Raw genomic sequence first — 56,505 nt, forward strand, 5'->3', positions numbered from 1 at the left:
GCGGCGTGGGCGGCGTCCAGTGCCTTGTCGATGTCTTCGGCAGTGGATCGCGGGAATTCGGCAATCGGTTGGCCATTCACTGGTGAGGTATTGGTGAAGTACTGACCTTTGACAGGCGCGACGAACTCGCCGCCGATGTAGTTACCGTACTTGCTCTTGAACGAGACTTTGGCGCCTTCAGTACCGGGGTGAGCGTAACGCATGATGTTGTTCTCCTTGGCTTTGTACTTATTAGAGAAACGCGCAAGTGCGCTTGCTATAAGCGTAGAGCAAAGGTCGGGCCACTGCCGTGCGGCTCAGACAAATCAAGGCCTTGCGTGTTTTTTGTCGGACGGGCGGGCAGCGGCTGTGATGGTTTCGGTACAGAGCAGGTGACAGTTTGTACCGCTTTTGGCACAGCCCGTGACCGGGTGGTCTTGCCAGCATTGCAATACCAGCCTGCCTGGAGGATCCTCAGCCAACAGAAACCCTGTAGGGGCTGCCGCAGGCTGCGATCTTTTGATTTTGCTTTTTTACAGATCAAGATCAAAAGATCGCAGCCTGCGGCAGCTCCTGCACGAGGTTTGCGTCGACCTTTCGGGGAGAATAATAAAAAATGCACGACAACCATTTGAGTCGCCATGCCCAACAGGTTCTCACCGTCAGTCAGGGCAAGCCGCACCTGCACGGACCCGGTGCCGATCCGTCGATTGCCCGCTCGTGGCTGCGCTGTCTTGAGGACTATCACCTCGATCCGGCCCTGACCATGGCGCCCACCGTACTCGAACACGGGCGCGTGCTTGAAAGCCGCGAACGTCTGCAACAAGTGTTGCAGATCGCCGGCAATGAAATGAGCAGCCTGCATCAACAACTGTCCGGCGCCGGTCATGCGGTGCTGTTGACCGACGCGCGCGGGGTGATCCTCAACTGCGTCACTGCACCGGCCGAACGCAAGATTTTCGAACGTGCCGGCCTCTGGCTCGGCGCCGACTGGAGCGAAGCCTGCGAAGGCACCAACGGCATCGGCACCTGTCTGGTCGAGCGCCAGGCACTGACGATCCATCAGGACGAACACTTTCGCGGACGCCACACCGGCCTGACCTGCTCGGCGAGCCCGGTGTTCGACCCGCACGGTGAACTGCTGGCGGTGCTCGACGTGTCCTCGGCGCGCCACGATGTTTCGCGGCAGAGCCAGTTCCACACCATGGCGCTGGTCAATCTGTCGGCGAAGATGATCGAGAGCTGCTATTTCCTGCGCTGCTTCGATAACCAATGGCTGCTGCGTTTCCATCTTCAGGCCGAGTCGGTCGGACTGTTCAGCGAAGGGCTGCTGGCGTTTGACGGGGAAGGGCGGATCAGTGCAGTCAACCAGAGTGCGCTGAACCTGCTCGGGCATATTCGCGGTGGTTTGCTCGGCAAACCGGTGGAGGCGTTTTTCGACTGCTCGCTGGACGAGTTGCTCGGTCGTGCCAGCGCCAATGCCAGCGCCAGTTGGCCGCTGCGCACCCGCGACGGGCGGCATCTGTTCGCCTTGCTGCGTGGCGAATCGCGCAAACCGGCGCCGATCATGCCAGCCCCGGTCGGTGCCAAGTCTCAAGCGCCGGCGAACATTTGCCTCGGCGACGCGACGCTGCAAGCGGATTTCCGCAAGGCGCTGCGAGTGTTCGAGCGCGACGTGCCGCTGCTGATCAACGGCGAGACCGGCTCCGGCAAGGAGGCCTTCGCCAAGGCTGTGCATCACGCCAGCCAGCGCGCCAACAAAGCCTTCGTCGCCCTCAATTGCGCGGCGATCCCCGAGAGCCTGATCGAGAGCGAGCTGTTCGGTTATCGCGGCGGCAGTTTCACCGGTGCGCGCAAGGACGGCATGCGCGGCAAGCTGCAGCAGGCCGATGGCGGCACGCTGTTTCTCGATGAAATCGGTGACATGCCGCTGGCGCTGCAAACCCGTTTGTTGCGGGTGCTGGAAGACCGGCAGGTGGTGCCGATTGGCGGCGAGCCGGAGGCGGTCAACGTGCGGATCATCAGCGCCACGCACCGCAATCTGCTGGAACGGGTCGAAGACGGCAGCTTCCGCGAAGACCTGTATTACCGGCTCAATGGCCTGGAAGTTGCGTTGCCGGCGCTGCGCGAACGCAGTGATAAATCGCAGTTGCTGGATTTCCTGCTGGCCGAGGAGGCACGCGGCGAAGTGATTGTGATCGACGAATCGGCGCGCCAGGCTTTATTGGCCTTCAACTGGCCGGGCAACGTGCGGCAGTTGCGCAATGTCCTGCGCACATTGGCGGCGTTGTGTGATGAGGGCCGGATCGGGCTGGAGGATCTGCCGGCGATGATTCGGCAGGGGCGGCCGCCAGCGGCGGAATCCATTCCCTGCGAGCAGCCTCTCGAGGATGCCGAACGATTGGCGTTGCTCAATACACTTGAACGCACGCGCTGGCACATGACTCACACCGCCGAGCAACTCGGTGTGAGCCGCAACACCCTCTACAGAAAGCTGCGCAAACACGGCATCGCCCGAACCGCATAAATCCCCCTGTAGGAGCTGCCGAAGGCTGCGATCTTTTGATCTTGTTCTTTATAGGATCAAAAGATCGCAGCCTCGTTGCACTCGTCAGCTCCTACAGTCGTGGTCGTGGTGGTGATCAGCTAAAGAGTGCGATTTCCCCCTCCCTGCGCTAACCTGCGGCCATGTTTTACGAGGTCGACTATGCACATTCATATTCTGGGTATCTGCGGGACTTTCATGGGCTCGATGGCGGTTCTGGCCAAAGAGCTGGGCCATCACGTGACCGGCTCCGACGCCAACGTCTATCCCCCGATGAGCACGCAGCTTGAGGCCCAGGGCATTCAACTGACCCAAGGCTACGACCCGGCTCAGCTCGATCCGGCGCCGGATCTGGTGGTGATCGGCAACGCCATGTCCCGCGGCAACCCGGCGGTGGAATATGTGCTGAACAAAGGCCTGCCGTACGTCTCCGGCCCGCAATGGCTGGCCGATCATGTGCTGCAAGGACGCTGGGTGCTGGCGGTTGCCGGCACGCACGGCAAGACCACCACCAGCAGCATGCTCGCCTGGGTGCTGGAACACGCCGGCATGAGCCCGGGGTTCCTGATCGGCGGGGTGCCGCAGAATTTCTCGGTGTCCGCACGTCTGGGCGGCACACCGTTCTTCGTGATCGAGGCTGATGAGTACGACAGCGCGTTTTTCGACAAGCGTTCGAAGTTTGTCCACTATCGTCCGCGCACCGCGATCCTAAACAACCTTGAGTTCGATCACGCCGACATCTTCCCGGATCTGCCGGCGATCGAGCGGCAGTTCCACCATTTGGTGCGCACCATTCCGAGCGAAGGTCTGGTGATCCATCCGACCACCGAGCCTGCCTTGCAGCGAGTGATCGAGATGGGCTGCTGGACCCCGGTGCAAACCACCGGCGTCGGCGGGCAGTGGCAGGTCAAGTTGCTCAAGGACGATGGCTCGGCGTTCGAAGTGATGTTCGAAGGCGTGTCCCAGGGCACTGTCGAGTGGGATTTGACCGGTCAGCACAACGTCGCCAACGCCTTGGCTGCGCTGGCAGCGGCGCGGCATGTCGGAGTGGTGCCGTCGATGGGCATCGCCGGGTTGAGCGCATTCAAGAACGTCAAACGCCGCATGGAGAAAGTCGCCGAAGTGCGCGGCATCACCCTCTACGACGACTTCGCCCACCACCCGACCGCGATCGCCACCACCCTCGATGGCTTGCGCAAGCGCATCGGCGACGCACCGCTGATCGCGATCATCGAGCCGCGCTCCAACTCGATGAAGCTCGGCGCGCACCGTGACGGTCTGCCGGACAGCGTGGTCGATGCCGATCAGGTGATCTGGTACGCCCCGGCCAACCTCGGTTGGGATCTGGCAGCCACCGCCGCGCTGTGCAGCGTGCCGTCGATTGTCAGCGATTCGCTCGAAGGCATCATCGAACGGGTGAAGAGCCAGGCCCAGCCCGGCACCCACGTGGTGATCATGAGCAACGGCGGCTTTGGCGGCCTGCACGGCAAGCTCGCCGAGGCGCTGAAATGAACACTTTTGCCCAGGACGGCCCGGAACGCATCACGCTGGCGATGACCGGCGCGTCCGGCGCGCAGTACGGTTTGCGCCTGCTCGACTGCCTGGTGCGGGAAGATCGCGAGGTGCACTTCCTGATCTCCAAAGCTGCGCAACTGGTGATGGCCACTGAGACTGATGTCACGCTGCCGCCCAAGCCGCAGATGATGCAGGCGTTCCTCACCGAGTACACCGGGGCGGCCGCCGGGCAGATCCGCGTGTACGGCAAGGAAGACTGGATGTCGCCGGTAGCCTCGGGTTCCGGCGCGCCAGCGGCGATGGTTGTGGTCCCGTGTTCCACCGGTACCTTGTCGGCGATTGCGACGGGCGCGTGCAACAACCTGATCGAGCGCGCGGCGGACGTCACCTTGAAGGAGCGCCGCCAGTTGATTCTGGTACCGCGCGAGGCGCCGTATTCGAGCATTCATCTGGAGCACATGCTCAAGCTGTCGAACATGGGCGTGACCATCCTGCCGGCCTCGCCGGGTTTCTATCACCAGCCGCAGACGATTGATGACCTGATCGACTTCGTCGTGGCGCGGATTCTCAATCTGCTGGGCATTCCTCAGGACATGCTGCCGCGTTGGGGTGAGCATCATCTGAGCAGCGATGAATAAGCTGCTGGCAATTGTGCTGGCGCTGCAACTGGCCGGTTGCGCCACCGCGCGCACGCTGGATGCCGCCAAACCTGGCGCGCCGGTGGTGTATTCCGGAACGCGCCTGGATTTGTATGCGATGAATGGCGGGTGCTGCGCGATGGATCGCTTCGGGGCTGAAGCGCCGAGTTATCCGGGGGTGGATCTGCCGGCGAGTGCGTTGCTCGATACGCTGCTGTTGCCGTTGTCTTTGCTGACCGTGATTGGCGTGGGGTTTCAGGCGACCGGCGGATTGTAAAGATCTAAAGATCGCAGCCTTCGGCAGCTCCTGCAGAGTGAACATGAATCCCGTGTAGGCGCTGCCGAAGGCTGCGATCTTTTGATTCTGGGAGTGCTTTGCACTCCATCGCAGCAGGCTGGCTCCCACAGGGATACGCGGTGCAAATGTGGGAGCGAGCCTGCTCGCGAAAGCTTTCTGCCAGGCGCTTTGGATTACTTGCCGAGCTTGCGCAGCTCATCCGACTCGATCACCCGCACCCCATCCTGTTCTTCCAGCGCCAGGCGCCACATCGCGCGGGCCAGTTGGCAGGCTTCGATGCCGCGGTACTTGCCCGGAATCAGTTTGGAAAACGGCGCCGCCAGCTGTTCGCCCAGACGCGGTTCGGTGCGATCTCCCAGCAATAGCGATGGCCGGCAGATAGTCAGCTGCGGCCAGTCCTGCGCGCGCAATGCCTGCTCCATCTCGCCTTTGACCCGGTTATAGAAAATCGATGATTTCGGATCGGCGCCCAGTGCGCTGATCACGATCAGGTGCCGCGCGCCCATCTCCCGCGCGCGTTTGGCGAAGGCCACGACCATGTCCAGATCCACCGCGCGGAACGCGGCTTCGGAACCCGCCTGTTTGATCGTGGTGCCGAGGCAGCAATAGGCAATATCGACGCGACCACTGAGTTGCGGCAGAAACGCCTGCGGGTCGCCCACCGGGTTTTCCAGGTGCGGATGTTCCGCCAGCGGCCGGCGGGATGGGGCGAGCACGCGGCTGATCGTCGGCTCGTTGAGCAAACGGTCGAGCAGATGTTCACCGGTCAGTCCGGTGGCTCCGGCAAGCAATACGTGCTGAGGCGTCAAGTACATAGTGTTTCTCCCTTGATACTGTTCAGCTTAGTTGCTGTTTCTCGCTCCGTCGTTCAACGCAGCACTCTGCAAAGCTTTTCTTGCCTGCTGTTTACGCAGCAGTTGCCAGTGCGCCAGCACGGTTTTCGGTGCCCAGATCTGTGGCTCCGAGGCTTCGAAGTTGTCCGCCAGTTCGCGCTCGGCGACGGTGGCCTTGGCCAGTTTGAAAGCCTGCTCCAGGTCGTCGGTCTGGTTCAGCGCCTGAGCGAACAAGGCATCGCCGAAGTAGGTGAAGTTGGCTTCTTCCGAACAACCGAACGACACGCGATCGGCACGCGAGGCGGTCATGATCAGTGTGCGCTCATCTTTCAGCGCGGGGATGAAACCACCGGAATAGCACGATGAAATCACGATCACCTTGTCGCGATTTTTCAGCGGTGCCAGCACCGTGGCGAGTTCGTCGGCGGGCAGGTCGGCCAGCTCCATGCGCGGCTGATCGAGCACCAGTTCGTGTTCGGCGGTGCCGTGGCTGGTCAAGTAGATGAACACCAGGTCTTCCGGGCCGCTGCGCTCGGCCAGGGTCTGCGCGGCGCGGCGCAGGTTCTCGCGGGTTGCCATCGGCCGGTCGACGAGGTGGTCGCGGTGGTTGACCAGACGAATCTGGCCGTAAGCGCCGAAACGTGTGGTGAGCATGTTGGCGACGTAGTCGGACTCGCGCAGGAACACGCTTTGTTTTCCGTCGCCGCCGAGGGTCAGGGTGTACAGCTCGACTGCTGGCGTCGAGGCAGGCACGGCGGCCAGCGCGTCATCGAGCAGGCGCCCTTGGGCCAGCAAGCCGAGTTCGAGGGTGTCGGGCAGCAGCTTGCCATCGGCATCACGCACGCGCTGGCCGTTGATCCAGGTGCCGCTGAGCACGGTACCGTCGGTCAGCACCAGGGTGCCGCGTCCGGCGTAGCTGTCGCCGTCGAACCCGCCGATGTAGAAGCTGCCGTCAGACAGGTTCAAGCGGCCCTGACCGCTGAAGCGCCAGTCGTTGAAGAAGCCGATGTAGTGGCTGCTGTCGGCACCGATCAATTCGCCCTTGCCGGTCAGCGCGCCTTCCTTGAACTGGCCGAGCCACACGTCGCCGTCGGCGTTCTCGTAGCGGCCCTTGCCGTGCAGCTGGCTGTTCTTGAAGCCGCCGACATAGATGTCGCCATCGGCACTGTTGAACGTGCCGTTGCCTTCGAGCTGGCCGTTGACGAAATGGCCGCTGAACGTATTGCCGCTGGCATCACCGCGCTGGCCTTCACCGTTGGGTTTGCCGTGGGCGAACTGGCCCTGATAGGAGCTGCCGTCGTCCATTTCCAGACGACCCAGCCCGGAATACTGGTCAGCCTTGAACTCGCCACGGTAGGTCATGGCGTTTTCTTTAAGGGTGCCTTCGCCATCGCGTCGGCCCTGCTTGAAACCGCCGGTGTAACTGCTGGCGTTGGTGGTCAGGCTGCCCTGGCCATCGAACAACCCCTGCTGGAACTGGCCGCGATAGACTTCGCCGTTGCTGCCGTGCCACTCGCCCTGGCCATGCCATTGGCCCTTGTCGAACTGTCCGGCGTACCAACTGCCGTTGGGGTAGTCGACGCGGCCCTGGCCTTGCAGCAAGCCGTTGACCAGTTCACCGCGATAGCGTCCGCCGTCCGGCAGCCGTGCATCCGGGGGCAACAGCGACTCGCCGTCGCCGCACGCGGTGAGCATCAGGGTCAGGGCAAGGGGTGCAAGAGAAGCGAGTGGGCGCATAGCGGGATCCGGGCAATTAGGCGACCGAGTATGCCGCAGCTATGTGACCTTATACAGCCGGGAAAACAGCGCTGATGCGAAACAGCGTGCGCTGTTTCGCATCCAGAGGCTTATACGAAGCAGAGCGACAGCGGTTCGGCGATATAGGCCGGTTTGTCCGAGCCTTCTATCTCAAGCGTCGCGGTGGCCTTGAGCAGCCATTGACCGGGTTTTTTCTCGGTCACTTCGGCCAGATCGACTTTCAGGCGCACTTTTGAATTGACCTTCACCGGCTGAATGAAACGCACGCTGTCCAGACCGTAATTGACCACCATCTTCAGGCCTTGCGGCAGCACGAGGATGTCTTCCATCAGTTTGGGGATCAGCGACAGTGACAGGAAACCGTGAGCAATGGTGCTGCCAAAAGGCGTTTGCGCGGCTTTGACCGGATCGACATGGATGAACTGATAATCCCCGGTGGCTTCGGCGAACAGGTTGATGCGTTCCTGATCGATGGTGAGCCATTCGGAACGTCCGAGTTCCTTGCCGACATAATCTTTGAGCTCTGCAACTGGAACATAGGGCATTGAGACTCTCCTTGGGTTCATCGGTTTTATAGTTTTTCAGGTGGGTGATTTGACCGCCCTGCGAACCACTGTAGATCAACATGGCGATTTGCTCCGGTCAACCGACCATGCTTTTGGCGAATGCCGATCCATAGCGCAGCCGTGCTTATAATGCCGAGGACTTGCGGGGGGAGATGTCTGATGTTGTTACGTGGCCTGACCATGCTGGTGCTGTTCCAATTGCTCGGCACCGCACTCAACCATTTGCTGTTGCCGGTGCTGCCGGGGCCGATCATCGGCCTGCTGCTGTTGCTGGTGTTCCTGATCATTCGCGGTGAAGTCGGCGAGCCGCTGAACCTTGCCGCCGGCAGCCTGTTGCGTTATCTGCCGTTGCTGCTGGTGCCGCCGGCGGTGGGCGTGATGGTTTATGCGAGCGACATCGCCGCCGATTTCTGGGCAATTGTCGGCGCGCTGGTGCTGTCGTTGATTCTGTCGATGGCCTTTGCCGGGGTGCTGATGCAACGGCTGGTCAAGCGGCACGCGCCGCGCTCGGAGGAATCCTGATGCTCTTCGATTGGCAAGGTGCCTGGGCTTCGGTCATTCATCATCCGCTGTTCGGCATCGGCATCACCCTCGGTGCCTATCAACTGGTGCTGGCGGCGTTCGAGAAAACCCGCTGGATCTTTCTGCAACCGGTGCTGGTCTCGATGCTGTTGGTGATCGGCGTGCTGGTCGGCTGCGGCCTGACCTACGCCGAGTACCGCAAGAGCACCGAGATCCTCAGCATTTTGCTGGGCCCGGCGACGGTTGCGCTGGCAGTGCCGCTGTATCTCAACCTCAAGCGCATCCGCCAATTGTTCTGGCCGATTTTTACTACGCTGGTGATAGGCGGCGTGGTCGCCACGGGCATGGGCGTGTTGCTCGGCTGGTGGTTCGGTGCCGAGCACATGATCCTGATGACCATGGCGCCGAAGTCGGTGACCTCGCCGATTGCCATGCTGGTGGCAGAGCAGATCGGTGGCGTCGCGGCGCTGGCGGCGGTGTTCGTGCTGATCACCGGGGTGATTGGCGCGATCTTCGGCCCGGCGTTGCTGACCCGGCTCGGCGTGCACAGCCCTGAAGCGCGCGGCATGGCGCTGGGCATGACCGCACACGCGGTCGGTACTTCGGTGGCGCTTCAGGAAAGCGATGAGTGCGGCGCCTTCGCGGCGCTGGCGATGAGTCTGATGGGCGTGGCCACGGCGGTATTCCTGCCGTTGGCGGTGTCGATGGTGGTGTAAGGAAATGTCTATGAGTCTGCCGCTTTTTCCGCTGAACACAGTGCTGTTTCCCGGCTGCAACCTCGACTTGCAGATCTTCGAGGCGCGCTACCTGGACATGATCGGCCGCTGCATGAAACAGGGCGGCGGTTTCGGCGTGGTGTGCATCCTCGACGGCGATGAAGTCGGCGTCGCGCCAGAAGGCTTTGCCCTGGTCGGCTGCGAGGCGCGGATCACCGATTTCCAGCAACAGGACAACGGCCTGCTGGGGATTCGCGTACAGGGTGGGCGGCGTTTTCAGGTGTTGCGCACTGAGGTGCAGCGCGATCAGTTGATCCTTGCCGACGTCGATTGGCTGGACGACGAACCCGAGCAACCGCTGCAGGACGAAGACGCCGATCTGGTGGCGCTGCTCAAGGCCTTGGCCGAGCACCCGATGGTCGAGGCGTTGAACATGGGCACCGAAGCGCTGGGGCAGCAGTCGCTGGCCAATCAACTGGCGTATCTGCTGCCGTTCGCCGAAGAAGACAAGATCGACCTGCTGCAGCTCGACGATCCGCAGCAGCGACTGGATGCGATCCAGGCGCTGCTCGATGAACTTCAGGGTGAGCTGTTCGCCTGAACCGTCGAAAAACATCGCAGCCTGCGGCAGCTCTTGCAGGGATTGGTTTCAGATTCGCGCGTTGGCGCGGGTGTGAAATGAAATCCCGTGCAGGAACTGCCGCAGGCTGCGATCTTTTGATTCTCAATAAGCGTAACGCAACATCGTGTCCGGCAAATGCCGCAGAACAAACAGACTGAACAGCACCAGCAGCGCCGGCAGAATCAGCCACCAGACCTTGAACGGCATGGCGTTGAGCGGCGCCTTGCGCTGGCTCAGCCACAAGCCCGACGCACACACGCACGCCGCCAGCATCGCGCCCGCCAGAATATCTGTCGGCCAGTGCGCGCCCAGATACACCCGCGACAAAGCAATCGACAGCGCCGGAATACAGCCAAGCAGCAGCCAGGTCAGACGCATGCGCGGCGGTTGTCCGCGACCGGCGAGGACCGCGAGCACCAGAAACAGTGCGAACGAACCGGAGGCATGGCCGCTGGGCATGCTGTAGCTGGTCAGCGGATCGGTCAGCACTTCCGGACGTACCCGGGCGAAAAACTGTTTGGTGACGGTATTCAGTAGCGCGGTGCACAGCAGCGTACCGCCGGCAAAAATCGCCTGACGCCATTGCCGACACAGCAGCAACAGACCGGTGAGCAGAGCGCTGAACATCAGCATGTTGCGGAATTCACCGATCAGGGTGAACGTCACCGCGATTTCATCGAGCATCGGCTGACGATGTTCCTGCACCAGGGTCATCACGCCCTGGTCGAGGGCGTGCAGATACGGATAGCCAATAAACAGCCCGATCAGAATCAACAGGCTCATGCTGCTGATCCAGATCGTCGCGCGGCGATGCTGGCGCAAGCTGCTGTTGACGCTCAGGCCGACCATCACTGCAATACTGGCGGCGACGATGCCGGCCTGCAGCCAGAAACCTTCCGGCAGCGGCAGACGGATCGCCGCGCCAGTGGCCCAACCCGGCAGCAGGTAGGCGACGCTCCAGCCGGCAGCGGCCAGCAGGCTGACGGCGGCGAAACGCGGGAAAGGCATGTCGCACATTCCGGCGACCATCGGCAGCATTGGCCGCAGCGGGCCGATAAAGCGGCCGACCAGCAGACTGGCAATGCCGTAACGCTGGAAGTAGGTTTCGGCCCCGGCCATCCATTCCGGATGGTGGCGCAGCCCCGGCAGGCGGCGAATGTTCTGGTGGAAGTGGCGGCCGAGAAAGTACGAAATCACATCGCCGAGAATCCCGCCGAGAAAGCCCAGCAGCAGGGTTTCACTCAACGACAGTGCGCCGCTGCCGGCCAGTACCGCAACGGCAAACAGCAACACCGTGCCGGGCACGATCAGCCCGGCAATTGCCAGGCACTCCACGCAAGCGACGATAAACACCGCAGCCGCCAGCCACTGCGGATTGGCGGCGAGCCACCCGGTCACGCTATCGAGCCATGGGCCCATACACACAACTCCATTTTATTGATCACCCTATGCAGGAGCTGCCGCAGGCTGCGATCTTTTGATCTCTTAAAAGCAAAGATCGCAGCCTGCGGCAGCTCCTACACAGGTTTGTGTTTACAGCAGGAAATAATCGCGACCTTCGACCTGACCCCGGCGCAGAGGGTTCCGCGTACACCACTGGGCATACGCGGCGTCGACGAAGCGGTACATCAGGTGTTCGTCGCGGCCATGGGGGATGCCCAGGCGAGTGGTCTGGATAATCTGGGTCGGCGCCGGCCCGGTGTCTTCCACCAGCATCAGCTCATGATCGAACCGCTTGGCGTCCCACATCTGCACCTTCAGCCCAAGCGCCTTGCAAAGCAGCGTCTGCCCGGCGCAAAGCTTTTGCGAAGGACGCGGCCGGCCCTGGGCATCGGGATTGTTCAGCAGCATCTGCGCCAGACTCGCCGGCCCGCTGATTTCATCGACCCACGGGTAGGCGGACTTGATCAGCACCGCGTTGCCCGGCCCCTGAGCGCTGAAGTTCAGCGAATCACCACCCCGGGCGTAATACATATAGATGTGCCCGCCATCCAGAAACAAAGCCTTACGTTTTTCCGTGTAGCCGAGCGATGCATGACTGCCTTTTTCCGCGCAGTAATAGGCTTCGGTCTCGATGATCCGGGCGCTGAGCCACAGATCGCCGACCCGATGGCGGATGACTTTGCCGAGCAGATCGCGGGCCAGCACTTGTGCGTCACGGTCGAAAAAAGCGTCCGGAAGGCCCAGAGGCAGGCGCTCGGCAGTGGCGCGAACGGTCAGATTGGACATGGCAAACGGTGTTTATCCAGGCGAAGGAGGTCGTGATGATAACAATCCGCGGCTTAATTACGGCTGAACGTCGGCAATTTGCAGTCCATTTCGACCATCCGCCTGTCACCGCTGTTAGTCCCGGGACGTGACAGCTATAATCTGCCGCTTTCCTCTTTGCCAAGACCCCAGCAGACCATGACTGAGTCCGTTCTTGACTACATGACCCGATTGGGTCGCGCCGCCCGCGAAGCTTCCCGGGTCATCGGCCGTGCCAGCACCGCGCAGAAGAACCGCGCCCTGCAGGCTGCTGCCAATGCGCTGGACGCTGCTCGCGCCGAGCTGGCTGCAGCCAATGAACAGGATCTGGCGGCCGGTCGCGCCAATGGGCTGGAGCCGGCATTGCTGGAGCGTCTGGAGCTGACTCCGGCGCGCATCGACGGCATGATCGTCGGCCTGCGTCAGGTGGCGGCACTGCCAGACCCGGTCGGTGCGATCCGCGACATGAGCTTCCGTCCGTCCGGTATTCAGGTCGGCAAGATGCGCGTACCGCTGGGCGTTATCGGGATCATCTACGAATCCCGGCCCAACGTGACCATCGATGCCGCCAGCCTGTGCCTGAAGTCCGGCAACGCGACCATCCTGCGTGGTGGCTCCGAGGCGATTCATTCCAACCGGGCGATTGCCGCTTGCATTCAGCGCGGTCTGGCCGAGGCCGAATTGCCGGCAGCCGTGGTGCAAGTGGTCGAAACCACCGACCGTGCCGCCGTCGGCGCGATGATCACCATGCCCGAGTACGTCGACGTGATCGTCCCGCGCGGTGGCCGTGGCCTGATCGAACGCATCAGCCGCGATGCCCGCGTGCCGGTGATCAAGCATCTGGACGGTATCTGCCACGTATTTGTCAGCGAGCACGCCGATCTGGCGAAAGCCCAGCGCATCGCCTTCAATGCCAAGACTTACCGTTATGGCATCTGCGGCGCGATGGAGACCTTGCTGGTTGATCAAAGTGTTGCCAAGGATTTCCTGCCTTCGATGGCTGCCCAGTTCCGCGAAAAAGGCGTCGAGCTGCGTGGTTGCGAACGCACCCGGGCGATCATCGACGCGGTGGCGGCCAGCGAAGACGACTGGAGCACCGAGTATCTGGCGCCGATCCTGTCGATCCGTGTGGTCGACGGACTGGACCAGGCCATCGAACACATCAACCATTACGGCTCGCATCACACCGACTCGATCGTCAGCGAAAACCTCGCCGACACCCGGCGTTTCGTCGCGGAAGTCGACTCGGCGTCGGTGATGATCAACACCCCGACCTGCTTCGCCGATGGCTTCGAATACGGATTGGGTGCCGAGATCGGCATTTCTACTGATAAGCTGCATGCCCGCGGCCCGGTGGGCCTCGAAGGACTGACCTGCGAGAAGTACATCGTGGTCGGTGATGGCCAGTTGCGCGGCCAGGCGACGGTCTGACTTGACCGACCTCGACCTCACAGCGCCGCTGCCTGACGGCGAACTCCGACCCCGGCGCATCGGCGTACTGGGCGGCACGTTCGATCCAGTACACATCGGCCATTTGCGCAGTGCGCTGGAAGTCGCCGAAGCGCTGCTGCTCGACGAGCTGCGCATGATGCCCAGCGCCCGGCCGCCGCACCGCAATACGCCGCAGGTGTCGGCGCAGGACCGGTTGGCAATGGTTGAGTGCGCGGTGGCCGGAGTGCCGCCGCTGGTGGTGGACGCCCGCGAATTGCAGCGGGACAAGCCGTCCTACACCATTGATACCCTGGAGTTGATGCGTGCCGAAATGGCCGCCGAGACCCAGGTTTTTCTGCTTTTGGGCTGGGACGCATTTTGCGGCCTGCCCACTTGGCATCGCTGGGAAGAGTTGCTCCAGCATTGCCACATCCTGGTGCTACAGCGCCCGGACGCCGACAGCGAACCGCCGGATGCCTTGCGCAACCTGCTGGCAGCGCGTTCGGTGAGCGACCCGCTGGCCCTGAAAGGGCCGAGCGGACAGATTGCATTCGTCTGGCAGACACCGCTCGCGGTTTCCGCCACCCAGATCCGTCAACTGCTGGCCAGCGGTAAGTCGGTACGTTTCCTGGTGCCCGACGCGGTCCTGGCCTACATCGATGCGCACGGTCTGTACCGTGCGTCGAACTGAACAAGGCGTGCTTCACTGATACGAATCCACGTATCGCCAAGCCGCCGAATATACGAGCAAAACGAGTTTTATATGACTGACAAAGACGTAAGCAAAGTTAAGCGCAAAGGCACGTTCAAGAGCGCGCCGCTGCCGGAAGTCGCCAACACCAACGAGCCGCTCAAGGGCGACGAGCTGGTCAAGGTTGCCGTGGCAGCCCTGGAAGACGTCAAGGCACAAGACATCCAGATCATCGATGTTCGCGACAAGCAGAGCATCACCGACTACATGATCATCGCCACCGGTACCTCCAATCGCCAGATCAACGCGATGCTGGACAAGGTTCGTGAGGAAGTCAAAAAGCAGGGCGCCAAGCCGCTGGGCGAAGAAGGCAAGGGCGACAGCGACTGGGTGCTGCTCGACCTCGACCTGGTGATCGTGCACATGATGACCGCCTCGGCGCGTCAGTTCTACGATCTGGAGCGCCTGTGGGCCGGAGCCGAGCAAAGCCGTGCGGCAGACGCCAAGCACCACAGCCCGGAAAACACCCACGAGCATTTCACCAAGCTCAACAAAGACCAGCTGTAAGGGATCGCTGTGCGACTGCGACTGATCGCCGTCGGTTCACGCATGCCCAAGTGGGTGGAAGAGGGCTGGCATGAATATGCCAAGCGTCTTCCGTCCGAGCTGGCGCTGGAACTGGTGGAAATTCCGCTCAATACCCGTGGCAAGAACGCCGACGTGGCCCGTTTCATCCGCCAGGAAGGCGAAGCCATGCTGGCCAAAGTCGGGCCGAATGAGCGGATTGTCACGCTGGAAGTCCACGGCAAGCCCTGGAGCACCGAGCAACTGGCGGTCGAACTCGACCGTTGGCGGCTGGATTCGCGCACGGTCAATTTCATGGTCGGTGGCCCCGAAGGGCTGGCGCCGGAAGTCTGCGCCCGCGCCGATCAGCGCTGGTCGTTGTCGCCGCTGACCTTGCCGCACCCGCTGGTGCGGATCCTGATCGGCGAACAGCTGTACCGTGCCTGGACCGTGCTGTCCGGTCACCCTTACCACAAGTAGTCCTGCCCTCATGTCTCAGCCGATCCGCATCAAGGACCACGAAAAGGACGCCCGCCTGGTGCGCAGCCGCGTCGTGTTCGGGGCCATTGCGGTCATGCTGTTGATCTGCGTGTTGATTGCGCGGCTGTACTACTTGCAGGTGATCCAGTACGAGTACCACTCGACGCTCTCGGAAAACAACCGCGTCCATGTGCAGCCGATTCCGCCGACCCGCGGGTTGATCTTCGACCGCAACGGCGTGGTAGTGGCGGACAACCGCCCCAGCTTCAGCCTGAGCATGACCCGCGAGCGCTCCGGCGACTGGCAGCAAGTGCTTGATGTGATCGTCGAAGTGCTGCAGCTGACGCCCGAGGACCGGGTGATCTTCGAGAAACGCATGCGTCAGGGGCGCCGGCCGTTCGAGCCGGTGCCGATCCTGTTCGAACTGACCGAAGAGCAGATCGCCCGGATCGCGGTGAACCAGTTCCGCCTGCCTGGGGTGGAAGTGGTTGCGCAGCTGGTGCGCCACTACCCGCAGGGCGCGCATTTTGCGCACTCGGTGGGTTACATGGGGCGCATCAACGAGAAAGAGCTGAAGACTCTCGACCCGGTCAACTACAGCGGCACCCACCACATCGGCAAGACCGGCATCGAGCGTTTCTACGAGCCGGAACTGCACGGCCAGGTGGGTTACGAGGAAGTCGAGACCAACGCCCGGGGCCGCGTATTGCGCGTGCTCAAGCGTACCGATCCGATTCCCGGCAAGGACATCGTCCTGAGTCTGGACATCAAACTGCAGGAAGCGGCCGAAGCTGCGCTGGGCGGGCGTCGCGGCGCGGTCGTGGCGCTCGATCCGAACACCGGTGAAGTGCTGGCGATGGTCAGTCAGCCGAGTTTCGACCCGAACCTGTTTGTCACCGGCATCAGTTTCAAGGCCTATGCCGAGCTGCGCGATTCCATCGACCGGCCGCTGTTCAACCGGGTGCTGCGCGGTCTGTACCCGCCAGGCTCGACGATCAAGCCGGCGGTGGCGATTGCCGGTCTTGATGCCGGAGTGGTGACGGCGTCGAGCCGGGTGTTCGATCCCGGTTACTACATGCTGCCCAACTACGATCACAAATACCGCAACTGGAACCGCACCGGTGACGGTTTCGTCGACCTCGACACGGCGATCATGCGTTCCAACGACACCTACTTCTATGACCTGGCGCACAAGCTGGGCATCGATCGGTTGTCGGCTTACATGAACAAGTTCGGCATCGGCCAGAAGGTCTCGCTGGACATGTTCGAAGAATCCCCCGGCCTGATGCCATCCCGCGAGTGGAAACGGGCGACGCGCAAGCAGGCCTGGTTCCCGGGCGAAACCCTGATTCTGGGGATCGGCCAGGGCTACATGCAGTCCACACCGCTGCAACTGGCGCAGGCCACGGCGCTGGTGGCCAACAAAGGCATCTGGAACCGCCCGCACCTGGCCAAGACCATTGAAGGCACCAAACCGGTAGACGAAAACCCGATGCCGGACATTGTCCTGCGCGATCCATCGGACTGGACCAAGGTCAACCACGGCATGCAGCAAGTTATGCACGGCGCCCGGGGGACTGCGCGCAAGGCGGCGATCGGTGCGCAATACCGCATCGCCGGCAAGTCCGGTACCGCTCAGGTCGTCGCGATCAAGCAAGGTGAGAAATACGACCGTTCCAAGGTTCAGGAGCGCCACCGCGACCACGCCTTGTTCGTCGGTTTCGCCCCGGCCGACAACCCGAAAATCGTGGTCTCGGTGATGGTCGAGAACGGTGAGTCCGGCTCCGGTGTCGCCGCGCCAGTGGTGCGTCAGGTCATGGATGCCTGGCTTCTGGATCAGGATGGTCGATTGAAGGCCGAATACGCCGGTCCTATCAGTGCGGAGGCTACGGCCCGTGATGAATAATTTTGATCGCATGCTCTCCAGCGAGGATGTGATGCGTCGCCGGGCGACGCTGCTGCAACGCCTGCATATCGATGGCCCGCTGTTGATCCTGCTGCTGATCCTCGCCGCGGGAAGTCTGTTCGTGCTGTATTCGGCCAGCGGCAAGAGCTGGGATCTGCTGGGCAAACAAGCCACTTCGTTCGGCATCGGCCTGGTGTCGATGATTGTCATCGCCCAGTTCGAACCACGGTTCATGGCGCGTTGGGTACCGCTCGGCTACGTGGTCGGCGTGGTGTTGCTGATGGTGGTGGACATCATGGGGCACAACGCCATGGGCGCGACGCGCTGGATCAACATCCCCGGGGTGATCCGCTTCCAGCCCTCGGAGTTCATGAAGATCCTGATGCCGGCGACGATTGCCTGGTATCTGTCCAAACGCACGCTGCCGCCGCAGCTCAAGCACGTTGGCATCAGCCTGATGCTGATCGGTGTGCCGTTCATTCTGATCGTGCGCCAGCCCGACCTCGGGACCTCGCTGCTGATTCTGGCCGGCGGCGCGTTCGTGCTGTTCATGGGCGGACTGCGCTGGCGCTGGATCCTCAGCGTGCTGGCCGCCGCCGTACCGGTGGCGATCGCCATGTGGTTCTTCATCATGCACGACTACCAGAAGCAGCGAATTCTCACGTTCCTCGACCCGGAAAGCGATCCGCTCGGCACTGGCTGGAACATCATCCAGTCGAAAGCCGCCATTGGTTCCGGCGGTGTGTTCGGCAAGGGCTGGCTGCTGGGCACCCAGTCGCACCTGGACTTTTTGCCGGAAAGCCACACCGACTTCATTATCGCCGTACTCGGCGAGGAGTTCGGTCTGGTGGGCATCTGCGCGCTGCTGCTGATCTATCTGTTGCTGATCGGTCGCGGCCTGGTGATTACCGCCCAGGCGCAGACGCTGTTCGGCAAATTGCTCGCTGGCGCGCTGACCATGACGTTTTTTGTTTATGTTTTCGTCAACATCGGTATGGTCAGTGGCCTGTTGCCGGTGGTGGGGGTGCCGTTGCCCTTCATCAGCTACGGAGGAACTTCGCTGGTGACACTGCTGTCAGCGTTTGGGGTTTTGATGTCGATTCATACGCATCGCAAGTGGATCGCACAGGTTTGAATAAGGTGAAGAGTTCAATGCAAGTCATGCGCAGCTGGGCGACTCGTTACGCGCCGTGGGTCGGCCTGGTCGGCATCCTTGGCAGCGCGCAGGAAGCGCTGGCCGGCGATTACGAAGGTTCACCGCAGGTGGCCGAATTCGTCGGTGAAATGACCCGCGACTACGGTTTTGCCGGCGAGCAACTGATGGCGGTGTTCCGCGAGGCCCAGCGCAAGCAGGCGATTCTCGACGCCATCTCCAAACCCGCCGAGCGGGTCAAGCAGTGGAAAGAATATCGCCCGATGTTCATCACCGACGCGCGTATCGCCCGCGGTGTGGACTTCTGGCGCCAGCACGAGGCCGTACTGGCCCGTGCCGAGCAGGAATACGGCGTACCGGCGCAAGTCATCGTGTCGATCATCGGCGTCGAGACCTTTTTCGGACGTAATACCGGCAATTACCGGGTGATTGATGCGTTGTCCACGCTCGGTTTCGACTATCCTCCCCGTGCCGAATTTTTCCGCAAGGAATTGCGTGAGTTCCTGCTGCTGGCCCGTGAAGAACAAGTCGATCCGTTGACCCTCAAAGGCTCGTACGCCGGGGCGATGGGCTTGCCACAGTTCATGCCGAGCAGCTTTCGCGCCTATGCGGTGGATTTCGACGGTGACGGTCACATCAATATCTGGACCAATCCGGACGATGCGATCGGCAGCGTGGCCAGTTACTTCAAACGGCATGGCTGGGTCGCCGGGGAACCGGTGGTCAGTCGCGCCGATGTGCGCGGCGAGCAGGTCGATGAAGGCCTGACCACCGGCATCGAGCCGACGAAGACGGTTGGAGAGTTGCGGGCGCTGGGCTGGTCAAGTCATGATGCGCTGCGCGATGATATGCCGGTTACTGCATTTCGCCTCGAAGGCGACAACGGCCCTGAATACTGGATGGGCCTGAAGAATTTCTACGCGATCACGCGTTATAACCGCAGCGTGATGTACGCCATGGCCGTACATCAACTGTCTGAAGAGCTGGTAAAAGCACGGGGCGTCAAGTAATGCGGGCATTGCCTATCAATAAACCCCTGAAGCTGGTGGCTTTCGCTGCGTTGGCGGTGCTGGTCGCCAGCTGTTCGACCAGCCGCGCGCCGACCCAGAAGACCTCGTCCACTGCCGTGCGTGCGCAGCCGGGGCTGGACATCAACCGTGCGCACAAAGACGGCGCGCCATGGTGGGACGTCGATGTTTCGCGGATCCCGGATGCCACGCCGACCCTGCACACCGGTCCGTACAAGGCCAACCCGTACACCGTGCTGGGCAAGACCTATTTCCCGCTGCAGGAATCCAAAACCTACGTCGCCTCGGGCACGGCGTCCTGGTACGGCACCAAGTTCCACGGGCAGAACACCGCCAACGGCGAAGTGTATGACCTGTACGGCATGAGTGCCGCTCACAAGACTCTGCCACTGCCAAGTTACGTTCGGGTGACCAACCTAGACAACAACAAGAGCGTGATCCTGCGAGTCAACGATCGCGGGCCGTTCTATTCGGACCGGATCATCGACCTGTCCTACGCGGCCGCGAAGAAGCTCGGTTATGCCGAAATCGGCACCGCGCGCGTCAAGGTCGAGGGCATCGATCCGCAGCAATGGTGGGCCGCGAAGGGCCGTCCGGCGCCGCTGATGCTCAACGAGCCGCAAGTCGCGCAGAATAGCGCCCCGGTGATCACGGCGTCGGCCGGTACCATCGAGCAGTGGACTCCGCCGCCGCAGCAACATGCCTCTGACACTGTCCCTGTACAGATCAGCGCAAAAAAAAACGCTTCTGCACCAGCGTCTGGCCAGTATCTGCAGGTGGGCGCGTTCGCCAACCCGGACGCTGCAGAACTCCTGAGGTCGAAGCTCAGCGGGATGGTGAGCGCTCCGGTGTTCATCAGCTCGATCGTGCGCAATCAGCAGACCCTGCACCGGGTACGCCTGGGGCCGATCGGTTCGCCGGGTGAGATCGCTCAGGTGCAGAACAGCGTGCGCCTGGCCAATCTCGGTTCGCCGAGCGTGGTCACTGAGTAAGAAACGTAGCACTTGATTGACGGTTCACTTGCGGTTTTGGGGGGTGAACCAGGTTGTTGGCTCGTCGAAGAACAAAAGCCCGGCAAGGGTGACTGGAGTGAGCAACTGAACACGCGATGGCCCGTTAGAAGGCTGTCTGAATAGTTTTGCCCTCGGGCAAGTTTCCATTAGCGATTTCGAGAGACGGATGAACATCACCACCTTTGCCAAACGCCTGTGTCTGCTAGTCCCGCTGCTCCTCTCGCCAGCCGCCTTCGCGGCCGAGATGATGCCGTCGCCACCTCAACTGGCTGCAAAAGCCTACGTGCTCATGGACGCCAGCAGCGGCAACGTGCTGGTGGAGAACAACGGTGACCAGCGTCTGCCGCCAGCCAGCCTGACCAAACTGATGACCGCGTACATCGCTACGCTGGAAATCCGTCGCGGCCAGATCGGTGAAAACGACCCGGTGACCGTCAGCGAAAACGCCTGGCGTACCGGCGGTTCGCGGATGTTCATCAAGGTCGGCTCGCAAGTGACCGTCAGCGACCTGCTGCACGGCATCATTATCCAGTCCGGCAACGATGCCAGCGTGGCGCTGTCCGAGCACATCGCCGGCAGCGAAGACGCGTTCGCCGACCTGATGAACAAGACGGTTACCGAACTGGGCATGACCAACTCCCACTTCATGAACCCGACCGGTCTGCCGAACCCTGAGCACTACTCGTCGGCTCACGACATGGCGATCCTGGCTCGTGCGATCATCCACGAAGACCCGGCTCACTACGCGATCTACTCGCAGAAAGAGTTCTTCTGGAACGGCATCAAGCAGCCTAACCGCAACCTGCTGCTGTGGCGCGACAAGACCGTTGACGGTCTGAAAACCGGTCACACCGACGAAGCTGGCTACTGCATGGTGTCTTCGGCTGTACGTGACGGCCAGCGTCTGATCGCCGTGGTGTTCGGCACCAACAGCGAAGTGGCGCGTGCCGCTGAAACCCAGAAACTGCTGACTTACGGTTTCCGTTTCTTCGAAACCCAGACCTTCTACCAGAAGGGCACCGAACTGGCTCAGGCCCCGGTGTGGAAAGGCACCACCAGTCAAGTCAAGGCCGGCCTGGCTGAAGACCTGACCATGACCCTGCCAAAAGGCCAGCTGAAAAAGCTCGCTGCCAGCATGACCATGAACCCGCAACTGACCGCGCCAATCGCCAAGGGCGACGTGATCGGTAAAGTCGAAGTGAAACTGGACGACAAGGTTGTGCACAGCGCCGACCTGATCGCCCTGGACGCTGTCGAGGAGGGTGGTATCTTCCGCCGCATGTGGGATAGCATCCGTCTATTCTTCTACGGCTTGTTCAACTGATTGAGTGTTGACCTGCATGGCCCCGTTCCCATCCGGTTCGGGGCCATGTGCGTTACCACGGCTTACGCTTACGAGGCCGTTACGCCATGACCGATACTGAAGTAAAGGCGCCAAAGATCGAATTCCCCCAGGTTGATTATCCGGTTAAGGTAATCAGCGATACGGGCGTCGGGCACAAAGACAAGATCATCGAGATCGTGAAGAAATTCGCGACCATCAACGATGAGCGTGTCGACGAACGCTCGAGCAGCAACGGCAAGTACACCACCATCCAGTTGCACATCGTCGCGACCGATCAGGATCAGCTGTACAACATCAACAGCGAACTGCGGGCGACCGGTTTCGTACACATGGTGCTGTGATGCAAGGCACGCTGGGCTTTCGCGAACTTGGCCAGATGGCTTACGAGCCGGTCTGGCATGCCATGCAACGCTTCACCAACGAACGCGGCAGCGATGCCGCCGACGAAATCTGGCTGGTCGAGCACCCTCCGGTGTTCACCCAGGGCCAGGCCGGCAAGGCCGAACATCTGTTGCTGCCGGGCGATATCCCGGTGGTACAGGTCGATCGCGGCGGGCAGGTGACTTATCATGGCCCGGGCCAGTTGGTCGCCTACCTGTTGCTGGACGTACGCAAGCTGGGTTTCGGCGTACGTGATCTGGTCACGCGCATGGAACAGTGCCTGATCGAACTGCTGGCCAGCTACGGCGTCACCGCCGCCGCCAAGCCAGATGCTCCCGGCGTCTACGTCGACGGAGCGAAAATCGCTTCTCTGGGTTTGCGGATTCGCCACGGTTGTTCCTTTCATGGCCTGGCCCTGAACGTGGATATGAACCTGGAGCCGTTTCGACGGATTAATCCCTGCGGCTATGCCGGGCTGGCGATGACCCAGCTGAGCGATCACGCAGGATCGATTGAATTTGCCGAGGTAAGTGCCCGGCTGCGTGCGCAGCTCGTCAAACACCTCGACTATGCTGAGCAGACGACCCTGACGGGCGGAATCGACTGATATGACTACTGATGCAGTGCAAACCATGATCCCGACGCTCGACGTGACCGAGCGCCCGGCCCCGCGTCCCAAGGTTGAAGCCGGCGTCAAGCTGCGCGGCGCCGAGAAGGTTGCACGCATCCCGGTAAAGATCATTCCGACCACCGAACTGCCGAAGAAACCCGACTGGATTCGCGTGCGTATCCCGGTTTCGCCGGAAGTCGACCGGATCAAGAGCCTGCTGCGCAAGCACAAGCTGCACAGCGTCTGCGAAGAAGCGTCCTGCCCGAACCTGGGCGAGTGCTTCTCCGGCGGCACTGCAACCTTCATGATCATGGGCGACATCTGCACCCGTCGCTGCCCGTTCTGCGACGTCGGCCACGGCCGTCCGAAGCCACTGGACGTCAACGAGCCGGAAAGCCTGGCGATCGCCATTGCCGACCTCAAGCTCAAGTACGTGGTGATCACCTCGGTTGACCGCGACGACCTGCGCGACGGCGGTGCCCAGCACTTCGCCGACTGCATCCGCGAGATCCGCAAGCTGTCGCCGAACGTGCAGCTGGAAACCCTGGTTCCGGACTACCGTGGCCGCATGGACATCGCGCTGGAAATCACTGCCGCCGAGCCGCCGGATGTGTTCAACCACAACCTGGAAACCGTGCCGCGCCTGTACAAGGCTGCGCGTCCGGGTTCGGACTACCAGTGGTCGCTGACCCTGCTGCAACGCTTCAAGCAGATGATGCCGCACATCCCGACCAAATCCGGCCTGATGCTGGGTCTGGGCGAGACCGACGAAGAAGTCATCGAAGTCATGAAGCGCATGCGCGAACACGACATCGACATGCTGACCCTCGGCCAGTACCTGCAACCGTCGCGCAGCCACTTGCCGGTGCAGCGTTTCGTGCACCCGGACACTTTCGCCTGGTTCGCCGAGGAAGGTTACAAGATGGGCTTCAAGAACGTCGCTTCCGGCCCGCTGGTACGTTCGTCGTATCACGCTGACGAGCAGGCGAAACTGGTCAAGGCCGAGCTGCTCGGTTCCTGATCCGGGGCTGAGAGCCTCGAAAAATACCCGCCTCGGCGGGTATTTTTGTTTGAGCCTGCGAAAACCTGTGGCGAGGGAGCTTGCTCCCGCCAGGGGCAACGCAGTCCCAAAAAACTTTGGGTCGCTGCGCAACCCTGCGGGAGCAAGCTCCCTCGCCACGGGTTATTGGGTAGTTTCACCTCTTTTGTTTATTGCTGTTCCTGACTACTGTGTCTGCAAGACTTCACACAGGGAGATCCATGGATGACCGTTCGGCCGACTCACACCCTTTTTCCGCATAAACCCGTACCGGCGCTGCCGTCAGAAGGGCTGATCGGCGTGATCGCACCCGCCGGCCCCGGTGCGCTGGACACGGAAAAGGCTGTGCAGTGGATGCGCGCGCGCGGTTATGCGCTGAAAGTATTTCCCGGTGTCTACGAGAAGGACGGCTATCTGGCCGGCAGCGATGACGTGCGCCTCAACGACCTGCACGCCGCGTTCGCCGACCCTGAAGTCGACGCGATCATCTGCCTGCGCGGTGGCTACGGTACGCCGCGCCTGCTGGACCGGATCGATTACGATCTGCTGAGTCGTCACGCCAAGCCATTTGTCGGCTACAGCGACATCACCGCACTGCATCTGGCGATCAGCCGCTACGCCGGGTTCGTGACCTTCCACGGCCCGCTGCTCAACGCCGACCTGCTGGGCGACAAGGAGCCGCCGACCGTCAGCTCATTCTTCGCCATGCTGCGTGGTCAGTTGAAGGCGGGCAGTGTGCTCAGCCATCCGGTGGCGTATCCATTGACCACCGTCGAGCCAGGCATCGCGCACGGGCGCTTGCTCGGCGGCAATCTGGCGATGATTGCCTCGACGCTGGGCACGCCTTATGAAATCGACGTGGAGGGGGTGATTCTGCTGATCGAGGACGTCAACGAGCCGCTGTACAGGATCGATCGCTTGCTCACGCAGATGCGCCTGTCCGGCAAACTGGCCAGGTTGCGTGGGGTGCTGGTCGGTGATGTGGCCGGGGTCGATATCGAGGCGCTGAATCGCTTGCTCAAGCAGACGTTCGAGCCGTTACGGATTCCGGTGCTGTCGGGCTGGCGCAGCGGCCATTGTGATCCGAACCTGACGCTGCCGATGGGCGCGCTGGTGCGACTGGATGCGGGTAAGAAGGAATTGATGCTGGAGCAGGATGTGGTCACCCGATAGTGTGTGGGTGAAGCAAAAAAGATCGCAGCCTGCGGCAGCTCCTACAGGGTAAACACCAATCCCGTGTAGGAGCTGCCGAAGGCTGCGATCTTTTGATTTTTGCTTTATTGGTTGCGCAGGCTCTCAAGCAATTTATGCGTCGGATAGCCATCCGCCGGCCAGCCAAACGCCTGCTGGGCACTGCGGATCGCCTTGCGGGTATTGGCGCCGATAATCCCGTCAGCCGTGCCTGCATCGTAGTTACGCGCACTCAGCAGGGTCTGCAATTCGATGCGTTCGGTACGGCTCAATGGCAGGTCGTCTTTTGGCCACGTGCCGTTGATCAGGCCTGCGCCATTGAAGCGCTCGGACAACAGACTGACTGCCAGTGCATAGGACGACGAGTTGTTGTACTTGAGGATCGCCCGGAAGTTATCGAGGATCAGGAACGCCGGGCCACGGTAGCCGGCCGGCAGCAGCAGGGCCGCGGACAGTTGATCCGAGCCGGCCGGGGCCTGGCCGCCATTGGGCAGGATTACGCCGAGTTGACGCCATTCGGCAACGGTCTTGCGCAGGGAGCCATCGGCCAGGGTGTAGTTGAAGCCGCTCGGCAGCTGCACTTCAAAGCCCCATGGCTGACCACGTTGCCAGCCGGAGCTTTGCAGGTAGTGCGCGGTGGAGGCCAGCGCATCCGCCGGGCTGCCCCAGATGTCGCGGCGCCCGTCACCGTCGAAATCCACGGCGTGGGTGTTGTAGGTGGTCGGAATGAACTGGGTCTGGCCCATCGCGCCGGCCCACGAGCCGAGCATCTTCTCAGGGGTGATATCGCCCTGTTGCAGGATCTGCAGGGCAGCGATCAGTTGCGCATGAGCGAAGGCAGGGCGGCGGCCTTCGTACGCCAGGGTCGCCAATGAATTGATCACCGACTTGTTGCCCTGGAACTGGCCGAAATTGCTTTCCATGCCCCACACTGACACCAGCGCCTGACGATCAACGCCATAGCGCTGCTCGATGCTTTGCAGGATGTCGGCGTACTGACTGATCAGCGCCTGGCCCTTGCGCACCCGCAGCGGTGACAGGGCGCCATCGAGGTATTCCCATACCGGACGGGAGAACTCAGGTTGGCTGCGGTCGGCTTTGATCACGCTGGCATCGAAGCTGACATTGGCAAAGGCGCGGTCGAACAGATCGGCGCGGATCCCGGCCGCCAGCGCATCCTTGCGGAAACCCGCCTGCCATTCGGCAAAGGTCTGGGTTGGCTGAAGATCAAGCGGGTCAGCGGACGGCACTACCGGCGGGATGATTGCCGGGGCTGTTGCGACAGGGGCGGCTTGAAGAGGTTGCGCATCGGCGGCGGTAGGTTTTTCCGCGCAGGCGACAAGCAGAATGAAGCTGGAGGCAGCGATCAGTTGGCGAACGGGCCAACGACGGGAAAGACTGAAGGGCATGCACGGTTCCAGAGGATACGAATCAGGTGCAGACCTTAACATGACCGGGGGGTACTGTGCTTCAGGCAGCCAGAAAGTAAGAAGCCTCCCAGTTGTCAGACTGGAAGGCTTCGCGGCGGTAGCTGCCTTTACCCTTGGTCGGTCGTTCCTGGCGACTGCGGAACAGGGGTTGGGCGATGATGGATTTGGCCTTGTTCGGGCCATGTTTCGATGGCTTTTTGCTCATGCTGGATCTCTCGGTGGGTGGGTGCTGCGGGGCGAATAATCTGCCGTTATCAAGCGTCTGTCTATAGGACAGATGTAGAGATGATGTGTAGGAAAAAAGATCAAAAGATCGCAGCCTTCGGCAGCTCCTACAAGGATCGGTGTAGGAGCTGCCGAAGGCTGCGATTTTTTGCTTTTATTCGGCGGGAAGAGTCAGCCGCTGCCCAGCCATCAACAACGCCAACCGGCTCAGGCTCATCCACGGCGAACCGGCGGCCTGACCCTTGATTTGCGCATCGATGCGCTGGGCTTCGAGCAACAACTGCGCCCAGCGCTGTGCCGAGTACCGTTGCAGGGCTTTGCTCATCAGCGGTTTGCGTTTGTCCCAGACCGGCGGTTTCGCCTGGCTGAAGCACTTGTCCAGCGGCGTGCCCTGGCTGTACTGCAGCGAGATATTGGCCAGCAGGCGCAACTCTCGCGCCAGCGCCCAGAGAATCACCGGAGGCTCGACGCCTTCACCGCGCAGCCCTTCGAGCATGCGCAAGGCGTGGGCCGGTTCGCCGTTGAGTACGGCGTCGGTCAGGCCGAACACGTCGAAGCGCGCGCTGTCGGCCACCGCGGCCTGCACGGTTTCGACGGTGATCTGCCCACCTTCGGCCATCAACTTGAGCTTTTCGATTTCCTGCGCCGCGGCGAGCAGGTTGCCCTCGACGCGTGCGGCAATCAGTTCGACCGCGTCCTGGCTGGCCGACAAGCCGGCCTGCGACAGACGCTGGCGAATCCAGCTCGGCAGCTGATTGGCATCCACTGGCCAGATCTGGATGAATTGAGTCTGCTGGCCTTCGACCAGCGCCTTGCCCCACCTGGTCTTCTGCGCACTGCCATCGAGCTTGGGCAAGCTGATCAGCAGCACCGTGTCTTCAGCGGGGCGCGAGCAATATTCGATCAGCGCGGCAGCGCCCTTGTCACCGGGTTTGCCTGAAGGCAAACGCAGTTCCAGCAGGCGCTTTTCAGCGAACAACGACATGCTGGCGCCGGCCTGCAACAAGGTCCCCCAATCGAAATTGGCGTCGGCGGCGAACACCTGGCGTTCGTCGAAACCTTGCTGGCGGGCCGCACTGCGAATGGCGTCGGCAGCTTCCTGGCACAACAGCGGGTCATCGCCGCTGATGATATAGACAGGCGCAAGGGCGCCTTGCAGGTGTTTGCCGAGTTGAGCGGGAGCGAGCTTCATAAGAGAGGGCGAACGGGGCGCCTGAGCGCCCCGTACGTCTTACTGCTGCGGCAGTTCGAGCGGCGACTGACGCGGGGTTTCCGCTTCAGCCTTCTGTGCTGCCTTCAGCGCGTCGGCTTCAGCCCGGGCACGGTCGTTGGCCGCTTGCTGCAGCTGCTCCAGTTGGCCCGGAGTCAGCTGTTGCAGACGCAGCATCATGCGCTGAACCAGTTCGCGACGGGTTTCGCGACGAGCGTCGTTGGCTTCCTGATCGGAGCCGACGAGGTTGTTGCCGTCGTGGATGAACACTTTCTGCACTTCAAGCTTGTCGCTCAGCAGGTTCAGATTGTGTTCGCCAACGATGTCGTAGTTCAGCACGGTGTTGACCTGGTATTCGCCAGTACGGCCGGCGCCGGCGTAGCTGAGGATGCGCTGGTTTTCCTGCTCGTCAGCCAGATACAGCTTGTACGGTGCACCGCTGTAGACCTTGACGCCGCTGGACTCCAGCACCTGGCGCAGCTGGGTGACGGTCTCGCCATAAGCGTTACGGGCGCTCAGATCGAGCTCCTTGATCGACAGTTCGTTGGTGCCGGTGCCACGCAGCTGGAAACCGCAGGCGCTCAGCAGAACGGCGAGGCCCATCACCAGCAGATTGCGTTTGATCATTGTGTTGCTCCCCTTGAAACCATGTGGGCCGACCCTGCGGCCCGAAAGGTTTTACAGTGCGTCAGGCGAACCTGACGCCCAATCCAATTTTAGCTGGCGACGATGTTGACCAGTTTTCCCGGTACAACGATCACTTTGCGAATGGTCAGACCGTCGACGAAACGCAGCACGTTTTCGTTGGCGCGGGCAGCCGCTTCGACTTCTTCGCGGGTGGCGCCGGCCGGCATTTCGATCTGGCCACGCAGCTTGCCGTTCACTTGAATGACCAGTTGCAGGCTGTCCTGCACCAGTGCGCTTTCATCGACCGCAGGCCAGCCGGCATCAATCACCGGGTCAGCGTGACCCAGTTGATTCCACAGCTCATGGCTGATGTGCGGCGTGATCGGAGCCAGCAGCAACGTCACGGCTTCCAGACCTTCGTGAATCAGTGCGCGATCCTGTTCGGTGCCTTGCGCGGCTTTTTCCAGCACGTTCATCAGCGTCATCACCTGAGCGATGGCGGTGTTGAATTTGTGGTTCTGGCCGACGTCATGGCTGGCCTGTTTGATGGCCAGGTGGATGGCGCGGCGCACGGTTTTCTGTTCGTCGTTCAGGCCGGCGACGTCCAGCTTGCCCGGCAGGCCCTGGGTGACGTGGGCCTGCGCCAGACGCCAGACGCGCTTGAGGAAGCGGTGCGAGCCTTCAACGCCGGAGTCCGACCATTCAGCGCTCATGTCAGGCGGCGAGGCGAACATCATGAACAGGCGGCAGGTATCCGCGCCGAACTGATCAATCATCGACTGTGGGTCGACGCCGTTGTTCTTGGACTTGGCCATCTTCTCGGTGCCACCGATTTCCACCGGCAAGCCGTCGGATTTCAATTTGGCGCTGATGACCTTGGCCTTGCTGTCACGCTCCAGTTCCACGTCCGCCGGGTTGAACCAGGTGTAGGCACCATTGGCTTCGCGGCGATAGTAAGTTTCGGCGATCACCATGCCCTGGGTCAGCAGGTTCTTGAACGGCTCGTTGGAGCTGACCAGACCTTCGTCACGCATCAGCTTGTGGAAGAAGCGTGCGTACAGCAGGTGAAGAATGGCGTGTTCGATACCGCCGATGTACTGATCAACCGGCAGCCAGTGGTCGGCCGCGGACTTTTCCACCAGGCCACCTTCGAAGTGCGGCGAGGCGTAACGGGCGTAGTACCACGAGGACTCGACGAAGGTGTCCATGGTGTCGGTTTCACGCTTGGCAGGCTGGCCACATTTCGGGCAGATGCACTCGTAGAATTCCGGCATGCGCGCCAGCGGCGAACCGGCGCCGTCCGGCACCACGTCTTCCGGCAGCACCACCGGCAACTGGTCTTCCGGCACCGGCACGTCACCGCAGGTGGCGCAGTGGATGATCGGGATCGGGCAGCCCCAGTAGCGCTGACGGCTGATGCCCCAGTCGCGCAGACGGAACTGGGTGCGCGAGGCGCCGAGGTTTTTCTTGATCAGGGCGACTTCCATGGCGTCGAAGGCGCCGGTGAAGTCCAGGCCGTCGAACTCGCCGGAGTTGATCAGCGTGCCGTGCTCGCCGTAGGCGTCTTGCCACGGAGCCGGGTTAGTGTCACCGGAACTGGTGCGCACCACCGATTTGACCGGCAGGTTGTACTTGTGGGCGAATTCGAAATCGCGCTCGTCGTGCGCCGGGACCGCCATCACGGCGCCGTCGCCGTAGTGCATCAGCACGTAGTTGGCGACCCATACCGGGAGTTTTTCACCGGTCAGCGGGTGCTCGACGAACAGGCCGGTCGGCAGGCCTTTTTTCTCTTGAGTGGCGACGTCGGCTTCAGCCACGCTGCCGCCCTTGCATTCGGCGATGAACGCTTGCAGCTCAGGGTTGTTCTGCGCTGCCTGGGTGGCGAGCGGGTGCTCGGCAGCCACGGCAACGTAGGTCGCGCCCATCAGGGTGTCCGGACGGGTGGTGAAGACCTTGAGGGTACCGGCTTCGCCGATCGAGTCGACGTTGTACGGGAACTGCACTTCCATGCCGCGGGATTTGCCGATCCAGTTGCGCTGCATGGTCTTGACCTGTTCCGGCCAGCCAGTCAGTTCGTCGAGGCTCTCCAGCAGCTCATCCGCGTAAGCGGTGATCTTGAAGTAGTACATCGGGATTTCGCGCTTTTCGATCAGCGCGCCGGAACGCCAGCCGCGACCGTCGATCACCTGCTCGTTGGCCAGAACAGTCTGGTCGATCGGGTCCCAGTTCACGGTACCGTTCTTGCGGTAGATCACGCCTTTTTCGAACAGGCGAGTGAACAGCCACTGTTCCCAGCGGTAGTAATCGGGCTTGCAGGTGGTCACTTCACGGGACCAGTCCACCGCCAGGCCCAGGCTGCGCAGCTGGGACTTCATGTAGGCGATGTTTTCGTAGGTCCACTTGGCGGGCGCCACGTTGTTCTTCATCGCGGCGTTTTCCGCCGGCATGCCGAAGGCGTCCCAACCCATCGGTTGCAGAACGTTCTTGCCTTGCATGCGCTGGTAGCGGGAGATCACGTCGCCGATGGTGTAGTTGCGCACGTGCCCCATGTGTAGCTTGCCGCTGGGGTAAGGGAACATCGACAGGCAGTAGTAGGTTTCCTTGCCTGGCTGTTCACTGACTTCAAAGGACTTTTGCTCGTCCCAGAACGACTGGGCGGCGGCTTCGATTTCACGGGGCTGATATTGTTCGTGCATGGCTACTTTTGTACTGGATAGGGGTGGCCTAATCCTCTTCAACGCGCCCTCCGGGGATGCTCCGGACAAGCTGGAAGTGGAATGACAGGAAGCGCCGTAGCATACATGACCGCGCTTGGCCTAGGGAAACCCTGATTACAGCTGTCTGGCCCCGGAAAACCGTGGCGAGGGCCGTTGGTCGCGGCGTTCAGCCGGTTTGTGCAGCGAAGCTAAGCTCTTATTGGGGAGTGAGTCTTATCTTCAATGAGGTGAGGGATGGTGGAGCAACGGCAAAAAAACGTGACGAAACCCGAGTTGTACGAACGGTTGATGGATCGTCTGGGCATGGCGCTCGACGCTGCAAAAACCGCTGGCCGGCTGCGCGACGAGCGCCCCGTGGAACTGGAATTGCGTGGCTTGAGCCCCGCCGAGTTCAAACTGGTCAAGGCCTATCTGGATCGCTGTGAACGTGAAACGCATGGAAGCTTGTCGCTGGCAGTGAAGCAGCTCGATGCACCACAATCGGCCAAGGTCATCTGGCTCAAGGACAAGGCGCCCGACAAAGACACCGTCAAGGTTCGTTCTGTGCAGGCCAAGTAAACGCATGGCAGGTCAAAATAACGGATCTTTTCCAACAGGATCCTGACTATCGGTTGTAACGCGTTATTAACACTCTTAGGCTTCGGGCATCTCTGGAGATGCCCCGATGCCTTTTCGTTACTTCATCAAACAACTTCTATTGCCGCCCGGCATTCTTTTACTGCTGTTGCTGGTCGCCTGGTGGCTGCGCCGCTCCCGGCCGCGGCTGGCCGCTGCGTGTTTCGCCCTTGGTCTGGGTGGTTTCTGGCTGATGAGCCTGCCGGTGGTGGTGCAGTGGGGCGCCAAGGCGCTGGAGCGTGAGCCGCCGCTGCCCCGTGATGCGTGGTCGATGTTGGCGCAGCGCGCCGATGCCATTGTGGTGCTGGGTTCCGGGCGCGAGCGCGGCGATCTGGCCTGGGGCGAGGATCAGCCGACCGGCGTGGGGCTGGAGCGTCAGCGCTATGCCGCGCGGCTGGCCAAGGCGTCCGGGTTGCCGATCCTGACCAGTGGTGGCTTGCATTACGGCACACCGCCGACGGAAGCGAAGCTGATGGCCGATTCACTGCGCGATGATTTCGGCGTGACCACGCGCTGGCAGGAAGGTGAAAGCCGTACCACCTGGGAAAACGCCAGGTTCAGTGCCGACCTTTTGTTGCCCCAGGGCATCAAGCGCGTCGTGGTGGTGACGCAGGCCTGGCACATGCCGCGCGCCGTGTGGTGTTTCCAGCAGGCAGGATTCGAAGTGGTACCGGCGCCCGTAGGGTTTCTCGGGACCGATAATGCACGACCGTTTGGTGGCTGGCTGCCGGAGTTCAAGTCGATCTGGCAGAGCGGACAGTTGCTGAATGAGGCGGTGGGGCAGGTGGGGTATTCGTTGTTTTACCGCTGAAGATCAAAAGATCGCAGCCTGCGGCAGCTCCTACAGGGAAAACACAAATCCCCATGTAGGAGCTGCCGCAGGCTCGGGCCGCGATCGGACGATCTTTTGCTTTAAAGGGTTTTCGACATCCGGCTTGCCATCAGCGCCCAGCCAAACAGCAGCAAACAGACGATGATAAGCGGCCACGAACGCCATTGCAGGTACGGCGTCAGATTGTGCATCGGCACCACTTCGCCATACAGAATGCCCTGCTCGAACTGCGGGATCTGCTCGGTGATCTGCCCGAACGGGTTGATCAGTCCGGTCACGCCATTGTTGGTGGCGCGGATCATCCAGCGGCCTGCCTCAAGTGCGCGCATTTGCGCCATTTGCAGGTGTTGCAGCGGGCCGATCGAGGTGCCGAACCAGGTGTCGTTGCTGATCGTCAGCAGCAGATCGCTGCGTGCCGACAAACCGGCAGCGAACTCCGGGTACACCACTTCGTAGCAGATGAACGGCGCAATCTGATAACCCTTGGCCTGCAGCAACGGCTGATCCGCCGGCCCGCGAGCGAAGTCGGACATCGGCAAGTCAAAGAACGCGATCAAACCGCGCAGCAGATCCTGCAACGGTACGTACTCACCGAACGGCACCAGTTTCTGTTTGAGGTAGGTGCCATCGCCTTCGCCGACCACGGTGATGCCGTTGAAGAAGCGTTTTTCGTGGCGAACCGTCTCGCGGATCGGCACGCCGGTGATCAGCGCCGATTTACGCTCGGCGGCGAAGTTGCCCATCATGTTCAGGTAGCCCTCGGCGGACTCCTTGAGCACCGGCACGGCGGTTTCCGGCCAGATCAGCAGGTCCACCGGTCTGGAACGAAAGCTCAGGTCGCGGTACAGCGCCAGTTGCGCGTTGAGCTGCGCCGGATCCCATTTCATGCTTTGTTCGACGTTGCCCTGAATTGCGGCAACGCTCAGTGCCGGGCCGGACGGACTGGTCCAGGCGTGGCCCTTGAGTGCAATGCCTGCCACCCAAGGCCCGACCAGCAACACTAGGCCAGCCGCGATAAAACCCTTGCGACCGGATTGCAGCAGACGCGGCGCGTTGTAGATCAGCGCCGCAGTCAGCGCCAGAACGAACGACACCAACCACATGCCACCCACTGGCGCGAGCCCGGCCAATGGACCGTCGAGCTGGCTGTAACCGGAGTAGAGCCAAGGGAAACCGGTGAGGAACCAGCCGCGAAAGGCCTCCTGACCGACCCACAGCGCGGCAAACGCCAGCGCATCGGCCAGCGGTGCTTCATTGCGGCGCAACCAGCGCGCCCAGACCCAGGCGGGCAGGGCAAAGAAAAACGCGATCGCTGCGGTGAACAGCAGCATCAGGAACCCGGCCAGCAGTACTGATGCGCCACCGAAATGGTGGATGCTGTAGTAGATCCAGCTGGTGCCGGCGCCGAACAGGCCGAAACCGAAACACCAACCACGGCCCAGTGCCTGACGCGGCTTCAGCTCGCGCAGGCCAGCGTAGAACAGGCCGACCGCGAGCAAAGCCAGCGGCCAGATGTTGAACGGGGCGAGGGCGAAGGTGGTGATTGCACCGGCCGCCACAGCCAGCAGGTTACCGGGCCAGCCGGGGCGGGTTGTCCAGCGCATTTCTTTCCTTAATGATTACCGGGCGATAGGTGTCAGTCGCAGCAAATGAATCCGACGGCTGTCGGCGTTCAGGATGCGGAAACGATAGGCGCCGATTTCAGTGATTTCGTTACGCTTTGGCAAGTGCCCGAACGCGCTCATCACCAGGCCGCCGACGGTGTCGAATTCGTCGTCGGAGAATTCGCTGTCGAAGAACTCGTTGAAGTTCTCGATCGGCGTCAGGGCCTTGATCAGGAAGTCACCGCTGGGCAGCGGCTTGATGTAGCTGTCTTCTTCGACGTCGTGCTCGTCTTCGATGTCGCCGACGATCTGTTCCAGCACGTCTTCAATCGTCACCAGACCGGCCACGCCGCCGTACTCGTCGATGACGATGGCCATGTGGTTGTGGTTGGCGCGAAATTCACGCAGCAACACGTTCAGACGCTTGGACTCCGGCACGAAGGTGGCCGGGCGCAGCAGATCCTTGATGTTGAAGCTGTCGCCGTTCTCCTTGAGAATCAGCGGCAGCAGATCCTTGGCCAGCAGCACGCCCATCACGTCGTCGTGGCTTTCGCCGATGACCGGGTAGCGCGAGTGGGCCGAGTCGAGCACGGCCGGCAGGAACTCACGAGGGGTCTGGGTCGCCTTGATGCTGATCATCTGCGAGCGCGGCACCATGATGTCGCGTACTTGCAGGTCAGCCACCTGAATGGCGCCTTCGACGATGGCCAGCGCTTCGCTGTCCAGCAGTTTGTTCTGATGTGCATCACGCAGCAGCTCAAGCAGCTCCTGACGGTTCTTCGGCTCGTGGGCAAAAGCCTGGGTCAGTTTACCCAGCCATGACTTCTGCCCGTTGCTCGATCGATCTTCGCTCATAGCGATTACTCTGAATCCTTTGTTGTAACGATAGGGGATGTTTCGTGTTCGTCGTCCGCGTACGGATCGGGGTAGCCCAATTCGGCAAGCAACTCGCGTTCCAGTGCTTCCATTTCTTCGGCTTCGTCGTCATCTATATGGTCGTAACCAAGCAGATGCAAGCAGCCGTGAATGACTAGATGTGCCCAATGGGCCTTGAGTTCCTTGCCTTGTTCGACAGCTTCGCGTTCGACCACCGCAACGCAAATCACCAGATCGCCGAGCAGCGGGATGTCGAGAAACTCGTCCGGGACTTCGGCCGGGAACGACAGGACGTTGGTCGCGTAATCCTTGTGGCGCCAGGTGTGATTGAGTTCGCGACCTTCTTCCTCGTCGACCAGGCGAATGGTCATTTCCGAGTCGGCGCTGCGCTGGCGCAGGGCCAGTTCGCACCATTGGCGGAAGTCGGCTTCACTCGGGGCGTTCGCTTCGGTAGCGATTTGCAGATCCAGCTCAAGCATCGCGCGAGGTTTCCCTGGCGGCTTCGGCACGGGTCTCGAAGCGCTCGTAGGCCTCGACGATCCGCTGCACCAACGGGTGGCGCACGACGTCTTTAGGCTGGAAATGGGTGAAGCTGATGCCCGGAACGTCCTTGAGCACTTCGATCACATGATGCAGGCCGGACTTGGTGCCGCGCGGCAGGTCGACCTGGGTGATGTCGCCAGTGATGACTGCAGTCGAGCCAAAGCCGATCCGGGTCAGGAACATTTTCATCTGCTCGACGGTGGTGTTCTGGCTTTCGTCGAGAATGATGAAGCTGTTGTTCAGCGTACGACCGCGCATGTAGGCCAGCGGCGCGACTTCGATCACCTGGCGCTCGATCAGCTTGGCCACGTATTCGAAACCGAGCATTTCGTAGAGGGCGTCGTACAGCGGGCGCAGGTACGGGTCGATCTTCTGGCTCAGGTCGCCGGGCAGGAAACCGAGTTTTTCACCCGCTTCAACCGCCGGACGTACCAGCAGGATGCGGCGGATCTGCTCGCGCTCCAAGGCATCAACGGCGCAAGCCACGGCCAGATAGGTCTTGCCGGTACCGGCCGGACCAATGCCGAAGTTGATGTCGTTGCCGAGAATTTCCTTCACATAGCGCAGCTGATTCAGGCCGCGTGGGCGAATCATGCCTTTCTTGGTGCGCAGGGCGACGGACGCTTCGGCGGGGGCGTGGTTGTCCAGTTCGACGACGGCCGACTCCTGGAGGAACAGGTGCACCATGTCCGGCGACAGCTCGGTACCCTTGGTTTCGCGGTACAGGCGGCGCAGCAGGTTTTCCGCAGACGTGGTGTGCTTGGGGTCGCCGATCAGCTCGAACTGGTTTCCGCGATTGCGGATCTCGATGGCCAGGCGCTGTTCGATCAAGCGCAAATGCTCGTCGAATTGCCCGCACAGATTGGCGAAGCGGCGAGCCTCAAAGGGCTCGAGGATAAAACGATGTGGTTCTATGGGTGCGTTCAAGGTCGTATTTAGCCGCCCTGGGGCAATTAAGATGAAATCAAGGATAACGCCAGTGGCGTGGGTGCGAAAGCTCTTATATGAACTCGCCCGATTCATGCCCCTGGCGCCGTACTTGTGGGAGCGAGCCTGCTCGCGAAGGCGGCGACACATTCAACATTGAGGTGTCTGACAGACCGCTTTCGCGAGCAGGCTCGCTCCCACAGGATATGCGGTGTTATTGAATCAACGAACCGCGCAGCGAGTGCGGTTGTGCCGCATCGATGTGCACGTCGGCGAACTGGCCGATCAGGGTTGGATTATCGCAGCGGAAGTTGACGATACGATTATTCTCGGTGCGCCCTTGCAGCTCGCCCGGGTCTTTCTTCGAGTAGTCGGTGACCAGAATGCGCTGGATCGAGCCGACCATTTGTCGGCTGATCTCGAACCCTTGCTGATTCAGACGATGTTGCAAGGCGTTCAGGCGTTCTTTTTTCAGCTCTTCCGGGGTGTCGTCGGCCAGATCGGCCGCCGGGGTGCCCGGGCGCTGGCTGTAGACGAACGAGTAGGAGAAGTCGAAACCGACGTCGGCAATCAGCTTCATCGTCTGTTCGAAGTCTTTCTCGGTCTCGCCAGGGAAGCCGACGATGAAGTCCGAACTGATGCAGATGCCCGGTACCGCAGCGCGCAGTTTGCGCAGCTTGGATTTGTACTCCAGCGCGGTGTGGTTGCGCTTCATCGCCGCCAGAATCCGGTCCGAACCCGATTGCACCGGCAAGTGCAGGTGTTTGACCAGCTCCGGCACTTCGGCGTGGGCCTGGATCAGGCTGTCGGAGAACTCCAGCGGGTGCGAAGTGGTGTAGCGGATGCGGTCGATGCCATCGACGGCGGCGACCACGCGGATCAACTCGGCCAGATCGGCCAGACGCCCATCGTGGGTCAGGCCGCGATAACCGTTGACGTTCTGCCCCAGCAAGGTCACTTCACGCACGCCGTTTTCAGCGAGGTGAATGATCTCGGCGATCACGTCATCGAACGGCCGGCTGACTTCTTCGCCGCGGGTGTAGGGCACCACGCAGAACGTGCAGTACTTGCTGCAGCCTTCCATCACCGACACGTAGGCACTCGGGCCGTCGATGCGCGGCTCGGGCAAGTGGTCGAATTTTTCGATTTCCGGGAACGAGACGTCGACTTGCGGCAACTTGCTGCTGCGTGCGGCATCGATCATTTCCGGCAGGCGGTGCAGGGTTTGCGGGCCGAAGACCACGTCGACGTACGGGGCGCGATCACGGATCGCCGCGCCTTCCTGGCTGGCCACGCAACCGCCGACGGCGATCACCATGTCCGGGTTGGCCAGTTTCAGTTCGCGCCAGCGGCCGAGCTGCGAGTACACCCGATCCTGTGCACGTTCGCGGATCGAGCAGGTGTTGAGCAGAATCACGTCGGCGTCTTCCGCACGGGCGGTGACTTCCAGGGCCTGATGTTCGCCCAGCAGATCAACCATGCGCGAGCTGTCGTACTCGTTCATCTGGCAACCGTGGGTTTCGATGTAAAGCTTCTTGGCCATGGAGTAAGGTCGTCACCTGATTCAAAGAACCGCGCATTATAGGGAACAAGCCCTCAGGTTCCTACCGCTGTGCGTCCGGCGGCTATGCTATAGTTTGCGCCCTCATTTTTATCCCCGATGTTATCCCCCCGCCATGACCAAACGCGAAGCTCCAATCTATAAGGTGATTTTTCTCAACCAGGGCCAGGTGTTCGAAATGTACGCCAAGCAGATCTATCAAAGTGATCTGTGGGGTTTTCTGGAAGTGGAAGAGTTCGTCTTTGGCGAGCGCACGCAAGTGGTAGTCGATCCGAGCGAAGAGAAGCTCAAGGCGCAGTTCGAGGGCGTGGTGCGCAGCTTTGTGCCGATGCATTCGATCGTGCGCATCGACGAGGTGGAGCGTCTGGGCACCCCGAAAATCAGCGAAGCCCGTGGCGCGGTCGGCAATGTGATGCCGTTTCCGATGCCGATGCCTGAGAAGTAAACCGCAAAACCGAGTCGCCCCATTCGCGAGCAGGCTCGCTCCCACATTTGATCTCCAGCGCTGCGAAGATCTTTTGTGGGAGCGAGCCTGCTCGCGAATGGGGATAGTCAAAGCAAAGCAGAAATCAGGGAAGCGGCGAAAACGGCGTACGCCCATCGGCGTTCTGCAGTTCCATCAGGTATTTACGGAAAATTTGCCCGAGCACCTGAGTCGCGGTTTCGAGGTCTTCGCGGGACATTTTTTCGGAGACTTCGTCAGCGGTGTCCAGCGCATCTTCGGCGCCGTTGACCGCGGCCATCTTCAGCACGATGTACGCCTGAATGTTGTTGGCCTGCACGCCTTCACCGTGGAAGAACATGGTGCCGAGCTTGAATTGCGCCTGAGCGTGGCCTTGCAGCGAGGCCTTTTCGAAATAGCTCAGGGCTTGATTGAGGTCGCGTGGCGCATTCTTGCCGTCGTAGTAGAACTCACCCAACTCGTATTGCGCTTGCGCATCCCCTTCGTCCGCCGCTTTCTGGCAGGCGGCCAGTGCCTGCGTGACGTCTTGCGGCTGAGTGTTGAGGGTGCAACGACCCATCGCCGGGATCAACAACGAGTTGCCGCCTGCTTGTGCATGCGCGAGCAGGGGCTGAAGGAGCAACAGGCAGCCCAAGGCAAGGGTGCGGCCGGTGCGGTTCATGGGAATCGACTTACCTCTGAAGGGCACGCGGACCCATCGAGGGATCCAATAAGCGCGCATTATGAAATAAGCAGGGCCAACCTTACAAAGTCTTTACTCGTTTTTCTGCTGCGCGGGGAATATATCGGCCACTTTCTGGCGGATTTTTAGTACAAGCGTGGGAAAAAGGGCGTGGGTGTAGGTGAAGGCTGACGCTGGCAATGGCCAACGTCAGCGGTACGGCGATTACTTCAGTGCAGCGAAGGCGCGTTCGGCAGCGTCCAGGGTGATTTTGAGTTCGGCTTCGCCATGGGCGATCGAGGTGAAACCGGCTTCGAATGCGCTCGGCGCCAGGTACACGCCGCCTTCCAGCATCAGATGGAAGAAGCGACCGAACAGTGCCGCGTCGCTGGCCATCACGTCTTCAAAAGTGACGATGTCGTCGGCGCCGCTGAAATACAGGCCGAACATGCCACCCGCTTGCGTGGTCACGAACGGAATACCCGCCGCATCGGCGCGTTGTTGCAGACCGTCGAGCAGGCGCGTGGTGTAGTCGGTCAGCTCGGCGTGGAACCCTGGGCGGCTGATCAGGCGCAGCGTGGTCAAACCGGCGGCCATCGCCAGCGGGTTACCCGACAGGGTGCCGGCTTGGTACACCGGGCCCAGCGGCGCGATGCGTTCCATGATTTCACGCTTGCCGCCGAAGCAGCCGACCGGCATGCCGCCGCCGATGATCTTGCCGAAGGTGGTCAGATCCGGGGTTACGTCGTAGTACGCCTGAGCGCCACCGAGGGCGACGCGGAAACCGGTCATCACTTCGTCGAAAATCAGCACCACGCCATGCTTGTCGCACAGCGCGCGCAGGCCTTCGAGGAAACCCGGCGCCGGCGGTACGCAGTTCATGTTGCCTGCCACTGGCTCGACGATGATGCAGGCGACGTCCTGACCGACTTCGGCGAGCATCTTCTCTACAGCGTCGATGTCGTTGAACGGCAGGGTCAGGGTGTGTTTGGCGAACGCTGCCGGTACACCGGCGGAGCTTGGCACGCCTTGAGTCAAAGCGCCGGAGCCGGCCTTGACCAGCAAGCTGTCGGAGTGACCGTGGTAGCAGCCTTCGAACTTGATGATGCTGTCACGACCGGTGTAGCCACGGGCCAGACGAATCGCACTCATGGTCGCTTCGGTGCCGGAGCTGACCATGCGCACCATGTCCATCGACGGCACCAGCGAGCAGACCAGGTCGGCCATCTCGGTTTCCATCGCGGTCGGCGCGCCGTAGGACAGGCCGTGTTGCAGTTGATTGCGCACCGCGTCGAGCACGTCCGGGTGGCTGTGGCCGAGGATCATCGGCCCCCACGAACCGACATAATCCACATAGCGCTTGTCGTCTTCGTCTGTGACGTAGGCGCCTTCGGCATGCTTGAAGAACAGCGGTGTGCCGCCCACGCTCTTGAACGCGCGAACCGGCGAGTTCACACCACCGGGAATGTGTTTCTGGGCATTGGCAAACAGGGTTTCGGAACGAGACATGTTCGGGCTCTCAAATCAGATTTTCAGAAGTTCGTTGAAGGCGCGGGCGCGACGGGTCACTTCGGCGGTGCTCTCGGCACCGAACAAACCGTGGACCACCGCCAGCAGGTCGACCCCGTGGGCCACCAGTGGCGCGGCGTTGTCGAGGGTGATGCCGCCAATCGCGCAGACCGGCAGGTGCAGCTTGCGTTTGGCCTCGTCGAGCAGATCGAGGCTGCAGCTTGGTGCGCCGGGCTTGGTGTTGGAATTGAAGAAGCGGCCGAAGGCGACATAACTCGCGCCCTCTTTGGCGGCCTGTTCAGCCAGTTCGAGCTGCGCATGGCAGGTCGAACCGATAATGGCTTTTGAGCCGAGCAGGGCGCGGGTCGGCGACAGCGGGCCGTCAGTCTGCCCCAGGTGCACGCCGACGTTGAGGCGCGCGGCCAGTTCGGCGTCATCGTTGATGATCAACTGGGTTTTGTAGCGCTCGCACAGGTCGCGCAAGGCTTCGGCCTCGCGCAGACGGCGGGCCTCATCGCTGCTTTTGTCGCGGTATTGCAGCAAGGTGACGCCGCCTTCCAGCGCCGCCTCCACGTACGACAGAAACTTGCCCGCCAGTAATTGGCTGTCGGTGATGGCGTACAGGCCACGTAGTTTCATCAGGCAGACCTCACGACGTTACGAGCAAAAATCCAGCGGCAGACGACGCGGCACGAACTGGCCTTTGCCCAGTTGCTCGGCATCGCGCAGGGTGCGCCAGGTGTAATCCAGTGCCGTACGCACGGCGCTGGCGAGGTTTTCACCCTGGGCCAGCCGACCGGCGAGAGCGCTGGCCAATGTGCAGCCGGAACCGTGATAACTGCCCGGTAAACGCTGGCAATAGAAGGTTTCACGCAGGCCGTCACGGCTGTACAGGCGATTGTGGATTTCAGTTTCGTCGCCATGGCCGCCGGTGATCAGCAGGTTTTTGACGAACGGCAGGAGTTTTTCTGCGCACTCGTCCGCAGTGCCTTCGGGCAATTCGGCGAGAATTCGCGCTTCTGGCAGGTTGGGGGTGGCAATGATCGACAGCGGCAGTAGACGCTCGCGCATCGCATAACCGACTTCATCCTTGCCCAGGCGTCCGCCGCCGCCGGCACGCAGCACCGGGTCGCAGACCACCGGCAGGTGCGGGTGCGCCGAAAGCAGTTCGACCACGGTGTCGACCATTTCCAGCGAACCGAGCATGCCCAGTTTGACCGCAGCGACTTCGGAGTCGTTGAGCACGGCATTGGCCTGGGCCAGTACCCACTCACGGTCGAGGACGCGGAAGTCAGTGACGTTGACGGTGTCTTGCACGGTCAGGGCGGTGACGGCCGGAGCCGCATGGCAACCCTGCGCAAGCAGGGCTTCAATATCTGCCTGCAAGCCGGCGCCACCACTGGGGTCGTGGCCGGAGAGACAGAGGACAACGGGGCGGGAGCTGTAGATATTCATGGTGCGCGAGCTTACCACCAAACCTGATTTTGGGGTTCAGTCCGGCGAAGCAAGATCAAAAGATCGCAGCCTTCGGCAGCTCCTACATGGAAACGCGATCTCTGTAGGAGCTGCCGCAGGCTGCGATCTTTTTGAATTCCTGACCTTCTCAACAGCTCTAGCCCGCAGCTTTGCTCTGAAACGCCCGTTCTAGAGCCTTTACAGGAAAAAATTTGATGGTGCTCAATGGCCATCAACGGCTATGCTAGTCTGGATCCAAACCAATAACAGGTAATACCGGTTTTACGTCTACTCAAAGGGAATGGGGGGCTTCCTGACACAACCGGACGAGCCACGCTGGGGCTTCAATGCGCTATTTGCTGATGTTGCTGTTCTGCTTGCCCCTCCTCGCAAGCGCCGTCGAGTTCGACGAAAATACCCAGAGCCTTCCCCTGGGTCGCTCCCTGCAAGTGTTCGAAGACCCGAGCGGTCAGGCGAACATTGCCGACGTCCGCGCTCAAGCGGCGGCGGGCAATTTCAAACCCCACGACAAAGCCACGCTGAATGCCGGTTACTCGCGCTCGGCGTTCTGGCTGAAGATTGATCTGCATTACCGTCCGAACAATCCGGCCGCCCAACGCACCTGGCTGCTGGAACTGGCGTATCCGCCGCTCGATCACCTCGACCTTTATATGGCCGATGCCAATGGCGATTACCGGCTGATCCGGCGGACCGGCGACGCCTTGCCCTTCGCCAACCGCGAGATCCGCCAGAACAATTACCTGTTCGACCTGACCTTCGCCCCTGACCAGCAAAAAACCGTGTTCCTGCGCCTGGCCAGCGAAGGCTCGATCCAGGCACCAGTGACGTTATGGTCGAGCACCGCGTACCTCGAGGATCAACCGGTGCGCCTGTATGTGCTGGGGATCATCTATGGCGTGCTGCTGGGGATGCTGGTCTACAACCTGTTCATCTACCTGAGCGTGCGCGACACCAGCTACCTCTATTACATCTTCTACATTGCCTCGTTCGGCCTTTATCAACTGTCGGTGAACGGTGCGGCGGTCGAGTATTTCTGGCCGGACAATCCGTGGTGGGCCAACGCCGCCACGCCGTTTTTCATCGGCTGCGCCGGCCTGTTCGGCAGCCAGTTCGCCCGCAGTTTCCTGCAGACCAGAATCCACAGCCGCTGGCTCGACTATCTGCTGATCGCCCTGATCGCGTTCGGCGCGCTGGTGGTGGGGCTGTCGCTGATGACCAGTTACGCGTTGTCGCTGCGCCTGGCGACTCTGTTGGCGCTGGTGTTTACCGTGGTGATTTTCGCCGCCGGGTTCCTCGCCTGGTGGCGTGGCTTGCGGGTGGCGCGTTACTTCATCATTGCCTGGTCGGCGTTCCTGCTCGGCGGCATCGTCAATACGCTGATGGTGCTGGGCCTGCTGCCAAACGTGTTCCTGACCATGTACGCCAGCCAGATCGGCTCGGCGATCGAAGTCGCGCTGCTGTCGCTGGCGCTGGCCGATCGCATCAACGCCATGCGCGAACAGCAGGCGCAGACCCTGTTCGATGCGGGGCAGAAACTCGAAGTGCTCAACCAGCAACTGGCCCACAGCAACAAGCTCAAAGATGAATTCCTCGCGACCCTGACCCATGAGTTGCGTACGCCGATGAACGGAGTGATCGGTTCGCTGGAGCTGATGCAGACCGTCGAGCTGGAGCCTGAACTGGAGCAATACCAGCAAACCGCCGCCGGCTCCGCCCGGGACATGATGCGCATGGTCAACGGCATCCTCACCCTCACCGAACTGCAGGCCGGCAAGCTCAAGGCAACGCCGGGCAGCTTCAGCCTGCGCGCGGTGGTCGAGGCCTTGCGCGTGCAGTTCGACGGCAACGCGGCGAGCAAGTCGCTGGACTTCAAAGTCGAGGTGCTGCCGACCCTGCCGGATCGCTTGCACGGCGACAGCGCAAAACTGGCGCAATGCCTGGAATGCCTGCTGGACAACGCGATCAAGTTCACCCGGGTCGGTGGTCTGGCGCTGCGAGTGACGGGCAAGCCGACGGTAGAAAATCGCTTGGCGCTGTCGTTTGCGGTAATCGATACCGGCATCGGTTTCACCGATCTGGGCGAGGCGACGATGTATCAGCGCTTCTTCCAGCTCGACGGTTCGATGACCCGCGAATACGGCGGCCTGGGCGTGGGGTTGGCGATCTGTCGGCAACTGGTGGAACTGCTCGGCGGCAAGCTCACCCACCGCTCTCAGCCTGGCAGCGGCAGCCGTTTTCAGCTGGATGTCGAGTTCGAACTGCCCAAGATCGAAGCGGCGCCAACCCCGGACGCGCTGCATGAGCGCAGCCGTGCGCCGCAGGACTGCACGGTGTTGCTGGTGGATGACAACAGCGTCAACCAACTGGTAATGCGCGGCATGTTGCTCAAACTGGGGTTCCGCGTACGCACCGCGGACAACGGCGCGGCGGCGCTGGATTGTCTGCAACGGGAAACCTTCGACGCGGTGCTGATCGATTGCCAGTTGCCCAGCCATGAAGGGGCGTCGTTGTGCTGCCGGATCCATGCGTTACCCGGCTGCGCCAATCTGCCGGTGTTCATGCTGGCGCTGGGTACCGATCGCGAGCACTGCGCGCCGGGTACGCGCATCGATTACCTGAGCAAACCGGTGAAATTCGAAGACCTGCAAACGGCGCTGGAGCGTCGCGTGCTCAGCGCGTAACAGGGTGAAAGCGCCGACAGTTCGGCGCATATGACACTTTGATCAGCCACGGGCCGGTGCTTAACTGGATTCCTTGGCTGACCAGAGGAGCCCCGTCATGAACCTGCATCAGTTCGCCGAAACCCACGAAGTCACCAACCAGCCACCGTCGCTGGATGGCGCCAACCTGTACCGCATCGACCTGCCATTGCAGGAGTGGTCGCGCCGCTTTGGCGCCGGGTGGGCCGAGTCGCGGATCGATGTCTACGGTGCGCTGGCCGGTGGGCCGTTGATGGAGGCCGGGTTCCTTGCCAATCAGAACAAACCGGTGTTCGTCAGCCATGACCGCTACGGCCATCGCATCGATCTGGTGGAGTTTCATCCGGCCTACCACGAGTTGATGCGCACTGCGATTGAACATGGTCTGACCTCATCACCCTGGACCCATCCGCAGGACGGCGCACATGTCGCCCGCGCCTCGATGAGCTATCTGCACAGCCAGGCCGAGGCGGGCAGCGGTTGCCCGTTGACCATGACCTTCGCCAGCGTCCCGGCCATGCGTTTGCAGCCGGATCTGGCCGAACAGTGGCTGCCGAAAATCCTCGCCACCGAATACGACCCGCGCAACGTCGGCATGGCGCACAAGGCCGGCGTGACCATTGGCATGGCGATGACCGAGAAACAGGGCGGCACCGACGTGCGGGCCAACACCACCAAGGCCTATCCGGTTGGCGCCAGTGGCCCGGGCCAGGCCTATGAGCTGGTCGGGCACAAGTGGTTCTGCTCGGCGCCGATGTGCGATGCGTTCCTGACGCTGGCGCAGACCGACAAGGGCCTGACCTGCTTTCTGCTGCCGCGCCACCGCCCGGACGACACGCGCAATCAGTTCTACATCCAGCGCCTGAAAAACAAACTCGGTAACCAGTCCAACGCCTCCAGTGAAGTGGAGTTCCGTGGCGCTTTGGCGTGGATGGTTGGCGAAGAAGGGCGTGGCGTGCCGACCATCATCGAGATGGTGGCGATGACGCGTTTCGATTGCATGGTCGGTTCCAGCTCGCTGATGCGTCAGGCGCTGACCCAGGCCAGCCACCACTGCGCGCACCGCAAGGTCGGCGGCAAACTGCTCAGCGAGCAACCGTTGATGCAGAACGTGTTGGCCGATCTGGCGCTGGAAAGCGAAGCGGCGCTGGCGCTGAGTCTGCGCATGGGCAAGGCGCTGGATCATCTGGATGATCGCCACGAAGCACAATTCGCCCGGCTGGTGACGGCAGTGGGCAAATACTGGATCTGCAAACGAGCCCCCGGAATGATCAACGAAGCCGCCGAGTGCATGGGCGGCGCCGGGTATGTCGAGGAGAGCATCCTGCCACGGCTGTATCGCGAAGCACCGGTCAACTCGACCTGGGAGGGCTCGGGGAATGTGCAGTGCCTCGACGTGTTGCGCGCACTCTCGAAAGAGCCGGGTGTGCTCGATGTGTTGTTCAGCGAGTTGGGCGATGGCCATGGCGACAAACGTCTGGCCGCGCATATCCAGCAGTTGCAGGCGCAGTTCAAGGACACCAGCGACATTCAGTATCGGGCGCGGCAGCTGACCGAGGACATTGCGCTGGGGCTGCAGGCCAAGTTGTTGCTGGAGGCCGGCAACTCGGTGGTCAGCGACGCGTTCATTGCCAGCCGCTTGAGCGGTGGTGGCCGGGTCTACGGCGCATTGCCGCGCGGCCTGGACGTCGAAGCCATCGTCGCCCGCTCAACCCCACAAGGTTTCTGACCCAACACAAATCCCCTGTAGGCGCTGCCGGAGGCTGCGATCTTTTGATCTTGATCTTTTTAAAAGCAAGATCAAAAGATCGCAGCCTCCGGCAGCTCCTACAGGGATGGTGGTGGCCCATATATTGTGCGGTTGCCAACATGCCACTGTTCCCGTGAGACCACGATGCAGGCAAGATGAAGCTCTGCAAGTCAGAACACAGGAAGCTGATCGTGACCGAAGCGTTTATTGTCGTTCAAACCGCCGAACAAGCCGTGGACCGTCTGGCCGAGCTGCATGAGCGGGCCACCACTGCGCTGAACTCGGCGCTCAAGCGTTACCTCAAGGATCGCGTCGAGCCCGACGCCGAACAGCGTGCTCTGTTTCGTTATCCCGAACTGCGTCTGACCTACCTGTGTCAGGGCGAAGTCCCGCAGACCACCCGCGCCTACGCCAAGGTGCAACTGCCGGGCACCTACAGCGTCACCGTCACGCATCCGAAGGCGTTCCGCAAATACTTGCTGGAACAGCTGGTGCCGTTGATGCATGACTTCACGGTGACCGTGGAAGTCGGTGTCAGCCAACAGAACATTCCGTACCCGTACGTGGTCGAGCAGGGCGATGAACTGGCCGGCTCCGGCGTCACCGCGGCGGTGCTGGCGCGGGTGTTCCCGAGTACCGACCTGTCCGCCGCCACCGATGGCATCGCCGACGGTCTCTACGACTGGGAAAACACCGATCCGCTGCCACTGGCGCTGTTCGACGCCGCACGGGTCGACTTCTCCCTGCGTCGCCTGGTGCATTACACCGGCAGCGACTGGCGCCATGTACAGCCGTGGATTCTGCTGACCAACTATCACCGCTACGTCGACCAGTTCATCGTTCATGGCCTGGAACAACTGCGCAACGACCCGCGTTTCGTGCGCATGGTATTGCCGGGCAACGTGATCATCGAGAAAGGCATGGATCACGGCGAAGCCTCGGCGATTGCCGCTGGCGTGGTCTGGCACCGCTACCAGATGCCGGCCTATCACCTGATCGCCAACGACGGCCATGGCGTGACCCTGGTCAACATCGGTGTCGGCCCGTCCAACGCCAAGAACATCACTGACCACCTGGCGGTGCTGCGTCCGCATTGCTGGCTGATGATCGGTCACTGCGGCGGTCTGCGTCAGTCGCAGACCATCGGCGACTACGTGCTGGCGCACGCCTACATGCGTCGCGACGGGATTCTCGACCGCGTGGTGCCGCCGAACATTCCGATCCCGGCGCTGGCCGAAGTGCAGATGGCGCTGCAACAAGCCGCGGCCAATATCACCGGCGAGAAGGGCGAAGAGCTGAAAAAGCGTCTGCGCACCGGCACCGTGCTGACCTACGACGACCGTAACTGGGAACTGCGCTGGGCGCAGGAACGTCCGTTGATCAACCTGTCCCGCGCCGTGGCGGTGGACATGGAAAGCGGCACCATCGCCGCCCAGGGTTATCGTTTGCGGGTGCCTTACGGCACGTTGCTGTGCGTCTCGGACAAACCACTGCACAGTGAAATCAAGCTGCCGGGCTCGGCCAACGCGTTCTATGAGCGTGCGGTCAGTCAGCACTTGAAGATCGGCATCGCGGCGGTGGATCTGCTGCGCACCGAACTCAACTCGCTGCACTCGCGCAAACTGCGCAGCTTCGACGAGCCGCCGTTCCGCTGATTTGTTGATGGTCATTTAACGGCGGGGCTACTAGCATTGGCAGCCCTGACCGTTAGATGTTCTTTTCGCCATGTCCCGTCCCCTGCGTCCTCCTTCCCGCCGTCCCGGCGCGAAGCCGTCCTCCTCAGCTCCACGTCGTGTCGCCAAGGCGCCACCGGCCGAGCCGAAGCTGATCCTGTTCAACAAACCGTTCGATGTGCTGACGCAGTTCAGCGACGAAGGCGGGCGGGCGACGCTCAAGGATTTTATCGATCTGCCTGGCATCTATCCGGCCGGACGCCTTGATCGCGACAGCGAAGGTTTGCTGTTGCTGACCAACGACGGCCAGTTGCAGGCGCGAATTGCCGATCCGAAACACAAGTTGCCGAAGACTTACTGGGTGCAGGTCGAAGGTGAGCCGACGGCCGAGCAACTGCAGCGTTTACGCGATGGCGTCGAACTGAATGACGGCATGACCCTGCCTGCCGAGGCGCGACAACTGGACGAGCCGGAACTGTGGCCACGCCATCCGCCGGTACGCTTTCGCAAGAGCGTGCCGACCCGTTGGCTGGAATTGGTGATTCGTGAAGGGCGCAACCGTCAGGTACGGCGGATGACCGCTGCGGTCGGGCTGCCGACGTTGCGGTTGGTGCGGGTGAGGATTGGCGACTGGACGCTCGAAGGGCTCGATCAGGGCCAGTGGAAGGAAGTGCCGGCGCGGTTATAGAGCGCCGGACTCGATCAGGCCGATCACTACGCTCTTGATGATGAACGCGGCCACGCCCAGGCCCAGGACGAAGAACAGAATGAACGAGCCGAAACGCCCGGCCTTGGACTTCTTCGCCAGATCCCAGACGATGAAACCCATGAAAATGATCAGGATGCTGACCAGGCCAGTCATCATCCATTCTTCGAATACTGCAGGATCCATCGGGAGTCTCCGGCGCAGGTGCGGCTGAAAGGGCTGGGCGATTATATGCCGAGGGTGGCGGAGACCGCATTGATCTGCGTCGGTGTGCCGCACCTCTTCAAACCAAGCGCCCCCCTGTAGGAGCCTTCGGCAGCTCCTACAAGGGAGTGCAGGTTAGCTGCGCAGATGCGTGAGAGGTAATTCAGTGCTGTTGAGCACCTGATTCAGCACAAAACTCGAACGCACGCTGGTCACCCCTTCAATCCGGGTCAGGTGCCCCAGCAACAGTTTCTGATAGTGGTCCATGTCCGGCACCACCACTTTCAACTGATAGTCGGCATCGACGCCCGTCACCAGGCTGCACTCAAGTACCTGCGGCAGGGTGCGGATCGCCGCTTCGAAGTTCTCGAAACGCTCCGGGGTGTGCCGGTCCATGCCGATCAGCACGTAGGCGGTCAGGCTCAGGCCGAGCATCTTGCGATCGAGCAGGGCGACCTGGCGCGAGATGTAGCCGTCGTCCTCCAGTTGCTTGACCCGGCGGGAGCAGGGGGAGGGCGACAGACCGATGCGCTCGGCCAGTTCCTGGTTGGAGATGCGGGCGTCGCGCTGCAATTCCGTCAAAATACTCAGGTCGTAACGGTCGAGTTTGCTCATGAATCAGTCCTTGGTTGTAACTATTGCGGCGGATTATCTATCCAGGGTTAAAAATTGCGCAAGCAGTGTTTATTTGAGCAATCTTCGCAATCCTCTGTCGCGCCTTGCGGCTTATTCTTATCACCAGAATCACTGCTCGGTAACACAGTCCACTGCGGCCCGCCCATCAGGCCCGCCGCGGCCGCCACCCCCCACCGGGGATGTGCCGGCCCCCGAGCTGCACACTGTCCAGAAGACGGCGTGAGGTGAGCCGACGTCAAAAGCGTCGAGCCAGGACGAAGTTCTCTAAAGGGAGGCCGACGGGTCTCCCTTTTTCTTGCCTGCGATTTTTGTGCCTCGATGCACAGCCGTCCTCAATAAATAAGTTTCGTGACTGATAACCTGTCGCAGAACCCGGTGTGCGTATTCCCGGTCTTAGCTACAAGCCCTCTTAATACCCGCAGTGAGGAAAAGCATGAAGTCGCGCATCTGGCGTCTGGCCGGTGTTGGTTTGCTGTGTGTGAGCGTCGGTGCGCAAGCGCTGGCCGACGAGCCACAGAATCGTGGCCCCGAGAATAATGGGCACGGCGGTGAGCATCAGGGTAATCAGGGCCGTGGCGGCGATCATCAGCCCCGCGGGCAGAACAATCCGCCGCCGCAAAATCAGCCGCGGCCGCAGAACAACGAAATCATTCGGGGCGACAACAGCCGTCAGTTCGAGCACAACGGCCAGCAGCACAACAATGGCCAATGGCAGAACCAGAACCGCGCGCCCAACCCGCCTGCTCCGGTGCATCAGGCGCCCCCGGCCAACAACCTGCCGATCCAGCCACGGCCGGACACCGTGCGCCAGACTCAGGAACCGCGTCAGGGTTACTACCGTGACGAGCGTCCGCAGAATGGTTACCACAACCAGCAATGGCAAACCGGCAACCGGCCCAACGATAATCGCTGGCCGGGTCGCCCGGACGGGCATGGCAATGGTTGGGGGCCTGGCCCGCAATACCGTCCGGGGCATGTGATCGACCGCTTCCCGGATCGCGAATACCGCGTGCCGTACCGCGGCCAGGATTACTTCTATTCCGGCGGCTACTGGTATCGCCCGCAAGGCCCGCGCTACATCGTCGTGCAGCCGCCTCGAGGGATTCGTACCCAGTATCTGCCGGACTACGCCCGTGAAGTGTGGATCGGCGGTGCGCTGCTGTTCCTCGCCGCCGGTTCGTACTATGCGTATCAGGAAGCCACTCAGGATTACGTGGTGGTCGAGCCACCGGTGCAGCAACCGCCGCAGCCGCAGTCCCAGGGTTACGACGTCGTGGCTTATCCGGCCAACGGTCAGTCGCCGGAACAGGTGCAGCAGGACGGTTACCAGTGCTACCAATACGCCGTGCAGCAGAGCGGTTTCGACCCGCGTACCGCGACCTATCAACCGGCGCCTGAAGTGGTGCAGGCTTACCGTCAGGCTCAGGGCAATTGCCTGAGCAGTCGCGGTTATCAGGTGTCTTACTGAATCCGGGTTTGCGCCCGTTCGGTCTTGACCACTTCCTGCGGGTCGGCGTGCACCAGCACCTCGGCTCGCGGGTAGGCGGCGTGAATCGCATCCGCCGCCTGATCGCTGATGCCGTGAGCCACTGACAATGTCAGCTCCCCCGGCAACTCCAGATGCAACTGCACGAACCAGTGATTGCCCGAAATCCGCGTGCGCAGATCATGCGCGCCCAGCACGCCGGGGACGCCGCAGGCCAGTTCGAGCATGTGCTGACTGACATCGGTTGGCAGCTCTTCATCCATCAGCACCGAAAAACTTTCCCGGGCGATCTGGATCGCACTCCACAAGATGTACCCGGCAATCCCCAGGCCGAACCATGCGTCCAACTGATGAAAGCCCATGCCGGCGAGAATCAGCGCGATCAGAATGCTGCCGTTGAGCAGCATGTCCGAACGGTAGTGCAGCGAGTCGGCGCGCACGGCGTTGGAGCCGGTCTGCTTGATCACCCGATGTTGCAGCGTCAGCAACGCCGCGGTCAGCAGCAGCGAGAACACGATCACGCCGATGCTCAGCCACGGTGCGCCCAGCGGCTCCGGTTGCTTGATGCGCTCATACGCCTGAAACGCAATCAGCACCGCACTGCCACCGATGAACAGCGCCTGCGCCATGCCCGCCAGCGATTCAGCCTTGCCGTGGCCGTAACGGTGATCGTCATCGGCCGGGCGCAGTGCGTAATGCACCGCCAGCAGATTGAGCAGCGAAGTGACGCCATCCAGCGCCGAGTCGGTGAGGCCTGCGAGCATGCTCACCGAACCGCTCAGCCACCAGGCGATGGCTTTGGCAATGATCAACGTGCACGCCACCGCCACCGAGGCGCGGGTTGCCAGCCGCAGCAGGCGGGCGTGTTCGGGGCTGGTGGTCATGAGTGCAGAGGTTCCTTTTGGATCAGGCGGCTGGTTGCAGGCCGAACATGGCCAGTTGTTGGGTGCTGCCTTTGTGCTGGATCAGACGTGGATCGTCCAGCGGCAGGTTGCGGCCCAGTTCAGTTTCGAGAATAGCCTGCAACTTGAGGTTATCGACCTGACCGTCCGGGCCGACCGCCTGTTTGAGTTTGGCCGGATCGACCTGGGCGGTGTGGCCCGGTTCGAAATAGATCGCGCCAGTGGCGAAGTCCACGGCAAAGGCGATCAGGCCGGGAATAACGTAGAACAACAGGCCCACGGCGTCGAGCACGGCAATCGCCGGGTCAACCTTGCCGTCGATCTGACCGCGACGGTCCGGGTAGAAAATCGATCCGCAAGCCGTGAGTTGAGTGAGCAGGGTGGCGACCAGTACACCGCCGATCAGGCGAGAAGGTAAGCGCATGGAAAATCTCCTGAGTCATTTGAAAACGAAGCGTCGTCATTTGAAATTAAGACCCTGACAAACGCCCGGCAGTTCGCCGTTATACTCGCGGCTCTGTTTGGGAGCCAGCATGATTTCTTTGCCGATCGATGACGTTTTACCCGCCCTGCGTGAAGCCTTGGCGACACGCCACGAAGCCGTGCTCGAAGCACCGCCCGGTGCCGGTAAAACCACCCGCGTGCCCCTGGCCTTGCTCGGTGAAGCGTGGCTGGCCGGGCAGACCATTCTGATGCTCGAACCGCGCCGTCTCGCCGCGCGTGCGGCGGCGGAGCGACTGGCCAGCGAACTGGGCGAGAAGGTCGGTGAAACCGTCGGTTACCGCATCCGTCTCGACAGCAAGGTCGGCCCCGATACCCGTATCGAAGTGGTCACCGAAGGCATTCTTACCCGGCGCCTGCAGGATGATCCGGCGCTGGAAGGCGTCGGCCTGCTGATCTTCGACGAATTTCACGAACGCAGTCTTGATGCCGATCTGGCCTTGGCTCTGAGTTTGAACGGTCGTGAACTGTTCCGCGCTGAACAGCCGCTGAAGATTCTGCTGATGTCCGCCACGCTGGAAGGCGAGCGTCTGGCCGGTTTGCTGGATGACGCGCCAATCCTGCGCAGCGAAGGGCGCATGTACCCGGTGACGATGCGCTGGGGGCGGCCGTTCCAGCCCGGCGAATACATTGACCAGCGCGTGACCCAGACCGTACTTGAAGCCCTGCACGATGAAACTGGCAGCGTGCTGGTGTTCCTTCCGGGGCAGGCGGAAATCCGTCGTGTGCATCAGCAACTGAGCGATGCCATTGGCGAGCGTAAAGACGTATTGCTCTGTCCGTTGCACGGCGAACTGGACCTCAACGCCCAGCGCGCTGCCATCGACCCGGCGCCGGCGGGCCAACGCAAAGTGGTGCTGGCGACCAACATCGCCGAGACCAGCCTGACCATCAACGGCGTGCGCGTGGTGATCGACGCCGGGCTGGCGCGGGTGCCGCGGTTCGACCCCGGCAGCGGCATGACCCGTCTCGATACGCAGCGTATTTCAAAGGCCAGCGCCACCCAGCGTGCGGGGCGGGCCGGACGTCTGGAACCGGGCGTGTGTTATCGCCTGTGGTCGCAGGATCAGCACGAGCAACTCGCCGCTTACGGCAGTGCGGAAATTCTTTCGGCGGATCTGGCGAGTCTGGCGCTGCAACTCGGGCGCTGGGGCGTAACGCCGGGCGAGCTGGTGTGGCTCGATGTTCCGCCGGAAGCGGCTTATGCACAGGCGCAGGATTTGTTGCAGCGCCTGGGCGCACTCGAAGGTGAGGCGCTGACTGCGCACGGTCAGGCCATGGCCGAGCTGCCGGCGCATCCGCGCATCGCCCATCTGTTGCTGCGCGGTCAGGCGCTGGGGCTGGCGAACATGGCGTGCGATGTCGCGGCATTGCTCGGCGAGCGCGATATCCTGCGCGGCGCCGGGGCCGATCTGCACAGCCGTCTGGTGCTGCTCTCCGGCGAAGAGCGCGCGGCACGCGGTGCTCAGGGCGGCGTGCAGCGTGCGCGGCAACTGGCGCGGCAATATCGCGGTTACCTGCGCGGCAAGGCCAGCGCGCCGGTCAGCGATCCCGATCACCCGCGCTGGCTCGGTGCGTTGCTGGCGCTGGCTTACCCGGATCGTGTCGCCCAACAGCGGCGTGCCGGTGGCGCCGAATATCGTCTGGCCAATGGGCGCGCAGCGCTGTTCGCCGAAGCCGACAGCCTGATGAAGGAGGCGTGGATTGTCATCGCCGACCTCGGCAGTCGTCAGGGTCAGCGCGAGGAACGGATTTATCTGGCGGCGGATTTTGATCCGGCGCTGTTCGATTCGGTACTCGCCGAGCAAGTGCACGCCGTCGATCAACTCGACTGGGACGAGCGCGAAGGCGTGCTGCGCGCCGAGCGCCAGCGCAAGGTTGGCGAACTGATCCTCAGCCGCGAACCGTTGACCGGTCTCGACGAAGCGGCGCGCAGTCAGGCGCTGGTCAATCTGGTGCGGCGCAAGGGGCTGGAGTTGCTGCCGTGGACGCCGGAGTTGCGTCAGTGGCAGGCGCGGGTCGCGTTGCTGCGGCAACTGGATCTGAACGCTCAGGCCGAAAGCCAATGGCCGGATGTCAGCGATGCAACGTTGCTGCAAACCCTCGAACATTGGTTAATGCCCTACTTGGGCAAGGTCTCGCGACTCAGTCATTTCGCCAATCTGGACCTGTCGAGCATCGTCCGCAATCTGCTGCCGTGGCCGTTGCCGCAGAAGCTTGATGAGCTGGCGCCGCATCACATCAGCGTGCCGTCGGGATCATCGATTCGCCTGGATTACAGCGAGTTTCCGCCGATTCTCGCGGTCCGCTTGCAGGAACTGTTCGGCCTCGCCGAGACGCCGCGGATTGTCGGCGGCCGGCAAGTGGTCAAGCTGCACCTGTTGTCCCCGGCACGGCGGCCGGTGCAGGTGACGCAGGATCTGGCCAACTTCTGGCGCAGCACCTATGCCGAGGTGAAGAAGGATCTGAAGGGGCGCTATCCGAAGCACTACTGGCCTGATGATCCGTTGGTGGCCGAGGCCACGGCGCGGGCCAAGCCGCGCGGCACCTGAAAATCAAAAGATCGCAGCCTGCGGGGGGGACACAAAAACCTGTAGGAGCTGCCGCAGGCTGCGATCTTTTGCTTCTAAATACGCACATTGCCCGTCAGTTGTTCCCGGCAATAATCGGCGAACAACTGCGCCGGTTTGGTCAGTTGCCCACGCTTGAGCCACGCGGCAACCAGGCCTGAACCGGTGACATCTTCGACAATGTCGACGCACACCACTTTCTTGCCATCATAGGTGCATTCCGAGTGCGGCTTCGTCACCAGCACCGAGAAGCCGAAACCCTGGCCGACCATACCGCGCACCATCTCGATCGACGGCGAGCTGAACTCGATGCGCGGGGTCAGGCCGAGTTCTTCGAAAAGACTGACGAAGTAGGTTCGGCTCGGCTGCACGTCGAGCAGAATCATCGGTTCCAGACACAGGTCGCGCAGCGATACTTGCTTGTACTCGGCGAAGCGATGATCGGCCGGCAGTAGCGCATACGGCCGTTGCGCCGGCATCAGCGGTTCGGTCTGGATCGTGGCATCGAGTTCGTGTTCATAGAGAATCACCAGATCGAACGTACCCGAGGTCAGCCCTTGTACCAGTTCCTGTTGTTCGCCATCGCGGATGCGGATTTTTACCCCGGGGTACAGCGCGGAAAACCCGGCGATCAATTGCGGCAGGTACAGCGGGGCGACGGTTTCGAAGCAGCCGATGTCGATCTGCCCTGCGACGATGTCGTTGTCGGCGAGGGCGTTCTGCTCGAACTCCCGGGCCATGCGCAACAGCTCCTGTGCCTTGCGGAAAAACCGTGCGCCGCTCGGCGTCAGGGACACGCCCTGAGCGTGATGGCGGATCAGCAGTTGCACCGCGAAGCTGTCTTCCAGGCCCTTGATCGCGGTGGAAATCGCCGGCTGCGCGATGTACAGCTTGCGTGAAGCCTCGGCAACGCTGCCGCATTCGACGGTGGTGATGAAGTATTTCAGCTGACGCAAATTGTAGGCGGCCACGGCAAACCTCAGGACGAGCGGACTCGACTTCCAAGCAATTTGTGCGCCGCCACGTCCGCT

At 61.6% G+C, this 56,505-nt stretch carries 54 protein-coding genes (1 of these 54 running past the window's edge); 29 read left to right on the plus strand and 25 right to left on the minus strand.

Going from position 1 to position 56,505, the window contains the following annotated elements; translation table 11 throughout:
• Positions 1-203: the start of an acetaldehyde dehydrogenase ExaC gene (exaC, locus tag BW33_RS27260; RefSeq protein WP_025108675.1), read on the minus strand. 1,318 nt of this gene lie to the left of the window's left edge; only the first 203 of its 1,521 coding nucleotides appear in the window; its start codon is at positions 201-203; the stop codon falls past the left edge of the window.
• Between the two features lie 392 nt (positions 204-595).
• On the opposite strand from exaC, the gene BW33_RS27265 reads away from it, so the two are divergent.
• From BW33_RS27265 to BW33_RS27280, 4 genes are all read left to right on the plus strand, one after another.
• The gene (locus BW33_RS27265) at positions 596-2,506 is read left to right on the plus strand and encodes a sigma-54-dependent Fis family transcriptional regulator (RefSeq protein ID WP_047602531.1); all 1,911 of its coding nucleotides are present in this window, start codon (positions 596-598) and stop codon (positions 2,504-2,506) included.
• Positions 2,507-2,686: 180 nt separating this feature from the next.
• Entirely contained in the window at positions 2,687-4,036 is a 1,350-nt protein-coding gene (mpl, locus tag BW33_RS27270) for a UDP-N-acetylmuramate:L-alanyl-gamma-D-glutamyl-meso-diaminopimelate ligase (protein ID WP_047602532.1), read from the plus strand.
• Complete coding sequence (gene ubiX, locus BW33_RS27275) at positions 4,033-4,677, plus strand: flavin prenyltransferase UbiX (protein ID WP_047602533.1); 645 nt, start codon at positions 4,033-4,035, stop codon at positions 4,675-4,677. Before mpl ends, ubiX begins: the two co-directional genes overlap by 4 nt.
• Positions 4,670-4,954, plus strand: coding sequence for a YceK/YidQ family lipoprotein (locus BW33_RS27280; protein ID WP_047602534.1), 285 nt, complete (start codon positions 4,670-4,672; stop codon positions 4,952-4,954). The genes ubiX and BW33_RS27280 overlap by 8 nt, the downstream gene beginning before the upstream one ends.
• Positions 4,955-5,148: 194 nt before the next feature.
• Here the strand turns inward: BW33_RS27280 and BW33_RS27285 are convergent, their stop codons facing one another.
• From BW33_RS27285 to BW33_RS27295, 3 genes are all read right to left on the minus strand, one after another.
• Positions 5,149-5,790, minus strand: coding sequence for an oxidoreductase (locus BW33_RS27285; RefSeq protein ID WP_047602535.1), 642 nt, complete (start codon positions 5,788-5,790; stop codon positions 5,149-5,151).
• Between the two features lie 27 nt (positions 5,791-5,817).
• Positions 5,818-7,545, minus strand: coding sequence for a C13 family peptidase (locus BW33_RS27290; protein ID WP_047602536.1), 1,728 nt, complete (start codon positions 7,543-7,545; stop codon positions 5,818-5,820).
• A gap of 110 nt (positions 7,546-7,655) precedes the next feature.
• The gene (locus tag BW33_RS27295; RefSeq protein ID WP_003228575.1) at positions 7,656-8,111 is read right to left on the minus strand and encodes a MaoC family dehydratase; all 456 of its coding nucleotides are present in this window, start codon (positions 8,109-8,111) and stop codon (positions 7,656-7,658) included.
• Between the two features lie 180 nt (positions 8,112-8,291).
• On the opposite strand from BW33_RS27295, the gene BW33_RS27300 reads away from it, so the two are divergent.
• Genes BW33_RS27300 through BW33_RS27310 form a run of 3 tightly spaced genes read left to right on the plus strand, consistent with a single transcriptional unit; the run spans position 8,292 to position 9,971 of the window.
• A complete protein-coding gene (locus BW33_RS27300; RefSeq protein WP_047602537.1) occupies positions 8,292-8,654 on the plus strand; it encodes a CidA/LrgA family protein in 363 nt (120 codons plus the stop codon).
• Complete coding sequence (locus BW33_RS27305; protein WP_007960614.1) at positions 8,654-9,370, plus strand: LrgB family protein; 717 nt, start codon at positions 8,654-8,656, stop codon at positions 9,368-9,370. Before BW33_RS27300 ends, BW33_RS27305 begins: the two co-directional genes overlap by 1 nt.
• Positions 9,371-9,380: 10 nt before the next feature.
• Positions 9,381-9,971: an LON peptidase substrate-binding domain-containing protein gene (locus BW33_RS27310; protein ID WP_047602538.1), complete on the plus strand. Its 591-nt coding sequence runs from the start codon at positions 9,381-9,383 to the stop codon at positions 9,969-9,971.
• A 123-nt stretch (positions 9,972-10,094) separates the two neighbouring features.
• Here BW33_RS27310 and BW33_RS27315 read toward each other — a convergent pair whose 3' ends face one another.
• Both BW33_RS27315 and BW33_RS27320 read right to left on the minus strand, forming a co-directional pair.
• Positions 10,095-11,411, minus strand: coding sequence for a bifunctional DedA family/phosphatase PAP2 family protein (locus BW33_RS27315; protein WP_047602539.1), 1,317 nt, complete (start codon positions 11,409-11,411; stop codon positions 10,095-10,097).
• Positions 11,412-11,525: 114 nt separating this feature from the next.
• Positions 11,526-12,221 carry a DNA-3-methyladenine glycosylase gene (locus BW33_RS27320; protein ID WP_047602540.1) on the minus strand — a complete coding sequence of 232 codons (696 nt, stop codon included), beginning with the start codon at positions 12,219-12,221 and terminating at the stop codon, positions 11,526-11,528.
• A gap of 177 nt (positions 12,222-12,398) precedes the next feature.
• On the opposite strand from BW33_RS27320, the gene BW33_RS27325 reads away from it, so the two are divergent.
• The 13 genes from BW33_RS27325 to BW33_RS27385 all read left to right on the plus strand — a co-directional run bounded on the left by BW33_RS27325 (position 12,399) and on the right by BW33_RS27385 (position 25,053).
• Entirely contained in the window at positions 12,399-13,670 is a 1,272-nt protein-coding gene (locus tag BW33_RS27325) for a glutamate-5-semialdehyde dehydrogenase (RefSeq protein WP_047602541.1), read from the plus strand.
• Positions 13,639-14,361, plus strand: coding sequence for a nicotinate-nucleotide adenylyltransferase (nadD, locus tag BW33_RS27330; protein ID WP_047602542.1), 723 nt, complete (start codon positions 13,639-13,641; stop codon positions 14,359-14,361). Before BW33_RS27325 ends, nadD begins: the two co-directional genes overlap by 32 nt.
• A 72-nt stretch (positions 14,362-14,433) precedes the next feature.
• Positions 14,434-14,928, plus strand: coding sequence for a ribosome silencing factor (gene rsfS, locus BW33_RS27335; RefSeq protein WP_007960601.1), 495 nt, complete (start codon positions 14,434-14,436; stop codon positions 14,926-14,928).
• Positions 14,929-14,937: 9 nt separating this feature from the next.
• On the plus strand, positions 14,938-15,405 hold the full coding sequence (rlmH, locus tag BW33_RS27340; RefSeq protein WP_003185785.1) for a 23S rRNA (pseudouridine(1915)-N(3))-methyltransferase RlmH: 468 nt from the start codon (positions 14,938-14,940) through the stop codon (positions 15,403-15,405).
• A gap of 10 nt (positions 15,406-15,415) precedes the next feature.
• Positions 15,416-17,311: a penicillin-binding protein 2 gene (gene mrdA / locus BW33_RS27345; protein ID WP_047602543.1), complete on the plus strand. Its 1,896-nt coding sequence runs from the start codon at positions 15,416-15,418 to the stop codon at positions 17,309-17,311.
• A 31-nt stretch (positions 17,312-17,342) separates the two neighbouring features.
• On the plus strand, positions 17,343-18,446 hold the full coding sequence (rodA, locus tag BW33_RS27350; protein ID WP_047296919.1) for a rod shape-determining protein RodA: 1,104 nt from the start codon (positions 17,343-17,345) through the stop codon (positions 18,444-18,446).
• Between the two features lie 17 nt (positions 18,447-18,463).
• Positions 18,464-19,474 carry a lytic murein transglycosylase B gene (gene mltB / locus BW33_RS27355; RefSeq protein WP_007960589.1) on the plus strand — a complete coding sequence of 337 codons (1,011 nt, stop codon included), beginning with the start codon at positions 18,464-18,466 and terminating at the stop codon, positions 19,472-19,474.
• The gene (locus BW33_RS27360) at positions 19,474-20,484 is read left to right on the plus strand and encodes a septal ring lytic transglycosylase RlpA family protein (protein WP_007960588.1); all 1,011 of its coding nucleotides are present in this window, start codon (positions 19,474-19,476) and stop codon (positions 20,482-20,484) included. Before mltB ends, BW33_RS27360 begins: the two co-directional genes overlap by 1 nt.
• Positions 20,485-20,671: 187 nt before the next feature.
• Positions 20,672-21,829 (plus strand): D-alanyl-D-alanine carboxypeptidase family protein, encoded by a 1,158-nt coding sequence (locus BW33_RS27365; protein WP_047602544.1) that lies wholly within the window; start codon positions 20,672-20,674, stop codon positions 21,827-21,829.
• An 86-nt stretch (positions 21,830-21,915) separates the two neighbouring features.
• Positions 21,916-22,191: a DUF493 domain-containing protein gene (locus tag BW33_RS27370; RefSeq protein ID WP_003228544.1), complete on the plus strand. Its 276-nt coding sequence runs from the start codon at positions 21,916-21,918 to the stop codon at positions 22,189-22,191.
• The gene (gene lipB / locus BW33_RS27375) at positions 22,191-22,838 is read left to right on the plus strand and encodes a lipoyl(octanoyl) transferase LipB (RefSeq protein ID WP_047602545.1); all 648 of its coding nucleotides are present in this window, start codon (positions 22,191-22,193) and stop codon (positions 22,836-22,838) included. Before BW33_RS27370 ends, lipB begins: the two co-directional genes overlap by 1 nt.
• Before the next feature lie 25 nt (positions 22,839-22,863).
• On the plus strand, positions 22,864-23,862 hold the full coding sequence (gene lipA / locus BW33_RS27380; RefSeq protein ID WP_160768663.1) for a lipoyl synthase: 999 nt from the start codon (positions 22,864-22,866) through the stop codon (positions 23,860-23,862).
• A gap of 243 nt (positions 23,863-24,105) precedes the next feature.
• Positions 24,106-25,053: a S66 peptidase family protein gene (locus BW33_RS27385; RefSeq protein WP_047602546.1), complete on the plus strand. Its 948-nt coding sequence runs from the start codon at positions 24,106-24,108 to the stop codon at positions 25,051-25,053.
• 104 nt (positions 25,054-25,157) lie between these two features.
• Here the strand turns inward: BW33_RS27385 and BW33_RS27390 are convergent, their stop codons facing one another.
• The 5 genes from BW33_RS27390 to leuS form a co-directional block, all read right to left on the minus strand.
• Positions 25,158-26,480 carry a lytic murein transglycosylase gene (locus tag BW33_RS27390; protein WP_047602547.1) on the minus strand — a complete coding sequence of 441 codons (1,323 nt, stop codon included), beginning with the start codon at positions 26,478-26,480 and terminating at the stop codon, positions 25,158-25,160.
• A 61-nt stretch (positions 26,481-26,541) separates the two neighbouring features.
• Complete coding sequence (gene arfA / locus BW33_RS27395; RefSeq protein ID WP_047602548.1) at positions 26,542-26,706, minus strand: alternative ribosome rescue factor ArfA; 165 nt, start codon at positions 26,704-26,706, stop codon at positions 26,542-26,544.
• Between the two features lie 174 nt (positions 26,707-26,880).
• A complete protein-coding gene (holA, locus tag BW33_RS27400; protein WP_047602549.1) occupies positions 26,881-27,918 on the minus strand; it encodes a DNA polymerase III subunit delta in 1,038 nt (345 codons plus the stop codon).
• A gap of 39 nt (positions 27,919-27,957) precedes the next feature.
• A complete protein-coding gene (locus BW33_RS27405; protein ID WP_047602550.1) occupies positions 27,958-28,563 on the minus strand; it encodes an LPS-assembly lipoprotein LptE in 606 nt (201 codons plus the stop codon).
• A gap of 89 nt (positions 28,564-28,652) precedes the next feature.
• Entirely contained in the window at positions 28,653-31,259 is a 2,607-nt protein-coding gene (leuS, locus tag BW33_RS27410; protein WP_047602551.1) for a leucine--tRNA ligase, read from the minus strand.
• A 255-nt stretch (positions 31,260-31,514) separates the two neighbouring features.
• On the opposite strand from leuS, the gene BW33_RS27415 reads away from it, so the two are divergent.
• Together BW33_RS27415 and BW33_RS27420 are read left to right on the plus strand one after the other, a co-directional pair.
• Positions 31,515-31,838: a hypothetical protein gene (locus BW33_RS27415; protein ID WP_047602552.1), complete on the plus strand. Its 324-nt coding sequence runs from the start codon at positions 31,515-31,517 to the stop codon at positions 31,836-31,838.
• A gap of 106 nt (positions 31,839-31,944) precedes the next feature.
• Positions 31,945-32,706 (plus strand): YdcF family protein, encoded by a 762-nt coding sequence (locus BW33_RS27420; protein ID WP_047602553.1) that lies wholly within the window; start codon positions 31,945-31,947, stop codon positions 32,704-32,706.
• Positions 32,707-32,807: 101 nt separating this feature from the next.
• Here the strand turns inward: BW33_RS27420 and lnt are convergent, their stop codons facing one another.
• The 5 genes from lnt to miaB form a co-directional block, all read right to left on the minus strand.
• Entirely contained in the window at positions 32,808-34,331 is a 1,524-nt protein-coding gene (gene lnt / locus BW33_RS27425; RefSeq protein WP_047602554.1) for an apolipoprotein N-acyltransferase, read from the minus strand.
• Between the two features lie 15 nt (positions 34,332-34,346).
• A complete protein-coding gene (locus BW33_RS27430; RefSeq protein WP_003228526.1) occupies positions 34,347-35,186 on the minus strand; it encodes an HlyC/CorC family transporter in 840 nt (279 codons plus the stop codon).
• A gap of 5 nt (positions 35,187-35,191) precedes the next feature.
• Positions 35,192-35,686: an rRNA maturation RNase YbeY gene (gene ybeY / locus BW33_RS27435; RefSeq protein WP_047602555.1), complete on the minus strand. Its 495-nt coding sequence runs from the start codon at positions 35,684-35,686 to the stop codon at positions 35,192-35,194.
• A complete protein-coding gene (locus BW33_RS27440; protein ID WP_007960560.1) occupies positions 35,679-36,677 on the minus strand; it encodes a PhoH family protein in 999 nt (332 codons plus the stop codon). The genes ybeY and BW33_RS27440 overlap by 8 nt, the downstream gene beginning before the upstream one ends.
• A 214-nt stretch (positions 36,678-36,891) precedes the next feature.
• The gene (miaB, locus tag BW33_RS27445) at positions 36,892-38,220 is read right to left on the minus strand and encodes a tRNA (N6-isopentenyl adenosine(37)-C2)-methylthiotransferase MiaB (protein ID WP_007960557.1); all 1,329 of its coding nucleotides are present in this window, start codon (positions 38,218-38,220) and stop codon (positions 36,892-36,894) included.
• Between the two features lie 133 nt (positions 38,221-38,353).
• Here miaB and BW33_RS27450 point away from each other — a divergent pair, with 133 nt between their 5' ends.
• A complete protein-coding gene (locus BW33_RS27450) occupies positions 38,354-38,683 on the plus strand; it encodes a DUF1820 family protein (protein WP_003185742.1) in 330 nt (109 codons plus the stop codon).
• Between the two features lie 124 nt (positions 38,684-38,807).
• Here the strand turns inward: BW33_RS27450 and BW33_RS27455 are convergent, their stop codons facing one another.
• From BW33_RS27455 to BW33_RS27470, 4 genes are all read right to left on the minus strand, one after another.
• Positions 38,808-39,362 carry a tetratricopeptide repeat protein gene (locus BW33_RS27455; RefSeq protein WP_047296791.1) on the minus strand — a complete coding sequence of 185 codons (555 nt, stop codon included), beginning with the start codon at positions 39,360-39,362 and terminating at the stop codon, positions 38,808-38,810.
• 225 nt (positions 39,363-39,587) lie between these two features.
• On the minus strand, positions 39,588-40,871 hold the full coding sequence (gene hemL, locus BW33_RS27460; protein WP_047602556.1) for a glutamate-1-semialdehyde 2,1-aminomutase: 1,284 nt from the start codon (positions 40,869-40,871) through the stop codon (positions 39,588-39,590).
• A gap of 15 nt (positions 40,872-40,886) precedes the next feature.
• Complete coding sequence (gene thiE, locus BW33_RS27465; RefSeq protein ID WP_007960555.1) at positions 40,887-41,510, minus strand: thiamine phosphate synthase; 624 nt, start codon at positions 41,508-41,510, stop codon at positions 40,887-40,889.
• 18 nt (positions 41,511-41,528) lie between these two features.
• Positions 41,529-42,326, minus strand: coding sequence for a hydroxymethylpyrimidine/phosphomethylpyrimidine kinase (locus tag BW33_RS27470; protein ID WP_007960553.1), 798 nt, complete (start codon positions 42,324-42,326; stop codon positions 41,529-41,531).
• Between the two features lie 347 nt (positions 42,327-42,673).
• Here BW33_RS27470 and BW33_RS27475 point away from each other — a divergent pair, with 347 nt between their 5' ends.
• The 4 genes from BW33_RS27475 to BW33_RS27490 all read left to right on the plus strand — a co-directional run bounded on the left by BW33_RS27475 (position 42,674) and on the right by BW33_RS27490 (position 49,157).
• A complete protein-coding gene (locus tag BW33_RS27475) occupies positions 42,674-45,028 on the plus strand; it encodes a hybrid sensor histidine kinase/response regulator (protein ID WP_047602557.1) in 2,355 nt (784 codons plus the stop codon).
• Between the two features lie 97 nt (positions 45,029-45,125).
• The gene (locus BW33_RS27480; RefSeq protein ID WP_047602558.1) at positions 45,126-46,775 is read left to right on the plus strand and encodes an acyl-CoA dehydrogenase family protein; all 1,650 of its coding nucleotides are present in this window, start codon (positions 45,126-45,128) and stop codon (positions 46,773-46,775) included.
• Positions 46,776-46,951: 176 nt separating this feature from the next.
• Positions 46,952-48,451, plus strand: coding sequence for an AMP nucleosidase (gene amn / locus BW33_RS27485; protein ID WP_177327534.1), 1,500 nt, complete (start codon positions 46,952-46,954; stop codon positions 48,449-48,451).
• Between the two features lie 70 nt (positions 48,452-48,521).
• Positions 48,522-49,157: a pseudouridine synthase gene (locus BW33_RS27490; protein ID WP_047602559.1), complete on the plus strand. Its 636-nt coding sequence runs from the start codon at positions 48,522-48,524 to the stop codon at positions 49,155-49,157.
• Here the strand turns inward: BW33_RS27490 and BW33_RS27495 are convergent.
• Both BW33_RS27495 and BW33_RS27500 read right to left on the minus strand, forming a co-directional pair.
• Entirely contained in the window at positions 49,152-49,361 is a 210-nt protein-coding gene (locus tag BW33_RS27495) for a DUF2788 domain-containing protein (protein WP_003228500.1), read from the minus strand. The genes BW33_RS27490 and BW33_RS27495 overlap by 6 nt on opposite strands.
• Positions 49,362-49,514: 153 nt before the next feature.
• Positions 49,515-49,994, minus strand: coding sequence for an Lrp/AsnC family transcriptional regulator (locus BW33_RS27500; RefSeq protein WP_047602560.1), 480 nt, complete (start codon positions 49,992-49,994; stop codon positions 49,515-49,517).
• Between the two features lie 454 nt (positions 49,995-50,448).
• Here BW33_RS27500 and BW33_RS27505 point away from each other — a divergent pair, with 454 nt between their 5' ends.
• On the plus strand, positions 50,449-51,483 hold the full coding sequence (locus BW33_RS27505) for a DUF6515 family protein (RefSeq protein WP_047602561.1): 1,035 nt from the start codon (positions 50,449-50,451) through the stop codon (positions 51,481-51,483).
• Here BW33_RS27505 and BW33_RS27510 read toward each other — a convergent pair.
• Both BW33_RS27510 and BW33_RS27515 read right to left on the minus strand, forming a co-directional pair.
• Entirely contained in the window at positions 51,477-52,385 is a 909-nt protein-coding gene (locus BW33_RS27510) for a cation diffusion facilitator family transporter (protein WP_047602562.1), read from the minus strand. The genes BW33_RS27505 and BW33_RS27510 overlap by 7 nt on opposite strands.
• Positions 52,386-52,407: 22 nt before the next feature.
• Positions 52,408-52,827: a hypothetical protein gene (locus tag BW33_RS27515; protein WP_047602563.1), complete on the minus strand. Its 420-nt coding sequence runs from the start codon at positions 52,825-52,827 to the stop codon at positions 52,408-52,410.
• 109 nt (positions 52,828-52,936) lie between these two features.
• Between BW33_RS27515 and hrpB the strand changes: the two genes are divergently transcribed.
• Positions 52,937-55,456, plus strand: coding sequence for an ATP-dependent helicase HrpB (gene hrpB, locus BW33_RS27520; RefSeq protein ID WP_047602564.1), 2,520 nt, complete (start codon positions 52,937-52,939; stop codon positions 55,454-55,456).
• Positions 55,457-55,530: 74 nt separating this feature from the next.
• Here hrpB and BW33_RS27525 read toward each other — a convergent pair whose 3' ends face one another.
• Positions 55,531-56,445, minus strand: coding sequence for a LysR family transcriptional regulator (locus BW33_RS27525; protein ID WP_047602565.1), 915 nt, complete (start codon positions 56,443-56,445; stop codon positions 55,531-55,533).
• Positions 56,446-56,505 lie beyond the last annotated feature (60 nt).

The organism is Pseudomonas sp. RIT288 (assembly GCF_000631985.1).
Taxonomy (GTDB): Bacteria; Pseudomonadota; Gammaproteobacteria; order Pseudomonadales; family Pseudomonadaceae; genus Aquipseudomonas.

Coding starts and splice junctions, on each gene's coding strand:
- BW33_RS27450 (WP_003185742.1), top strand. CDS start 38,354: ATGACCAAACGCGAAGCTCCAATCTATAAGGTGATTTTTCTCAACCAG.
- thiE (WP_007960555.1), bottom strand. CDS start 41,510: ATGAAACTACGTGGCCTGTACGCCATCACCGACAGCCAATTACTGGCG.
- BW33_RS27325 (WP_047602541.1), top strand. CDS start 12,399: ATGACTGAGTCCGTTCTTGACTACATGACCCGATTGGGTCGCGCCGCC.
- BW33_RS27390 (WP_047602547.1), bottom strand. CDS start 26,480: ATGCCCTTCAGTCTTTCCCGTCGTTGGCCCGTTCGCCAACTGATCGCT.
- BW33_RS27420 (WP_047602553.1), top strand. CDS start 31,945: ATGCCTTTTCGTTACTTCATCAAACAACTTCTATTGCCGCCCGGCATT.
- rodA (WP_047296919.1), top strand. CDS start 17,343: ATGCGTCGCCGGGCGACGCTGCTGCAACGCCTGCATATCGATGGCCCG.
- mpl (WP_047602532.1), top strand. CDS start 2,687: ATGCACATTCATATTCTGGGTATCTGCGGGACTTTCATGGGCTCGATG.
- lipB (WP_047602545.1), top strand. CDS start 22,191: ATGCAAGGCACGCTGGGCTTTCGCGAACTTGGCCAGATGGCTTACGAG.
- hemL (WP_047602556.1), bottom strand. CDS start 40,871: ATGTCTCGTTCCGAAACCCTGTTTGCCAATGCCCAGAAACACATTCCC.
- hrpB (WP_047602564.1), top strand. CDS start 52,937: ATGATTTCTTTGCCGATCGATGACGTTTTACCCGCCCTGCGTGAAGCC.
- BW33_RS27285 (WP_047602535.1), bottom strand. CDS start 5,790: ATGTACTTGACGCCTCAGCACGTATTGCTTGCCGGAGCCACCGGACTG.
- BW33_RS27480 (WP_047602558.1), top strand. CDS start 45,126: ATGAACCTGCATCAGTTCGCCGAAACCCACGAAGTCACCAACCAGCCA.
- BW33_RS27470 (WP_007960553.1), bottom strand. CDS start 42,326: ATGAATATCTACAGCTCCCGCCCCGTTGTCCTCTGTCTCTCCGGCCAC.
- BW33_RS27505 (WP_047602561.1), top strand. CDS start 50,449: ATGAAGTCGCGCATCTGGCGTCTGGCCGGTGTTGGTTTGCTGTGTGTG.
- BW33_RS27475 (WP_047602557.1), top strand. CDS start 42,674: ATGCGCTATTTGCTGATGTTGCTGTTCTGCTTGCCCCTCCTCGCAAGC.
- BW33_RS27360 (WP_007960588.1), top strand. CDS start 19,474: ATGCGGGCATTGCCTATCAATAAACCCCTGAAGCTGGTGGCTTTCGCT.
- BW33_RS27305 (WP_007960614.1), top strand. CDS start 8,654: ATGCTCTTCGATTGGCAAGGTGCCTGGGCTTCGGTCATTCATCATCCG.
- BW33_RS27415 (WP_047602552.1), top strand. CDS start 31,515: ATGGTGGAGCAACGGCAAAAAAACGTGACGAAACCCGAGTTGTACGAA.
- miaB (WP_007960557.1), bottom strand. CDS start 38,220: ATGGCCAAGAAGCTTTACATCGAAACCCACGGTTGCCAGATGAACGAG.
- BW33_RS27315 (WP_047602539.1), bottom strand. CDS start 11,411: ATGGGCCCATGGCTCGATAGCGTGACCGGGTGGCTCGCCGCCAATCCG.
- BW33_RS27365 (WP_047602544.1), top strand. CDS start 20,672: ATGAACATCACCACCTTTGCCAAACGCCTGTGTCTGCTAGTCCCGCTG.
- mltB (WP_007960589.1), top strand. CDS start 18,464: ATGCAAGTCATGCGCAGCTGGGCGACTCGTTACGCGCCGTGGGTCGGC.
- lnt (WP_047602554.1), bottom strand. CDS start 34,331: ATGCGCTGGACAACCCGCCCCGGCTGGCCCGGTAACCTGCTGGCTGTG.
- BW33_RS27385 (WP_047602546.1), top strand. CDS start 24,106: ATGACCGTTCGGCCGACTCACACCCTTTTTCCGCATAAACCCGTACCG.
- BW33_RS27510 (WP_047602562.1), bottom strand. CDS start 52,385: ATGACCACCAGCCCCGAACACGCCCGCCTGCTGCGGCTGGCAACCCGC.
- mrdA (WP_047602543.1), top strand. CDS start 15,416: ATGTCTCAGCCGATCCGCATCAAGGACCACGAAAAGGACGCCCGCCTG.
- BW33_RS27455 (WP_047296791.1), bottom strand. CDS start 39,362: ATGAACCGCACCGGCCGCACCCTTGCCTTGGGCTGCCTGTTGCTCCTT.
- amn (WP_177327534.1), top strand. CDS start 46,952: ATGAAGCTCTGCAAGTCAGAACACAGGAAGCTGATCGTGACCGAAGCG.
- BW33_RS27280 (WP_047602534.1), top strand. CDS start 4,670: ATGAATAAGCTGCTGGCAATTGTGCTGGCGCTGCAACTGGCCGGTTGC.
- lipA (WP_160768663.1), top strand. CDS start 22,864: ATGATCCCGACGCTCGACGTGACCGAGCGCCCGGCCCCGCGTCCCAAG.
- nadD (WP_047602542.1), top strand. CDS start 13,639: ATGGCCAGTTGCGCGGCCAGGCGACGGTCTGACTTGACCGACCTCGAC.
- BW33_RS27495 (WP_003228500.1), bottom strand. CDS start 49,361: ATGGATCCTGCAGTATTCGAAGAATGGATGATGACTGGCCTGGTCAGC.
- BW33_RS27515 (WP_047602563.1), bottom strand. CDS start 52,827: ATGCGCTTACCTTCTCGCCTGATCGGCGGTGTACTGGTCGCCACCCTG.
- BW33_RS27500 (WP_047602560.1), bottom strand. CDS start 49,994: ATGAGCAAACTCGACCGTTACGACCTGAGTATTTTGACGGAATTGCAG.
- BW33_RS27310 (WP_047602538.1), top strand. CDS start 9,381: ATGAGTCTGCCGCTTTTTCCGCTGAACACAGTGCTGTTTCCCGGCTGC.
- BW33_RS27265 (WP_047602531.1), top strand. CDS start 596: ATGCACGACAACCATTTGAGTCGCCATGCCCAACAGGTTCTCACCGTC.
- BW33_RS27490 (WP_047602559.1), top strand. CDS start 48,522: ATGTCCCGTCCCCTGCGTCCTCCTTCCCGCCGTCCCGGCGCGAAGCCG.
- BW33_RS27290 (WP_047602536.1), bottom strand. CDS start 7,545: ATGCGCCCACTCGCTTCTCTTGCACCCCTTGCCCTGACCCTGATGCTC.
- BW33_RS27320 (WP_047602540.1), bottom strand. CDS start 12,221: ATGTCCAATCTGACCGTTCGCGCCACTGCCGAGCGCCTGCCTCTGGGC.
- ubiX (WP_047602533.1), top strand. CDS start 4,033: ATGAACACTTTTGCCCAGGACGGCCCGGAACGCATCACGCTGGCGATG.
- BW33_RS27430 (WP_003228526.1), bottom strand. CDS start 35,186: ATGAGCGAAGATCGATCGAGCAACGGGCAGAAGTCATGGCTGGGTAAA.
- rsfS (WP_007960601.1), top strand. CDS start 14,434: ATGACTGACAAAGACGTAAGCAAAGTTAAGCGCAAAGGCACGTTCAAG.
- holA (WP_047602549.1), bottom strand. CDS start 27,918: ATGAAGCTCGCTCCCGCTCAACTCGGCAAACACCTGCAAGGCGCCCTT.
- BW33_RS27295 (WP_003228575.1), bottom strand. CDS start 8,111: ATGCCCTATGTTCCAGTTGCAGAGCTCAAAGATTATGTCGGCAAGGAA.
- ybeY (WP_047602555.1), bottom strand. CDS start 35,686: ATGCTTGAGCTGGATCTGCAAATCGCTACCGAAGCGAACGCCCCGAGT.
- arfA (WP_047602548.1), bottom strand. CDS start 26,706: ATGAGCAAAAAGCCATCGAAACATGGCCCGAACAAGGCCAAATCCATC.
- BW33_RS27300 (WP_047602537.1), top strand. CDS start 8,292: ATGTTGTTACGTGGCCTGACCATGCTGGTGCTGTTCCAATTGCTCGGC.
- leuS (WP_047602551.1), bottom strand. CDS start 31,259: ATGCACGAACAATATCAGCCCCGTGAAATCGAAGCCGCCGCCCAGTCG.
- BW33_RS27370 (WP_003228544.1), top strand. CDS start 21,916: ATGACCGATACTGAAGTAAAGGCGCCAAAGATCGAATTCCCCCAGGTT.
- BW33_RS27405 (WP_047602550.1), bottom strand. CDS start 28,563: ATGATCAAACGCAATCTGCTGGTGATGGGCCTCGCCGTTCTGCTGAGC.